Below are 57,671 nucleotides of genomic sequence, written 5' to 3' on the forward strand. Positions count from 1 at the left end.
TTCGGCTTTCCCTGCCCCGCTCCGAGGGAAGCCGGATTCCTCCCCAGGCTGAAGCCTGGGGCATCCTCCGGGAGATTCGGTGAACAGTCGGATCTCGTTGCAGTGAGCGGGATCAGCGTCTGGGGCGGGATGGCGGGCGTGTTCGTCGGGGACTGTGCAGGACGTCAGTGCTGGCTCGCGTCGGCGCTCATGAACCCGGGCGGGTAGCTCGATGGCGAGGTCGTACCACCACACGCCCGAGGGGTCCCGGCACCCACCGACCACCATCGCTGTCAGGTGCTGACCGTCCGGAAGCGTGACGTCGGCCAACGGGGCAGCGTCCGGTGTGCGATCGCCCTCATCATCCATCAGGGAGTCGAGGCGGCGTCGGGCGCCGCGATGTGCTGGAGTGCCTCCGCAAACGTCCGGCTTCACCACCCCACATCACATCTCCGACTCCCCCGGGTCACATTGACGACTCCCTCGGGCTGGGTGCTCCCCACCGGCGCCTGGGAGAAATTCTGATCCACCGCACGACGCTCTACTACCGACTGACGCAGATCGAGAACAGCACCGGATGGGACCTGGAGAACGGCCGCACCGGCTCACCCTGCACCTGGTGCTGAAGATGCAGCGCCTCCTCGACAGCGGCATCCCGGCACTCCTACGAGGAGAGGACAAGCGAGGGCAAAGTTCCTCACGCCTCGCGATTCCCGTTGTGATGCCGAGTGCCTGGGCCTGACGGGCCGTCGCCCTCGTCGCCTCGGCGGCCGCACGGGGAGACCGAGGTCTGCGTGCAGGGTGAAGGAGAGCGTGTCGGAACCATCGGTGACCTGGATTAGGGCGTCGTCAAGTAGTGGCTCCGTGAGAGATGTGGGGGATCCTCGGACGAGGTGCAGGGCTTCAGATTCGGCCGTCGTAGGCGTGGCGCGGCAGCCTGCAGGAGATGACGCTAAACACGGATGCGGTGAGCGCCTGTTCGATGGCCGCGGCCAGTTCCTCGCGGGAATCGACGTCGAATCCGAGGCCGCCAAGCGAACGGCCCACGGCGGCGAAGTCGGTACCGAGGAAGTCGACGCCGAGGTTCGGCTGTCCGTTGGCGCGTTGCTTGATCTCGATCAGGGACAGTGATTCGTCGGCGAAGACGAACACGATGACCAGGGTTTCGGCGTCGCGTGCCGTGGCCAGTTCACCCAGTGTCATCTCCAGGCACGCGTCCCCCGTGAACACCGCCACGGGGCGCGAGGGGTCGGCCAGTTTGGCGCCGATGCCCAGTGGCAGGGAGCTGCCCATGGTGCACAGCCCTGACGATTGCATGAGCGTTCGCGGTTCGAAGCAGGTCCAGGTCTGGCTGAGCAGGATGCGGTGTGCTCCGCTGTCGACCGAGGCGATGGTGTCAGGCGGAAGCATACGGCGGGCGACATCGACAACGGCGGCTGGTCCCCACGGTTCGTCGAGGCGGTAGATGTGCGCGAGCTGATGCTTGACGCGGGCCGTCTCGTCGGGCCGCCACGTCGAGGATTTGTCCAGTCCGTCGAACAGTGCCTTGAGGCCGCTTCGGATATCGCCGACGAAACTGTGCGAGGCCTGGTGCATGTAGTGGGTGTTACGGCAGGCGGAGAATTCGATCACGCGGTGCCGTTCGTCCCACACATTGCGCCACCCTACGCGCATCTCGATGGGGTCGTACCCGGCCAGCAGGATCAGATCCGCGCTCCGGACGACGGGCAGCAGCACCTCATCGGCGCGCGGAGACAGGCCTGCGCCACCGAGGACCAGCTCGTGGCGTTCGTCCACGATCCCCTTGGCCTTGTAGGTGGTGATCAGCGGGATGTCGAACTCGTCGACCAGGCGACGGATCTCGTCCTCGGCGTGGTGGTGCAGTGCCTCAACGCCGGCGATGAGCACCGGTCGGCTTGCCTCTGCCAGCCACTTCCGGGCCTGCGTGAGTTCGTCCGAAGCCGCCGGCGCGCTCGCGGCGGGCGGAGTGCGGCGGGTTCCCGTCGCAGGCGTTGTTTGCTGCGTGGCGACGGAGATCGGCACGTCGATGTGCACGGGGCCGGGTGGATCGTCGATCGCGATCGCGATCGCCTTGTCGATCAGCGCCTCGGCCGCCGCGGGTGTCATGCGCAGCGATGCCTTGGTGATCGGCTTCATCAGCGCCGCGTGGTCGAAAACCTGGTGGCTATAGGTGGCGGCCTCATCCTCGTCGACGCAGCCGGTGATGAACAGCATCGGCACGCGATCCTGCCAGGCGTTGGCCACGACGTTGGTCGCGTTCGCGACCCCGGGACCGAGCGTCGCGATCAGAACTCCGGGGGCGCCGCTGCGGTGGAACACGCCCTCGGCCATGAACCCACCCGAGTTCTCGTGTTTGACCAGCGTGAACTTGACACCTGCCTCGTGAATTCCCCGCATGAGGGCGAGTACCTCGCCACCGGGGATGCCGAATGCGTGCCGGCAGCCTGCTTCGTGCAGCCGTCGGCCGATGACCTGTGCGACTGTGGGAGATGCCATTACTCGGCCTTGTCAGGTGAGGGCTTGGGCTTGCGGAGGTAGCCATTGCGCGTTTGGGGCAGCTTCATCCCCAACACTGAACTGGCGAGCTGAGTGCGCAGAATCTGCGCGGTACCGCCTGCGATGGTGAACATGCGCGCGTCGCGGACGTGCCGCTCGAGCGGGAGGTCCCTGCCGTAACCAGAGGAACCGTGGATCTGCAGCGCGTCATTGGTGACCTTGCAGGCCATCTCGGCCGCAAAGATCTTGGCTTGCGCCGCGGACGCCATGTCCGGGAAGTCCCCTTGGCCGCCGCACGCGGCCGCCCGCAGCAGGTGCCGCGCCGCGGCTATCTGTGTGGCCATGTCGGCCAACATCCACTGCAAGCCCTGGAACTCGGCGATCGGCCGGCCGAACTGATGGCGGTGCTTGGCGTAGGCGACGGCCTCCTCGAAAGCTCCCTGTGCGATGCCCAGCGCCACCGTCCCCGCGCCTACGCGCTGTGCGTTGTAGGCCTGCATCAGTTGAGCGAAGCCGCGCTCCAACCCGCCTGGCGGCACGACCAGCATCGACTTGTGAATCATCAGGTCATGGAATTCCAGGTGGGTTTCCGGAATGCCCCGCACGCCCATCGCGCGGGTGCGTTTGGTCACCACTATTTCGCCAGGTGAGTTCTCGCCTTCGCGCAGGCAGATGAAGGCGCCGATACCCTGCTCCACACCATCGTCGACAACGCGGGCGAAGATCAGGTGCAGGCGGGAGACCCCGCCACCGGTGATCCAGTATTTCTCGCCGTTGAGGTAGTAATGCTCGCCGTGCCGGTCGGCGCGGGTGGTCATCTCGCTGGCGGCGCTTCCTGCTCCCGGTTCCGAGATGCAGATCGCGGGTTTGTCGCCGGCCAGCACGGCAGCGGCGGCGAGGCGGCGCTGTTCCTCCGTGCCGTAGCGCATGATCGCGCCGATCGCACCCATGTTCGCTTCGACCGTGATGCGGCCCATGGTGGCGCATGCCTTGGCGATTTCCTCGATGACCAGCACGGTGTCGAGGTAGCTCAACCCACGCCCGCCCAGGCTGGCGGGAATGGTCATGCCCATGAACCCGGCGTCACGCAGCTTGGCCACGTTGTCCCAGGGGTAGGCCTCCGTGCGGTCGGTTTCCGCCGCCGTCGGCGCGAACTCCCGCCGGGCAAGCTCACGTGCCTGAGCCTGCAAGGCCATCTGCTCGAAAGTTAGCTCGTACATGACTCACCTTTGTGGGCAGTGGTCGACGGCCCGGACCGAAGCCAGTCGTCGAGGACCTGGTCGCGGTGTTCGTTCAAGCGCGGCGGAACCCGCCGGTATGTGGGCGGCGTGGCAGACATCCGCAGCGGGTTGGCCAACAGCGTGATCTCGCGGGCTTCGGCCCAGTCACACGGCATGCGCACCTCGGCACCACGGGCCACCACATGCGGATCGGCGAAGACCTCGGCCAGGTCGTTGACCGGACCGCACGGCACGCCCACGGCTTGAAGCTCGTCCAGCCAGCGGCTGCGAGGTCGTGCTCGTAGTCGCTGCGCGACGCGCGCGCACAGCTCCTCGCGGTGCGCCACACGCTCAGGATTGGTGGCAAAGCGGCTGTCGGTGGCAAGTTCGTCCGCGCCGGCGACCGTGCAGAAACGAGCGAACTGCGAGTCGTTGCCCACTGCGAGGATCATCGGCGCGTCACTGGTGTCGAACACCTGGTACGGCACGATGTTGGGGTGTCCGTTGCCCAGGCGCCTGGGCACTGTCCGAGACAGCAGGTAGTTGGTGCCCGCGTTGGCCAGCCACGCGATCTGCGTGTCCATCAACGAGATGTCGATGTACTGCCCGGCACCGCTGGCCTGCCGGTGGTGCAGGGCGGCCAGAATGCCTGCGACCGCATACATGCCCGTCATCACGTCGGCGATGCCGACGCCGGTCTTCATCGGTTCACCGTCCGGCTCACCCGTCAGGCTCATGATCCCGCCCATGCCCTGGATCAGGAAGTCGTAGCCGGGCCGGTCCGCGTAGGCTCCCGTCTGCCCGAAACCGGTGATCGAGCAGTAGATCAGGCGCGGATGCCGCCCCCGAAGCTGGTCATAGGCCAACCCGTAGCGCGCGAGGCTGCCCGGTTTGTGGTTTTCCACCAGCACATCCGCGCGCGTGACGAGTTCGAGCACCAGCTCGCGTCCCGCTGGACTGGCCAGGTCGATGGCGATCGAGCGCTTGTTGCGGTTGGCGCACAGGTAGTAGGCACTTTCCGCGGTTGGCCGACCGTCGACGCCGGGGACATAGGGAGGGCCCCACCGGCGGGTGTCGTCGCCTTCGCCAGGCTTCTCGACTTTCACCACGTCCGCTCCGAGGTCCCCGAGCAACTGGGTCGCGGTCGGGCCGGCAAGGATCCGGGAAAGGTCCAGAACTCGCACTCCGGCGAGAGCCTCGGGCGGCAAGCCGTTCATGACAGCCGCTCCAGCGCGGCGGCCAGCCGGTCGGCGGCCAGGTGCAGCCTGTCATCCGAGGTCGCATAGGACAGCCGGATGAAGCCGGGCATACCGAAGCCGGAACCGGGGACGACGGCCACGCCTTCGTCGAGCAGGTATGAGGCGAACACGACGTCGTCGCTGATCATCCGGCCGTCCGGCGCGGTGCGCCCGAGAAACGCTCGCACGTCGGGGAACAGATAGAAGGCGCCGTTCGGGCGGGGTGCGCGCAGCCCATGGATCCCGGCGAACCGCTCGAGCAGCAGATCGCGGCGGTGCTGGAAGACCTGACAACGGCGCCGTACCTCGTCCTGCGGCCCGTCGAGCGCGGCTGCTGCCGCAGCCTGCGACACCGAGGACGTGTGCGAATTGATCTGCATTTGGATCTTGGTCATCGCCTCGACCAGGGCACGCGGCCCGCACGCGTAGCCGACGCGCCAACCGGTCATCGCATACGCTTTCGAAACCCCGTTGACGGTCAGGATGCGGTGGCGCAGGTCGGGTGCGATCTCAGCCAGTGTCGCGAAGCGCGTGCCGTCGAAGAGGATGTGCTCATAGATGTCGTCACTCAGGATCAGGAAGTCTCGGTGATGGCTGCGGCGTACCACCTCGGCGAAGGCGAGCAACTGCTCGGCGGTGTAAGCGGTGCCGGAGGGATTGCTCGGCGAGTTCAGCACCAGCCACTTCGTTCGCGCGGTGATCGCAGCCGCCAGCGCCTGCGGCTGTGCTGCGTAGCCGGTATCCGGTGAGGTCTCCAGTGCCCTCAGCACGCCGCCGTTCATGCCGACGATGTCGGCATAGGACGCCCAATAGGGCGCCGGGATCAGGACCTCGTCACCGGGGGTGAGGGTGGCCAGGAACGCCTGGTAGATCACCTGTTTGGCTCCGCAGCCCACGGTGACGTCGGCAGCGGTGCACGGGATGCCGTTGTGGCCCTGGAACTTGCGGACGATCGCCTCCCGCAAAGGCACCGAACCGTTGATCGGGGTATACCGGGTTTGGCCTGCGGCGATCGCCCGGACCGCGGCCTCGCCGACATGTTCGGGTGTGGGGAAGTCCGGCTCACCGAGCGTCATGTCGACTACGCTGCGGCCCGCGCGTACCGCCTGCCGGGTCTGCTCTGCCATCACCTGGATCGGTGACGGCCGCAGCTTGCTGAGCGTGGTGGAGAACATGAAAGACAGGACTCCTTTGTGCTACGCCGAGCCCAGTTGTGGACTGACAACTCGCAGCCTAGGATTCAGGTCCCTCATCAACAATTGAAGTTGGATTCAACATGAAGGGTCCCGGTGCGTTCCCGACGCTCAAGCAATTGAACCTGTTCCTGGCCCTGGTCAACTCCGACACCATTGCGAGCGCCGGGGCCAGTCTCGGCATGACCTCGTCAGCCACCAGTCACGCGCTGCGGGCACTCGAAGCCACTCTCGGGACGGCAGTCGTCGACCGCAACGCACCCGGCGTCGAGCTGACTTACGCCGGGCAGCAGATCCTCCCCCACGTCCGCGACGTCTTCGCGGCGCTGCAGTTGATCCAGACCACCGCAGCCGCCAGCGCGGGCTTGAAAGCCGGCCTGCTGCGGATCGGCTCGTTCGGCGCCAGCTCCTCACTCACCCTGCTCCCGCCGCTGCTCGCCGGGTTCCGGAAGCGCTACCCGGGAGTCGAGGTGTACGTGACCGAGAAGACCGACCTCGAAATCGAGCAGGACCTGACCGAGCGGCGCATCGAGATCGGCGTGGTCACCCTGCCGAAACCGCAGTTCGACACCCTGCCGCTGGCCGTCGACGATATGGTCGCGGTCGTCCCGGAGCGGCACGAGCTCGCCGACACCGACCCCATCGACCTGCGTGACCTGGGGCAGCATCCCGTCATCCTCACCCACGCCGGCTCCCAGGAGCTGATCGCCCGCATGTTCACCCGCGCGGGCATCCAGCCGAAGGTGACGCACGAACTGCAGCAGCTGATCTCGCTCCTCGAGTTCGTGGCTCAGGGGCACGGCGTCTCGATCGTGGCATCGCTTGCTCTTCCCGACCACCATGACGGCGTCGTCTACCGCAGGATCACCCCACGCTCATCACGACGAGTCGGCCTGGCATGTCTCAACGAGGGACGGCTCTCCCCTGCGGCGGCGGCACTGTGGCGTCAGGCTCGAACCATGCACACTCGCGCGGAGTGAGCACCGCCGGTTCACCGTCGAAATCAGCGCCGCGAGCGAGACCAGCCTGGCAAGTAGCGTCGACAGCGCACCCAGCAGGAGCCCACGGCGGCTGGTACTCACAGCTACCGGAACCGCACCGCACCACACCGGCAGTGCGCTTGCCGGAAATCTCATCCGCCCTGGTGGGGTCCGGTGCATCGGGTTTCCCCAAACTTGTGCGCGGGCGCTCGAGCCGATGCTCTCGCGCAGTTGCCGTCAGCGCGTCATGATGATCGATCGTGCTGCTGCGACTGGCTTACCTGGGTGTGTCGAACGCGTTTGCGATGCTTGGCCTGCTGCCGATGACCGACCGGGACAAGGGCGCCGAGATCCTCGCCCTGCGCCACCAGATCACCGTGCTGGAACGCCAACTCGGCAAGGACAAGATCCGGTTCACGCCGAGCGGTCGGGCGTTCCTGACGGCGTTGCTGCACCGGCTGCCACTGCGCGTCCTGCGAAGGTTACGGCTGTTCGTACGCCCCGACACGGTACTGCGTTGGCACCGCGACCTCGTCGCACGCCGCCATGTGCGGCCTCCTGCCGGCCCAAACGCCCGGGACGGCCGCGCACAGTGCGCTCCATCCGTGTCCTGGTGCTGCGCCTGGCGAAGGAGAACCCGAGCTGGGGGTACAGACGTCTACACGGGGAGCTGCTCGTGCTGAGGGTGAAGGTGGGCGCGTCCACCGTCTGGGAGATCCTGAAGGAGGCCGGCATCGACCCGGCGCCCGAGCGGAACTCCAGCACCTGGGCCAACTTCCTTCGCTCCCAGGCTGATGCCCTGCTGGCCTGCGACTTCATGGAAACCGTCACCCCGTCGGGGATGCGGATGTACGTGCTCGCGATGATCGAACACGGCAGTCGCCGGATCCGCATCCTGGGCGCCACCACGCATCCGAGCGCATCCTGGGTAGCGCAAGCAGCGAAGAACCTCGTCATGGACCTCGAAGACCTCGGCTGCCGGGCACAGTTCATGATCCGGGACAGAGACGGGAAGTTCCCGACCTCTTCGGTACCGTCCTCAAGGAGGCGTGGATCGAAGTCGTCCTCAGCGGCATCCAGATGCCAAGGATGAACTCGATCATGGAAAGGTGGATACAGACCTGTCGCCGCGAGCTCCTTGCACGGATGAGGTTTCCGGCTAGGGCAATGACGCCGGCATAGATGAACGGCCACCGGCTGATCCTTCAAGACGACCAAGTCTTTGAAGGAGAGATCAGCACGATGACCGCACCTGACAGTGTGCCCCTGCACGCCCTCACCGAAGACAATCTCGCCGCGGCGAGTCCGGACCTGTTGCGCACGATGGTCAAGACGTTCGCCGATGCGCTGATGTCCGCGGAGGCCGACGACCTCTACGGCGCCGAATACGGGCAGGTCAGTGACGAACGTGTCAACCACCGCAACGGCTACCGCCCTCGCGAGTGGGGCACCCGGGCCAGCACGTCGAACTCGCCATCCCCAAGCTGAGGCAGGGAATCGAAGTCCCAGGTCAGCGCGATAGCCAAGCACCTCGACGAACAGGTCGCCGCGTTCCGTAACCGGCCACTGGACGCCGGCCCATATGCGTTCGTCTGGGTCGACGCCCTGACCCAGAAGGTCCGCGAGGGAGGCCGGATCATCAACATCCACTCGCTGATCGCGGTCGGCGTCAACGCCGGCGGCCACCGCGAGATCCTCGGCATCGACGTCGCCACCGCCGAGGACAGCGCCGGCTGGCTCGCCTTCCTGCGCTCACTGATCGCCCGCCGCCTGGGCGGCGTCCAGCTCGTCATCTCCGACACGCACACCGGGCTGGTGAATGCGATCGGCGCCACCCTGCCTGGCGCCTCGTGGCAGAGATGCCGCACCCACTACGCCCGAAATCTGCTCTGCCAGGTCCCCAAGTCCGCTCAGCCGTGGGTCGCGACCCTGCTGCGGACGGTCTTCGAACAGCCGGATACTGACACGGTCCACGCCCAGATGACACACGTGATGGCCGCCTTGGAGGCCAAGTTCCCCAAAGTGCCGCCGACCACTTGGACGCCGCCCGGTCGGACCTACTGGCGTTCACCGCCTTCCCGCGCGAGATCTGGCGGCAGATCTGGTCGAACAACCCGCAAGAACACCTGAACAAGGAGATCCGCCGCCATCGATGTCGTCGGGATCTTCCCCGATCGCGCGGCCGTGATCCGCGTGGTCGGCGCCGTGCTGACCGAGCAGAACGACGAAAGGACCGAAGCCCGCCGTTACATGGGCCGCGAACTCCTTGCCAAGATCCGCCTCCACCCGATCGACGGAGAAAACGTCGATCCCGCCCTGCCCACCGAACTCACCGCATAGCCAGAAGTCACTTCGGAGAACCGAGCCCGTCAGGCCCCTCGGCCTTTCATCCTTGCCCACATGCCACCGCCCCGCCGCAGGTACGCGATGACCCTGCACTTCCCTTGGGCGGGGCTAGGCTCACGCGTCGGTGTTGCGGACTTTGCATTCGTTGTCCGTCAGGCCGTGGTCCATGCCTTGCTCCCGTTCCATGGCGATCATTGCGGCGGGGCGGAAGTTGAGGATGTACGCGCGGCGCTGCCGGTCGCTCGTCGCGTTGCCGCGCGAGTAGTGCAGGGTGCCGCCTGCGTGTACGGCCGCGGAGCCTGCCGCCAGGGGCACCGAAATGGCGCCCGGCTCGTCCTCGGAGCAGTCGCACTCCAGGGCCCGGCCACCGTTGCCGGACGGGCGGTGCGGGCGTAGCGGCATCGAGTGCGAGCCGGTGACGTACCACATGCAGCCGTTGTCCAGCACTGCCTCGTCGAGCGCCACCCACATCGACACCGCCCGCCGGTCCGGCAGCTTCACCCAGTACGCCGCGTCCTGGTGCCAGGGGGTGACAGTGACGGTGCCGGGGGCCTTGTTGATCAGCATGTCGAAGTCGAGCTCGGCGTCCTGGCCGATCAGGTTGCGGGCCACGGCCAGCGCCCGGTCGTGCAGCGGCAAGTCGAGCAGTTCGGGGCAGAGCACGGAGGGCCACATGATCTGCGTGATGTTCTCCACGGCGCCGTCGCTGCGTGCGGCGCCGTCGCCGAGGTCCGCGCGCCTGTCACCGGCGTCGATCTCACCGGTGAGAAAGCGGTCATAGATCGCGAGATAAGCGGCCGTCTCCGCCGAGGTCAGCAGCTGACCGACGACAGCGTGGCCGTCTCGTGCGAAAGTGTCGGCGACGGTGGTGACAAGTGCGGTGTCCATGAAGAGACCGTAGGACCGGGCGGGAGAGTCATGCGTTCGAAAACCTCCGCCGGAAATCCCTGTACGAGCGACGAGATCGACCTCGTCTCGGCCGCCGGCCGTCACATCCTCGACCTCGCCACACTCGGCCTCGCGCCGCTGCTGGCCCTGGGCCACTACCGCTACCGCGAGGCCCGGCCCGCACTGCCACCGCAGCGCCACCAGCGACTGCTGGGCCTGGCCTTCCCGGCCCGCGGCGAGGTCGCCTTCACCGTGGACGGCGAGCCGCACCCGGTACGCCCGGGACAGGTGCTGCGCATCCCGCCCGGCCACGCCTACCAGACCGGCGAGGTGCAACCCCGCGGCGAGCTGTGGTGGCTGATCCTGCACTACGACAGCGACGCTGAGGACGCGCTGGGCCAGGCCATCGCCGGACTGTGCGCCCAGCCCGGGCCGCTCATCGGCGCCGCCCCGCTACGGGCCGCTTCCAGCCTGGCGCGAGCGGCCGAGCTGGCCGGGCGGGAACCGCGCCGACTCGCCGAAGCGCTGCTGCACCACCACCTGTCCGCGCTGGTCCTGGAACTGGCACTCACCCCACCAGCCACCACCCCACCTGCCGGCCACCCCGACGTGGCACGGGCACTCACCTGGCTCGAGGAGCACCTCGGCGACCCGGTCCAAGCAGCCGACCTGACCGCCATCTCCGGAATGTCGACCAGCCGCTTCTACGAAGCGTTCACCGCCGAGACCGGCACCAGCCCCAAGGACTACCTCCTGCGCAGAAAGACCGAGTACGCCCGCGCCTGGTTGCTGAGAGACCCCGCCACTCCCGTCACCAAGATCGCACACGCCCTCGGCTTCTCCTCCTCCCAACACTTCGCCACCGTCTTCCGCCGCTACCAAGGCGCCGCACCCTCCCAACTACGAAGCCAGTGACCAGAGGTTCCGACGGAATCAGGTCTGTACGTCAAAGGTGGATCTCGAGGTTGGTGACATCTATCTCGCCCAAATGGTGACAGCTGCCGCGAACAGAGCATCGTGGGTTGCGTCCACCCGATCGACGGAGAAAACGTCGATCCCGCCCTTCCCGCCGAACTCACCGCATAGCCTGAAAATGGATCACCGAGTGGCCGTTGATACACCACTCCAGCGGACGTGACCGCCGGTGGCGGCGTACGACGAGTGGAAGGTGCCGCGCGAGAGCGGAGAGCACGGCACGATCGGCCCATGAGAGCCGCGGGCGCTCGATCTGCCGGCGCAGGACAGCGACCTCATGGCGAAGTGCAAGGATCTCGGCGTTGTTCGCGGCGGTCGATCGGCTCAGCAAGAGGAGGCAGCCCAGTAGTCGGCAGAAGATCAGGTAGAGCAGTCGCAGACCCACGATCAGTGATCGTGCCCATACTTGGGCGAACGAAAAGCTCCAGGTCAACCACCGCGCGGCAACCGCAACGGCCCACTCACCGGCATCCAGGTCAGCGACGGGGGGATCGCCGCCCGGCCGATCACCCGGCACCGCTTCCACGGCGACTGGAACTACACCCTCCACCCCCAGCATCCGCTGAACGCGACGGCGACCAACAGCACGTCAGACCATGCCCCGACGAACAGGCCGCATCGCCTCACGCAGACGTCGTTCCCTTCCCGCTGCCACGGTCAGGCGCCGCCAGGTACTTGGCGGGTTGCTCAACGAGTACCGCACTATGTCACCCCGGTTGCCTCATCATCCGCAGGAGCGGGGTTCAGAGAAGGCGTCGTCAACCAGGGCCTGTTACGGATTTGCCTGATCTTTCAGGCGCGCTCTCCTGCGGCGCTCTTGGTCTCGACAGCCTCGAGCCGCACGGGAGGTCCTGCCCTTATACGCCGGTCACGCCGGGATCCCGCGGCGTGTGTGGAGTGGTGTGACGAGCGTGGAGGTGGAAGGGCCATTGGTGAGCGGAGCGGAGCAGGAGGTCTTCCGGGGGCTCTGGTAGGCGTGGGGGGTAACCGGTGCTGTGGGTGATGACCACGACCCGGTCCTGCCCGCCGAGGTAGGTGCTGACATCGAGGCAGGCGGGGTCGGCGAGCAGGGCCGGCACCGCGATCTCTTCGACCCAGGTGAGCAGTGCGCTTTGGCTACCGGGGTGGGCTCGGGCCTCCCACATCAGCGTTTCCGGCGATGCTGGGGTGTCCATGGTGGTCTCCTAACTGGGGAGGGCCCGAAACCGGTGGTGTCGGGCCCCATGAGTGAGATTTTCAGGACTGTCGGAGCGGGGGGACGGGAAGCTCAATCGCGTTGCGGATGTCATCGACGGTCATCTTGAAGCTGTCCGGGTAGGCGTCGCGCTGGGTGCGGCGGGCCGGCTCGGTGGTGCGCCAGCTGTACAGGCACTGCTGGCAGTGGTAGATCTCCCAGACCCCGGCGACGGGGGAGGTGTAGATCTGGTCCAGCCTGTCGTGGCCGCAGCGCGGGCACTCGGTGGGTGTTGCGTTCGTCGCGGTCTTGGTGGCCATGGTGGTGGGATCTCCTTTCAGAAGGGGCAGCGGATGGTCAGTGCTTGGCGAGCTGCTGCAGCTTGGTGAGCCACTCGCCCATCTCGGGCAGGTCGTGGACCTGGTTGCCGTAGTTGCCGCGGTTGTCCGGCCTGGCCGGGGTGGTGGCGTCGATGATGAGCTTGGCGCCCGTGCCGGGGTTGTCCGACTGAGGAGCGAGTTCCACCAGCGACAGGTGCGGCACGACGATGAGGTCGTCACTGGGGTTCATCTTGGTCGACAGCGCCCACATCACCTGGGGGAGGTTGAAAGGGTCGACGTTCTCGTCCACCACGATCACTATCGCCGCGTAGCCGAGGCCGTGCGGGGTGGTCAGCACCCGCATACCGACCGCCTTGGCGAAGCCGCCGTAGCGATTCTTGGTGGAGACGATGATGGCCAGCCCGTGGGTGTACATCGCATTGACGGCCTGGACCTCTGGGAAGTCCTTCTTCAGCTGCTCGTACAGCGGGACGCAGGTGTTGGCGGCCACCAGGTAGTCGATCTCTGTCCACGGCACGCCGAGGTAGAGGTGCTCGAAGATCGGGTCGGTGCGGTAGGAGATCTTGTCGATCCGGATCACCGGCAGGTTGCGGCCGCCGGAGTAGTGCCCGGTGAACTCGCCGAACGGGCCCTCGACCTCGCGCTTGCGACCCTCGATCACGCCCTCGATGACGATCTCGGAGCCCCACGGCACCGGCAGGCCGGTCAGCGGTGCCTTCGCGATCGGCGCCGGGGCGCCGCGCAGAGCGCCGGCCAACTCGTACTCGTTCTGGTCGTACTCCATCGGCGTGGCGGCCACAATCGAGAGCACCGGGTCGTTTCCCAGGGTGATGGCGATCGGCAGGTCCTCGCCACGCTCCTCGGCCTTGCGCAGGTGCAAGGCGATGTCGTGCACCGGTACGGGCAGGATGGCGAGCTTGCGCGGGCCCTTGACCTCGATGCGGTAGATGCCGAAGTTCTGCTTGCCGGAGTTCTCCGGGTCGTCGGGGTCCTTGGAGACGATGCCGGCCTTGTCGATGTAGAAGCCGCCGTCGCCGTCGTTGAGCCGGACCAGCGGGAGGATGTCGAAGAGGTTGATGTCATCGCCCTCGACGGAGTTCTGCGCCCACAGTGGGTTGTCCCTCCACTCCGGCTTGACCGGGAACTTCGCCCACCGGTTGATGAACTCGGCCACCTGCTCCTTGGTACCGGTGGTCGTAGGTAGGCCCAGTGCCAGCGCGTGGTTGGCCCAGGAGCCGTGGACGTTCATGGCGATCCGGGCGTTGTTGAAGCCGGCGACATTGTCGAAATACAGCGCCGGGGCCGCCTCACCCAGGCGGCTGACGGCGTTCGCGGCGGCGGCGACGTCCGGCTCCGGCATCACCTCCTCGGTGATGCGCAGCAGCTGGCCTTCCTTGTCCAATGCGTCAAGGAAGCTGCGAAGGTCGTCGTAGGCCATATCTCTTCTCCTCCAAGAGTGGTGATGGGACGTCAGGCCGTGTGAGCGCCGTCGGGAACGGGAGCCTCATCGGGCACGACGGCGCGTGCGGAGCGCATCCCCTCCCAGCGCCTGGCGGCCGGGAACGGCAGGTCGAACTGGTCGAGAATGCGGGCGGTGACGTGGTCGACGATGTCGTCGACCGACCGCGGGTGGTTGTAGAAGGCGGGCATCGGCGGCACCATCTGCACACCCATCCGGGACAGTGCCAGCATGTTCTCCAGATGGATCTCGCTCAGCGGGGTCTCTCGGGGGACGAGCACGAGCGTGCGGCGCTCCTTGAGGACCACGTCCGCGGCACGACCCACCAGCCCGTCGGCGTAGCCGGCCCGGATGCCGGCCAGCGTCTTCATCGAGCAGGGCACGATCACCATGCCGTCGGTGCGGAACGAGCCCGAGGAGATCGTCGCGCCCTGGTCCTGCGGGTTGTGCACCACATCGGCCAGCGCGCCCACCTCACGGGTCGAAAGGGCGGTCTCCAGCTCGATAGTGGTACGCGCCCAACGCGACAGCACCAGATGGGTCTCCACTTCGGGAAGCTGTTTCAACGCCTGCAGCAGCCGTACCCCGAAAGGTGCCCCGGTCGCCCCGGTCATCCCCACAATGAGCCGCATGACTGCCCTCCTTCATACGTCAGGCGGGTTCTGTTTCGCTCTCCACGCTAGGACGTGTTGGCAGGTCAACCCATGTATTGTCTGGACAGGAGGTGTTCAAAATCAGACAGCAGGGGATTGCTGAGGTCCCGTTCCGCCCGGCGGCCGGCGCGCTGCCCGGCCTGGAGGTACTGCCGCTGAGCCGGCTCGCGGGCCGGGCCGCCGGGCACGGATTGGATCCGCGGTCGCCGGCGCGGGCCGACTTCCACCATCTGCTGACAGTCAAGGAAGGGATCGTCCGGCTCACTGTGGACGGGGAATCGCTGCCAGTGCTGCCCAGCGCCTGGCTGTGGATCCGGCCCGAACAGGTGTACCGCTTCGACGAGGGGCTGGAGAGTGCTCAGGGGACCCTGATTTTCTTCCAGCCCGGCCTCCTCGACCCGGCCACCATCGCCGCGGCGAGCGTTGATCCTCCCTTTCCATGGGGCCCGCTGCTGCCCTCCGAGGAAGAGGCCGAGCCGATCGACCGGACGCTCGAGCTGCTCATGGAGGCGTACAAGGAGACGGGCGCGCTACGGCTGGACGCGCAGATCGAACTCATCCGGCATCTGCTGTCGGCCCTGGTGCTGCGGCTCTCACACCTGTACGTGCGCGAGCAGGGTGCGGGCGACGTCAGTGAGGCGTTCCGCGCGTTCCACGCGGCGGTCGAGCGCGACTACGCTGAGAGCCGCACGGTCGCCGACTACGCCCGGGCGCTCGGCTACAGCTCGCGGACGCTCACCCGTGCCTGCATCGCGACGACGGGGGTCACCGCGAAACGGTATCTGGACGAACGGATCATCCTGGAAGCCAGGCGCCTCCTCTTCCACACCCAGTTGCCGACCTCGGCAGTCGGCAAGCGCCTCGGCTTCCCGACTCCCACCGCCTTCTCGAAGTTCTTCAAGCACCACACCGGCGAGACCCCTAGCGACTACCGCTTGCGGGCCTCGGGGCGGGGCTAGGGCTTGTTGCGAAAGTGGATCTTGTTCATGGATGATCACGCCCTGTGGGGCGTGGGGATCTGACGAACGGCCAGTGGGTCCGGCTGGCACCGTTGTTGCCGCAGGGTATGAAGCCGGGCCGTCCGCCGGTGTGGACGCGGCGACAGCGCATAGACGGCATACCTGGCGGACCCGGACTGGAGCTCCGTGGCGGGACGTGCCCGAGCGGTACGGACCCTGGGACCAGGTGTATGACTTGTTTCGGCGCTGGCAGCGGGAGGGGACCTGGGCGCGGATCGTCACCCAGCTCCAGGCCGAGGTCGACGCGAAGGGGCTGATCACCTGGGATGTGAGCGTCGACTCCACCGTCTGTCGGGCTCACCAGCACGCCGCCGGGGCGGCGAAAAGGGGGATCTGCAGAAGAAGCCGCCCGGCGGCATCGCCGTCGAAGCGTCCGACCACGGGCTCGGACGCTCCCGGGGCGGGCTGACCAGCAAGATCCATCTTGCTGTCGAGCAGGGCCAGAAGCCCCTCTCGGTGGTGATCACGGCCGGTCAGCAAGACGATTCCCCGCAGTTCCAGCCGGTCCTGGAGGCGATTCGGGTGCCCCGGCTGGGACTCGGGCGGCCTCGCAAGCGCCCGGACCGTGTTCGGGCCGACAAGACACCCCATGCAGTTATGGGGTCAAGCAGCTGTCGCGAGCGAGGACGGCTCAGGACGGGTGAAGGCGATTGCTTCGTCGAATTTCTGGCGGTCGGTCAGGCAGTGGGGGAGCTGCCCGAGCATGCGGTTGAACAGATGGCGGAGGGCAGCGTGGTAGCGGTCGCCGGTGTCGCGTCGCCGGTTGTATTGGGCGTGAGCCCCGGGTGAGGCGGTCAGTGCGGCGAACGCCCAGTGCCGCCCACTCGCGGCCAGACGACTGTTCTTGATCCGGCGATGGGTGACCCGGCGGCTCTTGCCGGATTGGCGAGTGATTGGGGCGCTTCCGGCATAGGCTTTCAGATCCCGGGCCTGGGCGAAGCGGGTCCGGTCGTCTCCGATCTCGGCGAGTATCCGGGCGCCGGTGAGCGTGGCCAAGCCAGGGAAGCTCGTGATGATCTCCGCGTCGGGATGCTGCAGAAACAGCTCCTCGGTGTCGTGGGCAAGGTCGTCGCATGCCCGGCAGGCCGCGTCGAGCTGGGCGAGGAGGGCGAGCGTCTGCTGTCCCATCGCCTTCTCAACAAGGGCCGGCTGGCGAAGCCAGGTCCGGCGAAACACCTCAAGGATCCGGTCGGTCTCGGCCTCGATCCGGCGCTGACGGCCCGGCCCTCGTCACGGCGGCCCTGAGCCGAGTGCGGGTTAGTCGGGCGCTGTCGGCCGGAGTTGGTGCGATCGCCAGGATCGTGCGGGCCTCTCGACACAGCAGCCGTTCACGTTTGTCGGCGAACGCTTCGAGGACCGCGGGGTAGTACTCGCGCAGGTGTGATCGGAGCCGGTTGTGGGCACGGGTGCGGTCCCAGACCGCGTCCTGCTGGGCCCGCGCGAGGACGGCGATCGCTCTGACCAGGTCGGAGTCGCTCGGCAGCGGCCGGTGGAGCTCGGCATCGGTCCGCAGGATGTTCGCCAGCACGACTGCGTCCTGGTGGTCGGACTTCTTGCGGGAGACGACGTGCCGGTCGCGGTAGCGGGCGACTGCCATCGGATTGATCGCGTAGACCTTCCGGCCCGAGGCCCGTAAGCAGGCCACTAGGAGTCCGCGGGACGTTTCGATCGCAACCGGGATCGGATCGTCCGGGCTTTCGCCATGCTCGGCCAGCAGCCGCAGCAGGCTCTGGAAGCCCGCCGCGTCGTCGCTGATCCTGAGCTTGCCGAGCAGTCGGGCGTCGGAGTCGACCACTGCCACGTCGTGGTGGTCCTCGGCCCAGTCGATTCCGCAGGGGTAATCATTGCCGCCTACAAACGTCATTAAGCCACGGGGCAAGACGCTGTAGCCGATCGTTTCCGCCACTTTCTGAGCCCCAGCCACCCGGCCCATAGGCTCACCCTTGCCCTTGCCCTTGCCCCTGCCCCTGCCCCTGCGATCGGGAGCCCGCCGCTCGCGACCTCGAATCGCCGCCGCTACCCGGGGTCGTCACATCGGGATCTCGAAGTGCACCGTGGCGACGCCCGGGCCGTGTTCGCCGGTGATGCGGGCGTCGAACACCTCCTTGGCCAGGCTTCGCCAGAAAGCTTCCGCGCCGTCGACGTTGACGTTCGTGTGGACGTAGACGCGGTCGTAACCAGGGGTGTCCGCGATGACGTCACAGGCCGCGTCGACCAGGGTGCGGGCGAGTCCGCGGCGTCGGTGTTCGGGGCGCACATAGACACGGACCAGTTGTGCGGTGGTGTCCGGCGAGTAGCGTTCGGCGAGCCAGAGGGGGTGCGGCGGATGGGCGGGGCCGCCGGACCGTACGCCGGTCGTGGCGACCACCTCGCCCTGGTGCACGGCCACGAGCAGCAGATGCCGGGGATGGTCGAGATACGTGCCCGTGATATTCACGATGTCGCGATGCCACTGGGGCACGTATCCGTAGCCGAACTCCTGGTAGAAGGTGTCGAGCATGACGCGGCGCGCGCCGTCGACGCCGCACCCGAACAGCAGAGCACCACCTGGGCCGACTTCCTCCGCGGCCAGGCCAAGGCCCTTCTCGCCTGCGATCTTCGACGCGCTGATGATCGATGCCGACCTGAAGGCTGTCACCACCGGCATTCGGATACCCCGGATGAACTCCCTCATGGAGCGCTGGATACAGACCTGCCGCACCGAACTCCTGGACGGGACCTGATCTGGAACCAGAGCCACCTTCTCCACGTCCTGCGTGAGCACGAATCCCTCTACAACGAACATCGCCCGCACAGAGGCTGGAAGAAGCCACTCCCTGTCGCGCGCTACCCACACCCATCACGCAACGAGCCCGGCTCGCCCACCTGGAAGTCCACAGACGAGACCGACTCGGCGGAACCCTCCACGAGTACCAGCGAGCGACCTGAACTGCGCGGATGATGTATCGGCACCCACAGTGCCGGCCACTCCTGCGGCGAGACCGGCGGCACACGGTCCGGTAGCCGGCTGATCGGGACGAGCCGGCGGGCGTTCGCCTTCCGCTGGGCGGGGCGGTGACGGGTGTTGCCGCGGAACATCTTCCGCTTGGGAACAGCCGTTGGGGTCTGCTTGCGGCACACCTTCGCGGGCTCCGCGATGGCTGTACCTGCGGCCGACCGGGCCGAGGCTGGTCCTCCCCGAAGTCCTGACCGCCCCGGACCGCGGTGCGGTCCGGGGCGGTCAGGACTTCGAAAGGTGTCGGTTCAGTCCTCGGCGAACCTGAGGTACGGAGCGACACTGCGCAGCTTCTCGTAGGTCTCTTCGATCTCCCGCTCGGGGCTGGACTGCGAGGTAACCCCGGCGCCCGCACGCAACCACACATCGTCCCCCGCACCGATGAGGGTGCGCAGGACGAGGGCGGCGTCCAGGGCACCGCCGGTGCTCCCCCGGAACACCGCGCCACCGTACAAGCCCCGGGCCCCTTCCTCATGGCGGGCCAGAGCCTGAAGCGCGGCGCGTTTGGAGACGCCGGTGGCGGTGATCGCGGGGAAGAGCGAGGCGAACGCGTCCCACGGTCCGGTCTCGGGCCGCAGCCGACCCGTCACCCGCGAGGCCAGGTGCTGCACCGAGCCGCGCGGCCGGACCGCCATGAACTCCTCGACCGCGACGGAGCCGGGGCGGCACACTGTCTCCATCTCCTCCCAGGCCAGGCGTACGGACACAGCGTGTTCGTGTATCTCCTTGGGGTCCGTGAGCAGTTCCACGCGCCTGCGCTCGTTCTCCACCGGGTCGGCTCCCCGTGCGCGGGTGCCCGCTAGCGGCTGAGTGCTCAGGCGTCCGTCCTCGCCGACCTCAAGGACGGTCTCGGGGCTGAACCCGGCGGCCCGGTAACCGCCGAGGTCCAGCAAGTAGGAACGTGCCGGTGTGTTGGCCCGGCGGCCCGCGAGATAGGTCGCGGGGAAGTCCGGGCGGGGCTCTGCGGACAGCGGGACCTTCCGAGAGACCACGGCCTTCTCCAGGAGCCCCGCGTGGATGTCCGCGACCGTCCGGGACACGGCCCGGCCGTAGGCGGCGGTGCCGGCGGCGATGACGCCCTCGGTGCTCTCCGGCGTCGGTTCGTCGTGAGCGGTCCGTCCTCGCGGGGACTCCGCGAGGAGGTCGGCGACCTTGCGTGCCCATTCCTCGTCCACCGCGCGGACCACCGTCCGGTCGCCGGTGAGGGTCACTTCGATGGACGGGATCATCGCGTGGAGCAGGGGCTGGTCTCCGGCCGTCGTGGGTTCCGCGTGGAGGAGGTGGGCGAGTTCGAAGGCGGCCCAGCCGTAGAAGTGGCGTGCTTCGTCGCCGTCGTCGTGCAGGGCGGACAGGGCGGTGGCGAACGCCGTCAGTGGTTTCCGGTCGGTGCGCGAAGTCCAAGTCCGTCCGGCGGAACGCGCAGTGATGGCGGTGGCGTCGGCGGTGACGCTCACGGCGGAGCCGGCCGCGAAGTGCCAGACGTCGGCTTCCGCCTCGTACACCATGTACTGGTCGGCGAGTTGCGCCTGTGCGAGGCGGGTGGCGGCCGCCGCCGGGTCGGGGCAGGGCTCTCGGATGCTGGTGCAGGCGAGCGGGGCTATGGAACTCGCCCATGTCTCCCAGGTGCTCCGGACTCCGGTGCTCATCGTGCCATGCCTTTCCTCTGCCGCTGTGTCCGGTCGATCGCTGGTGCCGGGTGTGGGGTCACGACGGCCCCGCCTCCAGTCGCCAGCCGTGGGCCTGGGCCCGCCGCTCCCAGAAGGCGGCGTACGTGCCGCCTGCCGTGACCAGTTCCTCGTGGGTGCCCCGTTCGCTGATCTCGCCGTCCTCCAAGACGAGGATCTGGTCGGCGCGCGCGACGGTGCTCAGCCGGTGCGCGATGACCAGGAGCGTCTTTCGCTCGGTCAGCGTGTGCACGGCCTCGGCGAACAGTGCCTCGTTCTCCTGGTCGAGCGCGGCGGTGGCCTCGTCGAGGACGAGGATCGGGGCGTCCTTGAGCAGAGCGCGGGCGATGGACACACGCTGGCGCTGTCCGCCGGACAGTCGCGCGCCGCCCACCCCCACCTTCGTGGCCCATCCGTCGGGCAACTCCTCGATCACGCGGTCGAGCCCGGACAGGGCCGCCGCCGTGTCCAGTTCGCCGGGGCCCGCGTCAGGGGCGGCGATCCGGACGTTCTCCTCGATGGTGCCGTCGAAGAGATAGACGTCCTGGAACACGAGGGAGACGTGGGCTGCCAGGTCGTCGGCTGCGATCTCGCGGACGTCGACGCCGCCGACGCGGACGGTGCCCTCGGTGGCGTCCCGGAAGCGGGCCAGCAGGCCGGCGATCGTGGTCTTGCCGGCGCCGGAGGGCCCGACCAGGGCCGTCATGCTGCGCTCGGGCAGGCGGAAGGTCACGTCGTTCAGGACCGGGGTTGCGGCTGCCACCTCCGCCGACCCGTTGTCGTAGCGGAAGCCGACTCCGGTGAACTCCACGCTCGCGTCGCGGGGTGTTTGCGGCTCGGCGGGCTGAGGGAACGGCGGTTCGTCGAGGACTGCGCTGAGGCGCTCCAGGGTGTTGCGGGCGATGCGCATGCCCGCGCCGGTCTCGGCGGCGGACGACACGCTGTCGATCAGGCGGACCAGCAGCACCAGGAGGGCCAGCAGAGTGGGCACGCTGAGCGATCCGTCGAGTTGCCAGGAGACGCCCAGCGCGAGCAGCAGTGCGAAGACGAGCCGGGTGGCGAAGCTGAAGGAGACCAGTCCGGGCAGACCTCGCGCGATGAGCCGCCGGTCGGCGCGTGCCTCGGCCACCAGGGCGTCGTCCAGCGCCCTGTAGCCCTCCGCGGTCCGGCCGAACGCGCGCAGCACCGGCTGGTTTCGCGTGTACTCCAGGACCCGGTCGGCGGACTCGCCGATCGCGGCGTCGCGGCCGAGGTCGAGCCGGCGCATCAGCGACGTGCTCGCCTGCTGGACGGCGAACAGCACGGGCGCGCAGACCAGCAGGACCAGGGCAGTGCGGACGTCGAAGAAGAAGGTGGCGACCACCAGCGTCGCCGGGGTGAGAAGTGAGCTGATGAAAGGGCGCAGCAGGTGAGCCGGTGTGCTCATCACCTGGATGACGTTTTGTCCGGCCAGTCGGCTGAACTCGGCCGTGCGGTCGGCGGTGAACCAGCCGAGAGGCAGGCGTAGGGCCTGGTCGGCCATGCGGCGGTGGAGCACCCGGGAGAGCTGGGAACCGACCGTGAACCCGCCGCTGATGGCCCCTCCCTGGAGTACCGCGTAGGCGAGCACGCAGCCGACGAACGCCGTCAGCCAGGGCCAGACGTCGTCGGAGTCCGTGCCGAGCAGGGCCTTGAGGACGGGCACGAGGAGGGCGAAGGCGACGCCCTGGAGGACGGCCGCGCCGGACTGGAGGACCAGCATCCGGTTCAGCGGACGGGAGCCCTCGGGCCCCAGAACGCGGTAGAGCTGACGAATCATCGTGCACTTCCCTCTCGGATGTCGTCCGCCGCACGGTCCTCGTCCGCGGGGGCGGGCAGGGGGCTGAGGCCGTTGTCGGCCTCAGCCGGCCCCGCGGTCCGTTGGGCCTCCCACAGCGCGGCGTAGCGGCCACCGGCGGCCAGCAGGTCGTCGTGGCGGCCCTGTTCGGTGACGCGTCCGTCCTCCAGCACCACGATCCGGTCGGCGGAGCGGACGGTCGACAGCCGGTGGGCGATGACGAGCAGGGTGCGGCCGGCCGCGAGCGCGGACAGGGCGTCCTGGATCAGCGCCTCCGAGTGCGGGTCGGCGTACGCGGTCGCCTCGTCGAGCACGAGGACCGGGGCGTCGGCGAGCAACGCCCGTGCGATGGACAGGCGTTGCGCCTCACCGCCGGACAGGGTGACGACCGTGCCCAGCTCGGTCGCATAGCCGTCGGGCAGCGCCATGACGCGATCGTGGATGCGGGCGGCGCGGGCACACCGCTGCACCTCCTCGTCGGTGGCGTCGGGGCGACCCAGGCGGATGTTGTCGGCGACGCTCGCCCGCAGCAGCCGTACGTCCTGCAGGACGAAGCCGACCCGGCGGTACAGCTCGGTGGCGGGGACGTCGCGGATGTCCGCACCGCCGAGGGTCACCGTGCCGGCCGTGACGTCGTGGAAACGGGGCAGCAGCGAGGCCAGGGTGGACTTGCCCGAACCCGAGGGGCCGACCAGCGCGGTGACCGTGCCGGGCACGAGGTCGAGGTCGACGTCGCGGAGCACGTCGGTGTGCCCGTCGTAGGAGAAGGACACCCCGCGCATGGATACGTGGTGGCCGTCGGGCAGGGCGGGTGTCGCGGGCTCGGGGAGCGTGGGGGTGTGCAGCAGCCCCGTGACGCGTACGGCGGCAGCCTGGCCGGCCCGGATCTGCTGGATGCGGGGGCCGACGACGCCCATCGGGGCGGCGACGGCCGGGCCCAGCAGCAGGAACGGGACGAGTTCCGCGCCGGTCATCCAGTCCTGGGTGACGAACACCGCGCCCACCATGGACAGCAGGAGCAGGACCATGGCCGGGGCGACCACCAGCACGGCGGCAGTGGAGCTGACCAGAGTGGAGCGGACCCAGCGGGAGAAGAAGTCGGCGAAGCCCTCGGTCGCGTCGACGAAACGCTCGTGGGCCTTGCGTCCCCGTCCGAAGCTCTTGAACACGGCGATGCCGGTCGCGAACTCCACGGCGGCGACTGAGATCCGTCCCAGCGCGGCGCCGAACTCGGCCATCTGTGACGCCGCACCCGCCATGGCACGGCTGAACAGGAACACGCCGAGCGACAGGGGCACGGCGCTGACCAGAGCGAGGCGCCAGTCGACCGTGAACAGGTAGACCAGCGCCAGCACCGGGGTGGTGAGGACGGCGACGACGTCGAGCAGGGTGTGGGCGAACAGCGTGTGCAGCGCGCTCACGTCGTCCTGCACGGCCTGCTTGACCTCGCCTGTGCCCCGGTCGGTGAGCCGGCCGAGCGGCAGCCGTCCGACGTGCCGGGTGAGGCGGCGGCGGAGGGTGAGTTGGAGATCGTTGTCGGCGAGGTGGGCGAGGGCTCCGGCCGCCGTGCCGCACGCCAGGGCGAGCAGGCCGGCCGCGCAGGCCAGCGTGACCAGCGGCCACAGGGCGTCACCGTCGGCAGGAGACCCGCCGGTGAGGCGATCGGCGATCTGGGAGACAGCGATGAACGGCACCACTCCGGCGAGGGCCGCGACGGTCTGGAGGCCGACGGCGACGGCCAGTCGGCCCCGGACGGGCTCGGCCAGCGCGCGCAGCGGGTGCGGGGGCGCCCCGGTGCCCACGCCGGGGGTTGCCGGAGCTTCGGACACCGAGTCCGGACCCGGCTCGGACAGTTGTGACTTCACTTGACGAGTACTCCGATTTCGGGGATGGGCCTGCCGCCCGCCTCGGTGATGCGGCGGCTGGTCATGCCGGCCTCACGGGCCAGCCGGGCGACGTCGAAGGTGTGCCAGTCGTAGCTGTCGGCGACCTCGCGCACGACGCGTCCCTCGCGCAGGACCTTCCAGGTGGTCGTGAACCGCATGGCGTCGCCCTCGGTGGGTTCGCCCCCGATCCACCACTCGTACGTCTGGCGCCCGATGGTCTCCCGGAGCGACATCACCGGTGGGATGAGGCGGGGTGAGGAGACTCCCATCAGTTCCACGACGATGGGCGCCCCCTCCGGCAGGCGGGCCGCGAGTCGTTTCCACAGCGCGACGCGTTCGGGGACGGTGAGATGACCGGCCACGCCGAAGATGACGACGGCGGAGAGCCGCTCGGGAAGGACGAGGTCCTGGGCGGCGCCGTCGACCACTGTCACCCGGCGCCGCAGGTCCGGGTCGCGGGCAACCCGGGAGGTGAGCATGGCTCGCATGGTGGCCGACGGCTCGGCCGCGAGGATCTCCGCCTCGGGCAGCGCGGAGGCGATGACCTCGGTCACGCGTCCGGTGCCCGCGCCGATCTCCAGGACGGGGCCGTGCGACACGTCCAGGCCGACGAGGACGCGGGTCAGCGGGGGGCCGCTGCTGGCGGTGTGCCGGGTGGCGACCAGTTCGTAGAACTCGGCCGAGGTCGAGTAGTAGTCGATCACGACGATCTCCGAGCGGGTGGGGACGTGGCGGGCCGCCCACGGGGGCCCGTGCGGTGGGGGCTCACGGGGTACTCGGCCAGGTGCGTGCGCCGCCCATGGTCAGTGAGGGGTCCAGCCTGCGCAGGACGGTGGCGACCACCCCGCGGCGTCGCGGGATGAGGTAGAAGTGGTCGCCGGGGAAGACGCGTACCTCGGTTCGGGCGGTGGTGAGGTCTGCCCAGCCGCCTGCCCGGTCGCGGCTGCGTTCCTCGCCGAGTTCCGGGTCGGTACTGCCAGTCAGCACGTGGACGGGACAGGACAGTGGCGGCCGGTCCGGCGGCCGGTATGTCTCGATGATCCGGTAGTCGTGGCGTACGGCTGTGAGGACCAGGGAGCGCAGGCCGGGATCGTCCAGGACCTCCCGGCTCGTGCCGCCGAGCCGGACCAGTTCGGCGCTCAGTGTGTCGTCGTTCTGGCGGTGCAGTTGCCCGGTCACCGCCGTGCCGGGGGCGGCTCGGCCCGACGCGAAGAGACGGCGCGGGGCTGAGGCGCCGCGGCGGTTCAGTTCGTGGGCGAGTTCCCAGGCAACGGCGGAGCCCATGCTGTGCCCGAAGAGGGCATACGGCCGGTCGAGCAGCGGTGCGACGGCGTCCGCCACCGCGCTGACCAGCTCGCTCATGTCGGTGGCCTCGGGGTCCTCGAAGCGGTCCTCACGGCCCGGGTACTGGATGGCGAGGAGTTCGACCTCGGGGGGCATCAGTGCCGCCCAGGGCCGGTAGAAGCCGGCGCTGCCGCCCGCGTGTGGAAGGCAGATGAGAGTGAACCGGGACGCGGCCGCTTCGCTCCAGCGCCTGATCCACGGGCTGTCGGCACGGGCGGCACGGGCGGAGGGTGGGAAGGACGCGTTCGGCGAGAAGGACGTGGTCACCAGGTCACCATCAGTTCTTCGAGACCGAAGGTGGCCGAGTCGTGCTTGAAGGCGACCTCGTCCCGGCCCCGCGCCAGGCGGAGCGTGGGGACGCGGCGGATGAGCGTCTCCAGGGCGACCTCCAGCTCCAGCCGGGCCAGGTGCCGGCCGACGCGCTGGTGGACGCCGTAGCCGAAGGCGACGTGGTGGTTGTCGGTGCGGTGGAAGTCGACCCGCTCTGGGTCGTCGAACTGCTCGGGGTCGTGGTTGGCCCCAGCGAGCAGGGCGATGACACCGTCGTCTGCTGGGATCGTCCGGCCGGACAGCTCTATGTCCTCGGCGGCCACGCGCAGCGGTATGGAGTCGGCGACGGACAGGACGCGCAGGAGTTCGTCGACGGCAGTGGGCATCAGGGAGGTGTCGTCGCGCAGTTGTTCCATCAGCTCGGGCTGGTCCAGGAGGAGCAGGGTGCTCAAGGCGATCATGCTGGTGGTGGTCTCTCGGCCAGCGTTGATCGTGATGCCCAGGGTGGACAGCAGCTGGTCCATCGTCACGTTGCCCGTGTTGAGGTGGTCGGTGACGAGCTTGGAGATCAGGTCGTCACAGGGTTCCTCCCGCCGTTCGGCGATCGGCTCGGCGAGCAGGCCGAAACGGCCGCCGAGGGCTTCGGAGACCTGCTCGGCGGTGCTGCGACGCGAACCGGAGATCCGGGTGACGTCCCGGAAGAACTCCAGGTTCTTGCGCGGGATGCCGAGCAGTTCGCAGATCACCGAGGTGGAGACGGCGTTGGCGTACGCGGAGACGAAGTCCACCGGGCCGCCGGCGGCGAGCATCCCGTCCAGGATCTCGTCCACGCGGGACTGTACGGCGGGGCGCATCGCGCGGACCCGGCGCACCGTGAACACCGGCAGGAGCATCCGCCGGTACGTCGTGTGCTCGGGAGCGTCGGTGCGGATGAAGGGCCGGAACCTGGCCCTGGCCTCCTGCTCACCCTCGCCAAGGGCAGGGAAGTTGGGCCGGCGGACGTCGGCGCTGACGCGCGGGTCGGAGAGCAGTTCGCGTACGTCGTCGTAGCGGGTCACCACCCAGGCTTCCCGCTTGGTCGGCAGGGTGACGCGAGCGACCGGGTCGGCGGCGCGCAGCGCGTCGTACTCCGCGGGCGCGGCGAAGGGACAGCCTCGCTGGATGGGGAAGTCACGGGGCGGGGCAGCGGAGTCCGACGCTTCGGTGGCGGTGGCGGGTCCGTCGGGAGTGTCAGACGCCGTGGGTGACACGGGGGTTGTCATGGTTGGTCCTCAGCTGTCGGTGGAGGAGGAGACAAGGGGGTGGCGATGCGCGCGGAGTCCGAGGCGTCCGGGGCGGTCCGCGCGGTCGGCAGGCCCGGCTCATGCGTCGTCGCCGGAGCGTCCGGCGCCCAGGTCAGTACGGCCAGCGGGGGTGCTCCGGGGCGGGTGGGCAGCACGCGTGCGGTCAGTTGGGACTCGGCCACCACGTCCTTCAGCCCGAAGGGCTCCCAGCGGTAGGAGTCGTGCACCTCTCGCTCCGCCCGCGTGGCACCGTCCCGGTAGACGCGCCAGGTGGAGGACATGCGCATGACGCCGGTGTCCCTCTCGTCCGGTGCGCCGCCGAACGACCACTCGTAGCGGTGCCGTCCGGCGGTCGCCGTGGCGAGCCTGGTCTCGGGAAGGGTCAACGGCTCCTCGAACTGCATGAGTTCGACGACCACCAGCCCTCCGGGGGCCAGCCGTCGGGTCAGCCGCCGCCACAGCCGGGCTCGTCCGTCCGCGTCGAGGTGGCCGAGGACCCCGCAGAGTAGGACGACGCTGACCTGGTCAGGGAGTTCCAGGTCGGGAGCGGCGTCCGCGGTGATGGTGACCCGGGAGCGCAGGTCCGGATCGCTGAAGACCCGGCTGGTCAGTACGGCGCGCATGCCGACCTCCGGTTCACATGCGACGATCTCCGCGTCCGGCCGGACATGGGCGACGGCCTCGGTCACCAGTCCGGTACCGGCACCGATGTCGACCACCGGCCCCGTGCTGAGATCGGCGTCGGCCAGGAGTTCGACGATGGCCGGAACGCTTGAGGTCGCGGTGTGCTCGGCGGCCACGAGATCGAAGAACTCGGCCGACGGGGAGTAGGAAGCGGTGTCCGCAGGACCGGGTGTCGCCGGATCGGGATCGGTGCCCGTCCGGCCCCGGACAGGGACGGGACGGCCGCCGGCCGGGATCCGGCCGGCGCGGGGGCGGTTCACATCGGCGCGGGAGTGGTTCGCATCGATGCCGGTATGGTCCGGGTCGGTACGGTCCGGGGCAGTACGGTTGCAGTCCGGACCAGGGAAGACGTCGCTGACCGCCAGGGGCTGGGGGGTGGCCGGCCGGACGATCTCCGGTGGTCCGAGCCGTGCCGCGAGATCGGTCCAGATGCGGCACACGGCCAGCTCGTACTGGCCCGTGCGCAGCGCATCGCCGCCCTGTTCGACAGCCTCGCGGAGCCCGTCGAGAGCGCTGCCGATGGCTTTGGGCCACAGGTCGGAGAAGACCGTGCGGAAGGTTCCCGTGTTACCGACGACCGCCGTGGTGCCGAGCCCCAGGCCGCCTGTGCCTGGTCCGTCCAGGACGAAGCGCCGGTCGGTGTCGCGTCCGATGTGCAGGCGGGGGCTCCACAGCACGGGGCCGTGGGTGTCGGCCAAGGTGAGGACTCCGCCTTCCGTGCCGAGGGAGATCCGGTGCCAGTGGAGGGCGTGGTTGTCCCGGTCGGACGGGTCGAGCTGGTGGTGCACCCGCAGGGTGAGGGGTACGCCGGCGAACACGCCGTGCAGGGAGCGGAACGGCTGCGGCCCGATTTCGGCGGGCAGCGGTGCCGTGTCCGCGAATCGCCAGGGCCGCAGGGTGCCCATGGCCTGTCCGAGGATGTCCACCAGGGGGTGCATCAGGTGGACCGGGGTGGCGGCGTCCACGAAGAGCGGTCGCTGTTGTGCGACGAGCCGACGGGCTGCCTCGATGAAGGCGCGGACCGGAGCGACGTGCGGGTAGTGGGTGTTGAGGCGGTACTGTACGCCCCGGCGGCGGGCGTGTTTGAGGTTGTCCGTCAACTCGGTGAGATGGACAGGATGTTCCTGGAGGACATGCATGCCCCGGTCCATGAGCGCCTTGGCCAGCTCGGTGCCCTGGCCGCCCGATATGGAGGAACTCACCGCCACACACGCGGCGTCGATGTCGGCCGGGAGGTCGTCGACGTCCGTATAGGAGGGGACGCCCAGACTTTCCGCGTACGCCCGGGAAGCGTCCGAGCCCCGGCTCAGGATGCCGGCCAGCGCGTAACCGGGACGTCGGCGTGCCGCCTCGGCGTAGAAGCGGCCGAAGTTGGTGCCGCAGACCAGCACCCGGAAGGGCGTCGGAGTGCTCACAGCACACCCTCTTCCACCTGCTCGGCGCCAGCCGCCGCTCCAGTGAGCCGGAGGTCCGCGACCCCCTGGGACCGCAGGTGCCGCACCACGGTGTCGGAGGCGAGCACGTCGCAGGCGAAGTGCACGCCCGCCGGAACCTCGCGCCGCAGCACCGCGTCCACCGCGAGCGCGCCCACGGCAGCGGTGAGCCGGTAACTGCTGGCCGCGCGCAGGGTCAATCCCGCCGTCGTCGGCATCCCGGAGGCGGTGCCCGTCAGCGCGAAGTCCATGACGTAGTAGGGCTTGCGTCCGGCCAGATCGAGGCCGGCGGCGAGGATCAGCCTCTCCGCCAGCCGGTCCGGGTCGTCTCCGGCGGCGAGGCGGCCAGGCAGCAGGTTGAGCAGCGCGCGTACGGCGGGACCGGGGTGGACGTTGTACCAGTCGAGCCGGTCGAGGCCCAGGACGGTGGCGAGGCGTTCGCTCTCGCCGCTGAGGTAGGGCTGAACGGCGACCCGGCCGGGGAAAGCGTCGTGTTCGGTGTCCTCGGCCGTGCGCAGGGCGCGCGGCACGCGCCGGCCGCCGCGGACGGCAGCCAGTGCCTCGCCGTAGGCCGCGCCGTCCGCACCTCCCGAGGTGAGGGAGAGCATGAGGTCGTGCGCCACCGTCGGCGAACAGGTCTCCAGGCCTCCGCAGTAAGCGGTCAGCGCTGCGGCGCTGTCCAGGCCCTGCCCGGCCAGCCAGCGGGGCAGGAGGCTGGACAGCCCGGGCAGAGCTCCCGCCGACAGGACGACGGTGCGGCCGTCGCGGGCCGGGTCGCCGTCCTTGAGGAGGTCCTCGGCGGCCGGGTCGTCCCCGGCCACGTCGACGCAGTGCGCGTCGGCGGCAAGTGCCGCCGAAGCCACCGCGGCACGGAGCCGGTAGGTGGGGCCGACACAGTTGAGGACGATGTCGCAGCCCTCGGTGAAGGCACGCAGACCGTCCGGTGCGGTGGCGTCCGCCCACACGGTCTCGTCATGGCCGACGGAATCCTCCTCGGCGACCGCGCACAGCGCTGACGCGGTCCGCCCGCCCAGGCGGAGCCCGGTGTGACCGAGGGCGCGCAGTTCCCGTACAGCGGCCCGACCGACCGCCCCGGAAGCACCCAGGACTCCGATAAGGGGCTTGTGCCAGGCCGTCGAGGTCCCTGTCGTCGTGTTCTGTGTCATCGGATGATCGCCCCCTGGGTCAGCTCACCGAGGGTCTTGAGGATGCCGGGCGCGTGCTCGACGGACAGGCAGCTGTAGTGGTCGCCGCCGATGTCTACGATGTCCAGGTCGCCCAGGGTGAGTTCCTCCCAGTAGGTGGTGACGGCGTCCTTGCTTCCCGGGAAGGGGTAGGCGCCGTCGTGCCGCAGGAAGGTGATGTCGCCCGCGTAGGGTTCCGCGTCGTAGCGGGTGATGGCGAAGACGCTCTGCCGGAAGGCGAGGAAGAGCCGCGTCATGTGGTCGGGCTCGTAGGTGCCGGCCGACGCGGGCACCGCCTCGCACATCCGCGCGATGCGGGTGGTGCGGGGGATGTCGGCCAACGCCCGGAAGCGGCTCGCGACATCCTCGAACTCCTCGGGCAGCGCCGCGAGCCCGCCGTCCGGCAGGACGCCGGGACTGGCGGCCAGGACGGCGTCGGCCGCCGCGGCCACCCGGTACTGGTCGTCCGGGAAGCCGAGGTCGGCCGGGTCGATGCCCATCATGACGGCGAAGGAGTACTCGGCGAGCAGCTCGTCGTCCAGCCGGAAGCGGGGGCTGTGGCTGCTGATGACGGTGAGGCTCTCCACCTCCGCACCGGATTCGGCCAGGTTGCGGGCCACCTCGGTGGCGATCAGGCCGCCCAGGCAGTAGCCGACGACGTGGAAGCGGCTCCGCCCGTTCGCCGTCAGGGCCTGGCCGTAGTCGGCCGCCATCTGCTCGATGAGTCCCTGCGGCGGGGCGGCGAGGAACTGGTCCAGGTCCGGGACCTCCACGCCCACGACCTCGGCGAGGCCCGGCGAGCGGCGCCTGATCTCGGTGATCAGCGCCCGGTACGGCATGATCGTCGCGGTTCCCGCGTGTACCAGCACGGTCGTCGGCTCCCCGTCGGAACGGGCGCCGTGCAGGCGGATCACCGGGTCCGTGCGGACGGCACCGGCGACCGGCGCGTCCTCGGGGCCGGCCAGTCCGCGCAGGAACCCGGCGAGGCCGGCGACCGTGGGGCGACGCAGCATGTGGCGCAGCACGACCTCCCACTCCAGGTCCGCGGCCTGCGGTACGCGTTCACGCAGCCGGCCCACCATCCGGGCCACCAGGAGTGAGTCGCCGCCGAGGTCGAAGAAGTCGTCGTTGCGGGTGACGCGTTCGACCGCGAGGAGCTCCGACCACAGGTCGGCGAGGCTGCTCTCCAGGTCGTCCTTCGGCCGCTCGTCCACGACGACCGATGCGCTCTCCCGGGGCAGCCAGGACCGCAGGCGCGCGCGATCGGTCTTCCCGTTGGCCGTACGGGGCAGGGTGTCGACGACCTGCCACACCGAGGGGAGCATGTACTCCGGGAGCCGGGTAGCCGCCGTACGGGCCAGCGCGCCGACGGGTATGTGGTGCCGGTCGTCCTTCAGCGTGGCGAAGAAGACCTCCTGGCCGGTGAGCGCCAGGGCGTCCTGGGCCTCGGGAAGCGAGGTGACCTCGGACGCGTCGTGCCCGTCGAGGAGTTCACGCCACTGGGTGTGGGTGAGGAAGGACTGGCCGGTGTGCTCGCGCACGTCGGTCCACGTCCGGCCGGCGACCTCCAGGAACTCCATGGAGACGAGCAGCGGAAGGTTCTCGTCGCGGGTGTTCTCCACGAACACGAGCTGTCCGCCGGGGACGAGCAGTTCCCGCAGCCGGCCCACGGCGGCGTCGGCGTCGGTGGCGGCGTGCAGGGTGTTGGCGCAGATCACGACGTCGAAGGTGTTGGGCAGCAGGTGCTGGGCGCGCGGGTCCTCGTCGACGTCGAAGCGCTGGTAGCGGACCCAGGCGTGATCGGCGAAACGTTCACGGGCCTCGTTGAGGAAGAACGCCGAGGCGTCGGTGAACAGGTAGTCGACGCCGTACTCGGCCAGGACGGGCACCAGTTCGCCGGTGGTGCCGCCGACGCCGCCGCCGACCTCCAGCACCCGCAGCCGCTCCTCGCCGGTGTGGTGCGCGGCGATCTCGCGCAGCGCGGCGACTACCGCGCGGTTGAGGTGCCGGATGGCGAGGTTGTCGCGGTAGGCGGCGTCCGCGGCCTCCGTCGCCGCGCCGGGGAAGAGCAGTTCCCGGATGCCCACCTCCCCGGAGATCAGCTCGGGCAGCCTCTCGGCACAGGCGCGCATGACGGTGAGCAGCTCGGTGCTCCACCCGACCTCGTGCTCCAGCTCGGCGGCCCGGCGCCAGCCGCGCTCCGCCTCCCTCTCGGAGAAGGGGACGAGCCCGGCGTAGGTGTCGGCGTCCCGGTGGGTGAGCCGCTCCCGGGCGGCCAGGGCACGCAGCCAGCGCCGCACGATGTGCCGGTGGCGGGGCGTGGCGCGCAGCGCCGTGCCCACCTCCTCCGCCGTGCGCACCGCGCCCTCGTCGAACACCCCGGAGGCCGCGAGGACGCGGGTCATCTCGGCGAGTGCCACCTCGTCGAGGGCGGTCAGGAACTCCCCCAGCCGTGCGGCGTCGACGGCGGCGGAGGCTTTCCGCACGGTCTCGGCAGCGGCCGCACGTGCCTCTGCCCGGCTCGCCGCAGCGGGCTCGCCACCGCTCGTACCGGGCGCGTCGGCGCCCCCGGCCGTCCCGCCGTCCTTGCGGGCCGTCTCCACGAACGCGGCCAGGCGTCGCCCGCCTGCCGTCGAGTCGTCGACGACGACCGCGCCCGCCGCGACCGCCGGGTGGGCCTGCACGGCGGCCTCCACCTCGGCGAGTTCCACCCGGTAACCGCGGATCTTGACCTGGGCGTCCTCGCGGCCCAGGAACTCGATGGTCCCGTCGGGGAGGTACCTCCCGAGGTCACCGGTGCGGTAGAGCCGCTCTCCGGTGACGGGATCCGTGAGGAACCGCTGTGCCGTACGTTCCTCGTCGCCGAAGTAGCCCAGGGCGACCCCGGCGCCGCCGATGTACAGCTCGCCCGGGACCCATTCGGGCCGTGGCCGCAGGTTCCGGTCGAGTACGGCGAACGTCTGGTTGGTCAGGGGCTTGCCGTACGGGATGCTCGGGCGGGCGGTGTCCACCTCACCGATCGGGTGGGCGATGGACCAGATGGAGCCCTCGGTGGCTCCGCCGAGCGAGATGATCTCCAGCCCCGGGAGGAGTTCACGGGCCTGGTCCGGCAGGGCGACCGGTATCCAGTCGCCGGATATCAACGCGAGTCGCAGCGAGGCGTCGTCGGTGGGGGGCTCGGAGCGGTGCCAGTCGCACAGCATGTGGAGCTGGCCGGGAACCGAGTTCCACACGGTCACTCCGAAGTCGCGGACGAGTTCGGCCCAGTGGGAGGGGTCGCCGCGCCGGTCGGCCTGCGGCAGGACGAGGGTGGCGCCCACGGCGAGCGGCCCGAACAGGTCGTAGACGGACAGGTCGAAGCCGAGTCCCGCGATGCCGAGGACGCGGTCGCGCTCGGTGACGGCGAAGCGGCGGTTGATGTCCTCGACGGTGTTGAGGGCGGCCCGGTGGCTGATCATCACGCCCTTGGGCATGCCGGTGGAGCCCGAGGTGTAGATGACGTAGGCGAGTTGGTCCGGGTCGCGTCGGGCTCCGGTGGTGCCGGGCGTGGTCGTGGTGTTCTCGGGGAGGAGGTCGACGGCGAGGGCCGAGACGTCCACCGGGAGGTCGTCGAGCTCGGCGAGCCAGGACTGGGTGAGGACTGTGCGGACGCCCGCGTCCGCGATGATCGTGTCCCGGCGGGCCGGCGGCTGGGCCGTGTCGACGGGCAGGTACGCGCCGCCCGCTATGAGCGTGCCGAGGGCGGCGACGACCTGCTCCCAGCCTTTGTCCGCCCAGATGGCAACGGGATCCCCGGGGCGCAGTCCGGATGCCGTCAGCGCCTCGGCGAGAGCGCTCGCACGGGCGACGAGCTGCTGGTAGGAGAGGGCCAGTTCGGGTGTGCGGACCGCGATCGCGTCCGGTGTGGCATGCGCCTGGGCGAGCACGGGTTCGTGGAGCAGGGCGTCCGGCAGGGGCCCCTCGGTCGTGTTGACCGCGCTCCGGCGCGCCGCCTGTGCCTTGGGCAGGGGGATGCGGGCCGGTGCGTCCCAGGCGGCCTCACCGGCCTCGCCCTCGGCCGACAGCGATCGTACGAGTGTCGTGTACGCCTCGAACATGGCGTCGGCCACGCCGTGGCTGAGCGCGCCTTCGCGGATGTCCCAGGACAGGCTCAGTGTGTCGCCGCGGCGCATGGCCTGGCAGTCGAGCCACACCTGCGGCGTCCGGGTCACGGCGTACGTCACCTCGGGGGGTACGCCCTCGGAGGTGGCGCCGTTGCCCAGGGCGCTGGTAAAGACGACCGGCATCAGCACCGGGGCGCCGGCCCTGCGGGAGAGCTCGGCGAGCACCTCCGAGCCGGTGAACAGCGGGTGTGCCAGGTCTTCGAGGAGCTGCTGTGCCACCGACCTGGTCCGCTCGGCGAAGGTGGCCGGGGCGTCCAGGTCGACGGCGAGCAGTTCGAGCGAGGTGAAGTCCCCGATCAGGCGGCCGATGTCCTCGTGCAGGTCGGGCCGGTCCACCGTGGGCACGTTGAGCGTGAACCGGCTGGTCCGTGACCAGGCGCCCACCGTCTCGGCGTACGCCGCGAGCAGGGCTGTGGACACGGTCAGCCCGCGTCGCGCGGCCCGCTCGGTGAGCCGGTCACGGTCGGCCGCGGCCAGCAGGACCTCCAGTCGGCGGAACGTCACCGCGTCGCCGGGAACCGGAGTCCGGCTCCCTTCGCCCGGATCGCTCACGGCGGCCTCCCAGGCTTCTGCGAGGGGCAGTTCGGGGGCGGGCGGGAGAGTGTCGAGTCGTTCGGTCCAGTAGGCGCGGTCGCGGGCGTGGCCGTCGGTGTCGGCGAGGGCGCGGCGGACCAGGACGTAGTCGCGGAAGGTGATCCGCGGTGGCTCGGAGAGGGCGGCACCGCCGTAGCCGCGCTGGAACTCGGCGAGCAGGATGCGCAGGCTGGCGTGGTCGACGACGAGCATGTCGAAGGAAAGGTGCAGCACGGCCCGCTCGGCGGTCCGGGTCACGTGCACGTCGAAGAGCGGCCACTGGTCGGTGGGCGCCTCGGAGGCGGACAGACGCGCTCGGGTGTGCTCGACCTGCGTCTCGGCTGTGGCCGCCGGAAGGGCGGTCAGGTCGTCGGCTCCGACGGAGAGGGCGGGCACGTCGGGCAGGACCTGCTGGTAGCCGTCGTGGTGGATGACGGCGCGGAGCATGTCGTGCCGCTGGACCAGCTCCCGCCACACGGCGGTGACGCGGTCCACGTCGAGGTCGGGGTATTCCAGTTCGACGTAGGCGTAGCAGCCGACGCTCCCGTAGGCGTAGGCGTCGGTGCGGCCGATGAGGTAGGCGGCCTGGACGTCGGTCAGCGGGAAGGGTTCGTGTCGGTTCTCGGGGTCGACCTGCGGCGCCGGCTTCTCGGCCTCCAGGTGGCGGAGGATGGCTTCCTTGTGGGTGCGCAGTTCGGCTCGGTGGGTGTCGGTGAGCCGGCCGTGGGGTGCCCGGAAACGCAGTTGTCCGTCCTCGGCCCACAGCACCACGCCCTCGTCGGCGTAGCGGGCCAGCAGTTCAGCGATGTTCACAGCTCTCCGGTCTCGTAGGCGGTCTCGTGGGCCGCGAGCGTTCGGGTGACGTCCGCGGCGAGCGCGGCGATGGTCGGTGCGGCGAAGAAGCGACGCACGGGCACGGTGGCTCCGAGGCGGCGCTCGATCGCGGTGAGCAGGCGCAGCGCGGTGAGGCTGTCGCCACCAACGGTGAAGAAGTTGGCGTTGCGGTCCGGCGCCCGGTGCGGCAGGTACTCGTGCCAGAGTGCGGCCAGGGTCGTCTCGGTCTCGCCCCGTGGCGGTTCGGCGCCGGCGGACACCGTCTCAGGTCCCGCCAGGCCGGCCAGGGCTCCCCGGTCGATCTTGCCGTTCGCGGTGAGGGGCAGGACGGGCAGCAACAGGATGCGGGACGGGACGGCGTAGACGGGCACCCGCTCCGCGAGCAGGCTGAAGAGGCTCTCGGTGAGGTCAGGGTGCTCGACGGGCGTGACGGACTCGGGGAGCACCGGCTCGTTGGCGGAGGCGCCGTCCACGGTGAGGTCCTGTGGTACGGCGAAGGCGACCAGGCGCTTGGCGGTGCGCTCCCCCACGGCCACCACGGCGGCCCGCGTGATGGCCGGGTGTGCCTCCAACGCTGCCTCGATCTCGCCCGCCTCGATGCGGTGGCCGGCGATCTTCAACTGGCTGTCGAGCCGGCCGAGGAACTCCAGCAGCCCGTCGCCCCGGAACCGGCCCAGGTCACCCGTCCGGTACCAGCGTCGCCCGCCTTGTTCGATGAACTTCTCGGCGGTGCGGACCGGGTCGGCCAGGTAGCCGCGGGCCAGTCCCGCGCCCCCGATCCACAGTTCGCCGGGCACCCAGTCGGGACAGTCCCGCCCGTCCCGATCGACCACGCGGTAGTGCTGCCCGGTCAGAGGGCGTCCGTAGGGGATGGACACCCACCGTGGATCCAGCTCGGTGACGGTGAGGGTGTTGGACCAGATGGCGGCTTCCGTGGCTCCGCCCATGGCGACGAAGGTGCAGGGCCCCGCGGTCCGGGCCCGCAGCCGGGCGGGCAGGTCGAGGCCGATCCAGTCGCCCGAGACCAGTGCGGTCCGCAGCTTCCCTATCCGACCACCTTCCCGTCCCCCCTGTTCATCGGCGTCGAGCAGCAGGTCGAGCAGGGCCGGGACGGTGTTCCAGACGGTCACGCCGTACTGATCCAGCAGACTCGGCCAGCGGGCCGGTTCCCGGCGCTGGTCCTCGGTGGGCAGCAAGAGGGAGCCGCCCCCGGCGAGCAGGCCGAAGACGTCGTACACGGACAGGTCGAAGTCCAGTGCCGACAGGGCGAAGACGCGGTCGTCCCCGGATACGCCGTGCCGTGCGTTGATGTCCGCGATCGTGTTCCAGGCGGCGGCGTGGGTGATCTCGACTCCCTTGGGCTCGCCCGTGGAACCCGACGTGAAGATCACGTAGGCGAGCGCCTGGTGGGACGTTTCACACGGCGCGGGCAGCGGCTCGCGGCCCTGCGTGCCCGCGAAGGACAGGGTGCGAGGGCCGGTTCCTTGCGGGGCGGGCCAACTCCCCAGAATCACCTTGAATCCGGCGGTGGCGTGCACCCGCTCCAGCCGCGCTGCGGGCTGTTCGAGGCTCAGGGGAACATAGGCGGCGCCGACCGCGAGGACGCCGAGGACCGCCGCGATCTGCTCCGGGCCCTTGGGCAGGGTGACCGCGACCAGCTCGCCCGGACGCACGCCCGCGTCGCCGAGCGCGGCGGCCACGCGCAGCACCTGGTCGGCGAGGGTTCCGTACGTCACCTCCTCTCCTGCCGTCGTGACGAGGGCGGTTCGGTCGGGGGTGGCCGACGCGTGGGTGAAGAACGCCTCGTGCAGCAAGCGCGGCGTCACCGGTTCCAGGGCGGCCTCTCGTGCCGCGCCGGCCCGCCGTTCGTACTGGATGGCGGGCAGCAGGTCGGGGAGCGGCGCGTGCGCGTCCCAGTCGCCGGCGACGACGTGCCGCAGGAGTCGTTCATAGGCGGCGAACATCGCGTCCAGCACGCCGTCGGAGAACAGTTCCTCGACGGCGTCCCAGGTGACGATCAGGTTCCCGGACTCCTCGGTGACCTGGTTGTCCAGGCAGACCTGCGGGGACTGGGAGATGCCCCACACCTTCGCGGGGAAGCCGGTGCCCGGTCCGGCCAGCGTCGCGTCACCGACGCCGATGGCGCTGGTGAACACCACGGGCGCGGCGGCGTCCACCGTGCCCGTGCGACGTCCGAACTCCCGCAGCAGCCAGTCGATCAGCACGTCGGCGTGGTCGAGGTCCTCCGCCTGACGGCGTTGCAGCGCGACGGCCGCCGCGAGCCAGGACGTCCCCTCGCGCCGGTGCCCCGCGAGAGAGAGGGAGGTGAAGTCGCCCAGCACCCGGTGGATGTGGGGGTGCGCGTCGCGCCGGTTGAAGAGGGTGAGGGTGACGGTCAGGGCGTCGGTTCCGCTCCAGGCCGCCAGGACCTCCGCGTACAGGGCCAGCAGGACGGTGGAAGGGGTGAGGCCGTGCCGGGCCGCGTCCCGCTTGACGGCCTGCCAGTCCTCGGCGGGAAGGCTCAGCCGACGCCGGGTGAAGGCGGGCGCGTCGAGTGTCGCCGGGTCCCGGTCGAAGGGCAGGGCGGGAGGGGGCGGCAGTTCGGACAGCCGGGCCCGCCAGTGGGCGCGGGCCCGTGCGGCCGAACCCGGGTCCGCCGGGAGGCGGGTCAGATAGTCGCGGAACGACACGTCCACGGGCGGCAGTTCATGGCCGGGGTCGGCGTAGAGCGCGTTCAGTTCGGCGTAGAGCGTGGTGATGGAGAGCGCGTCGAGCACGAGGTAGTCCAGACCGACGCCGACACGGGTCCGTACCTCGCCGTCGTTCTCTCCAGCCTCCCCGTCTTCGCGGTAGCGCACCGCCTCGATCGCGAAGAGCGGCCACCGGGCGGGGTCGCGGACCTGATGGGACAGGCTGGCCCGCAAGTCGGCGAGCGTCTCAGCCGCATCGCTCGCACGGGCGTCCCGCACCGGTATGCGCACCGGCGGTACGTCGGGCAGGACGCGCTGGTGACCGTCTTCGACGACCGCGCGCAGCATGCCGTGCCGCCGAACGAGGGCGTTCCAGGCGCGCTCCAGCCGGTCCAGGTCGACGTCCGTGCCGTCGAACTCCGTGTAGTGCCAGGTGCCGACGCCGCCGAGGGTGAAGCGCGGGTCCCGGCCGGTGTGGTAGGCGGTCTGGACGTCCGTCAGCGGGAAGGGCTCGTGGGCGTGGTCCGGGTCGGGCACGAGGAGGGGCGGGGCTGTCGGCTCGCCGTTGTCGGCCGTCGCGGGGTGCAGTGTCTCGCAGAAGTGCTGGAGGACGGGGCGGGCGAAGAGGTCGGCCACGCGGGCGCCGGGGAAACCGGCGGTGCGCAGCCGGCCGATCATGCGCGTCGCGACGAGGGAGTCGCCGCCCAGCAGGAAGAAGCTGCTCTCGCGTCCCACATCGGCAACGCCGAGCAGTTCGGCCCACTGGTCCGCCACAGCGGTCTCCACCGGTCCGACCGGTGCCGACGTGCGAGATCCGTCCTGGCCCGCCGTCTCGGTCAACGCCTGGCGGACGGCCGCCCGGTCGAGCTTGCCGTTGGCGGTCAGCGGAAGGTCGGTGAGGACCAGGACGCGTTCGGGGACCATGTAGGAGGGCAGTCGTTCCGCCGCCCGGAGGCGGACCCGTTCCGGGTCGGGTGCCTCACCGCGGGCGGACACGGCCGCGGTGAGGTGACGCACGGGCCCGTCGAGGACGGTGGCGATCGCGTGCAGGACGGCGGGGTCGTCCTCCAGCGCGGACTCGACCTCGCCCAGTTCGATCCGGTGGCCGCCGATCTTCACCTGGTGGTCGGCGCGGCCGAGGAACTCCAGCACCCCGTCGGGCCGGTAGCGGGCCAGGTCACCACTGCGGTACCAGCGTTCACCGTCGTACTCGACGAAGCGTTCCGCCGTGCGCTCGGAGTCCGCACGATAGCCGTTCGCCACACCGGGCCCGCCGATCCACAGCTCTCCGGGGACGAGATCGGGACAGTCGCGTCCCCGTCCGTCCACGACGCGGGCCCGCATGTTGCGCAGCGGAACCCCGTACGGGACGGACTTCCATGCCGGATCGGTCTGCGCCACCTCGAACACCGTCGAATGGACCGCGGCCTCCGTCATGCCGCCCAGCGCCACGAAACGGCAGCCGGGCACGAGGGCGCGCAGCCTGCGCGGCTGGTCGAGCCCCACCCAGTCGCCACCGAGCAGCACCATGCGCAGCGAGTCTCCGAGGCCCTCGTCCTCTCCTGCGGCCATCAGCAGGTCCAGCAGGGCTGGCACGCACTGCACCAGCGTCACCCCGTGCGTACGCACCAGCCGTGCCCAGTGGTGGGCGTCCCGTCGGTGCTCGTGCCCCACGGTGACCACCTGGCCGCCGAGGGACAGCGGCGTGAAGATGTCCCAGGTCGCGAGGTCGAAGTCCAGCGCGGAGATCGCGAGAGTGCGATCCGAGGAGCCGAGCCCGAGCTGCTCCTCCATCGCCTCGATGGTGTTGACGACCGCCCGGTGTGACACCTCGACACCCTTTGGCAGCCCGGTCGAGCCCGACGTAAACAGCACGTAGGCCGACAGGCCGGGATCCGGCTGGACGACCGGTGCGGGCCGCGCCGCCGACGCGTCCTCCAGGAGCAGCACCGGAGCCGAGGAGACGTCTCCGCAGAGATGGGCGTGGTCCCGGTCGGTGAGCACGGCGGACGCGCCGGCCACGGAGTGGATGCGTTCCCGGCGCACGGCGGGCTGCTCCACGCCGACGGGGGCGTAGGCCGCGCCCGCGGCCAGGACGCCGAGGACCGCGGTGATCTGGTCGGCGCCCTTGGGCAGGGTGACCGCGACGGTGTCGCCTTCCCGGACGCCGTGGTCACGCAGCAGAGCGGCGATCCGGAGTGCCGTGTGGGCGAGTTCGCCGTAGGTGAGCGTGTCTCCGGTGGTGCGGACGACCGCGGTGCGGTCCGGCTCGGTCTCGGCGAGCCGGAAGAACCGGGTGTGCAGGGCACGGTCCGGGACGGGCACGGGAGGCAGGGCCGCCACCGCGCGCCGGGGCAGGACGTCGGGTGCGAGCAGGCCGTCCACCGGCCGGGCCCAGGCGTCAGGGTCCGTCACGAGACGGGTGATGAGGCCGCGGTAGGCGTCGAACGCGGCGTCGGGCACACCGGCCTCGAACACGCCGTCCCGTACGTCCCAGTTGAGGAGGAGACCACCGTCGAGTTCGGTGACCTGGGCGTCCAGGTAGACCTGCGGTCCCTGGGAGATGATCCAGGAGGGGCGGCCGAAGGACTTCTGTACGTCCTGCTCGAAGATCTCGCCCAGCCCGATGGCGCTGGTGTAGACGACCGGGGCCAGCACCGGGGAGCCCTCGGCGCGGGCGAGGTCGCGCAGCACCTCGACGCCGCCGTAGGCGCCGTGGGAGATGCCTTCCTGCAGGCGCTCCTGGAGGCCGCGGGCCTGCCGGGAGAACGGCAGGGAGGCACTCATGTCCGCGTCGAGCAGGACCGAGCTGCTGAAGTCCCCGACCAGATCGGCGACTTCGGGGGTGAACATCTCCCGGTCGAACAGCGGGAGGTTGAGGAGGAAACGCCGGCTGTCGCTCCAGGCGGCGATGACCTCGGCGAAGGCGGTGGCGAGGGCGGCGGCGGGGGTGATGCCGTGCCGGCGGGCGGCGCTGATCAGCGCCGCCTTGTCGGCGGGGCCGAGCCAGTGGTGCAGGCGCCGGGAGTGGGTCAGCGTGCTGTCGTCCGCGCGGACCGGGGTGAGTGGGTCGACGGTCGTCGGCAGCCGAGGGGCGCGGGGCAGATCAGCCAGGCGCTCACGCCACCAGGCGGCGTGCTGCTCACGTTCCGCCCTTCGCCGGACGTCGTGCTCCGCGAGGTACCGGCGGTAGTCCAGGCCGAGTTCGCGCGGCGGGTCGTCGGGACAGTCGTAGAAGCGGCGCAGGTCCGACAGGAGGACCCGCAGGCTCAGCGCGTCGCCGGCCATCATGTCCAGGTCGATCTGCACGCGGGTCCTGCCATCGGGGAGCAGGCACAAGGCCGCACGGAATACGTCACCGGCGGCGATGTCCAGGCGCGCGTGGGTGTTGCGCTCGCGCAGCGCCTCCAGCGCGGACTCGGCCTCGCCAGCGGTGCGCTCACGCAGGTCGTGCACGGTGAGCGGGGCGCCCGGAGCACCGAAGCGCTGGCGGCCCTCCTCGTCGAAGACGGCCCTCAGCATGCCGTGCCGCCGCACGAGTGCCCGCAGAGCGGTCTCGAGCCGGACCGGATCGACCGCGTGGCCGTCGAGTTCGACGTAGAAGTGCGCGGCGACGCCGCCCAGGGGCTGTCCGTCCTGGCGTCCGATCCAGTAGGCGTGCTGCATCGTGGCCAGCGGGAAGGCATCTGGCTCCGCCTCGGTCGTCGCCGCGTCGAGCGGCGCGAGCGGGGCGGGTCGCGCGGTGGCGGGTGCGTCTCCGCGCCGTCCTTGCCCGAGCAGGGTCGTCCAGGCCCCCAGGGTCGGACTGCGCGTGAGGTCCTGGAAGGTGACCGTACTGCCCTCGCGGCGCCAGACGCCGACCAGAGACATCAATACCAACGAGTCGAGACCGAGTTCGAAGAGGTCCCGGTCGTCGTCCAGCTCTTGTGGCGCGATCTCCAGCGCGCGTGCCACCGCTTCACGTACCGCTGCCGACGCGTGAAGGTCACGCCTGCCGGTGTCACCTTCCGCTGTCCGTGCCTGGACGACTGCTTCATCGCTCACTGATGGGGCCTTCCGATCGGATGAGGTGGAAGTCGGGTCGGGGGCGGGCGCTGGAATCCCCCCTCACACAGTCCCGAATCCAGCCTAGATTGAAATGATTATCATTTCTATAGCATCGTAGTCACACGATGGGGCCTGGCGCCAGAAGCCGAGGCCCTCCAAAGAGAGGCACAACCTCATGACCGAAACTCAAAAGACCTGGTCCGAGACGGAATCGGCGCGGTACCGGGCCGCCGGACACTGGCAGGGGGTGACCTTCGGCACCCTCCTGCGCCAAGGAGCAGCCGGTCATGGAGGGCGCGTCGCCCTGATCGACGGGGAACGGCGGTGGACCTACGCGGATCTGGACGCCGAGGCCGACCGTGTCGCCGGCGGACTGCGCGGGCTGGGGATCGGGCGGGGTGACCGCGTGGTGGTCCAGCTCCCCAACTCCGCCGAATTCGTGCTGGTCTGGTTCGGGTTGCAGCGGCTAGGGGCGGTTCCTGTGCACGCCATGCCCGGCCACCGGCGCCGGGAGATCGGCCATCTGGTGCGCGTGGCGGGTGCCGTGGCCTGTGTGGTGCCCGACCGGCACGCCAGGTTCGACCACCGGGAACTGATGCGCGAGGTGCGGGCGGAGCAGGGACCGGGCGGCTCGCTGCGGCACGTCGTCGTGGTCGGCGACCCCGGCCCGGACGACGACTTCGTCCCGTTCGAGGCGCTGCGGGTGGACCCGCCGTCCGCGTCCGGCCTCACCGCGACGGACTCCCTGCCCGCGCCCGACCCCGGCCCCGACCCTGACGACGGCGGAGCGGACCCCGCCGATGTCGCCCTCCTGCTGCTGTCCGGCGGCACCACGGGGCTTCCCAAACTCATCCCGCGGACGCACGACGACTACGCCTACAACGCTCGCGCCTGCGCCCAGGTCTGCGCGCTCGACGCACGGACCGTGTACCTGGCGGTCCTGCCGATCGGGTTCAACTTCACCTTCGCCTGCCCCGGTGTGCTGGGTACCCTGATGGCCGGGGGAACCGTCGTGGTCGCGCCGGACCCCAGCCCGCAGACGGGGTTCACCCTCGTCGAGCGGGAGGGTGTGACCCTGACCTCCCTGACCCCGCCGCTCGTTCCCCACTGGATGGACGAGGCCGTGTCCAGTTCCTGGGACCTCGGGAGCCTCGCGGTGGTGCAGGTAGGCGGGGCGCGGCTGCCGGAGGACCACGCGCGCAAGCTCGGACCGGCACTCGGGGTGACCGTGCAACAGGTCTTCGGCATGGCAGAGGGACTGATCAACCTCACGCGCCTCGACGACCCCGAGGACCTCGTCTGCGCCACCCAGGGCCGCCCCGTCTCGCCGGACGACGAGATACTCGTGGTGGACACCGACGGCAGGCCCGTGCCAGACGGTACGGCGGGTGAACTGCTCACCCGGGGCCCGTACACGCTGCGTGGCTACTACCGCGCTGAGGAGCACAACCGCACGGCGTTCACCCCGGACGGCTACTACCGGTCCGGCGACGTGGTGCGGCGTCTGCCGACCGGACACCTCGTGGTGGTGGGGCGGATCAAGGACCAGATCAACCGTGGCGGCGAGAAGATCGCCGCGGTCGAGGTGGAGGAAGAGTTGCTGACGCATCCGGCGATCACGGCGGCGGCACTGGTCGGGGTGCCGGACGAGCGCTGGGGTGAGCGGTCCGTCGCCTTCGTCGTCTGCGCGGGCGCCGCTCCCAGCGCGCGCGAGGTCGCCGCCCATCTGAGGGAGCGCGGGCTGGCCGGTCACAAGGCGCCGGACGAGGTCGTCCAGGTTCCCGGCCTTCCGCTCACCGCTGTCGGGAAGGTCGACAAGGCGGCGCTGGCCCAGGGGTTTCTCCGGCCTTGACGTGCTCCCTGGCCTAAAGTCCAGGGATTCCGGCCTGGGTCGTCTGACCCTTCCGGGGGCTTCCTGCTTCAACGCGCTGTGCGAGCACGTGTGCCCGTCTTACCGGCGCTCCACAGGCGTTTAGCGTCTCCACCCGTCCGGTGGCGACGATACGGCGTCCTTCGAAGAGGACGTTGCGTGCTGCGTTGTGGTCGCGGTCGTGCACGCTGCCGCACTCGCCGCACGTCCATTGCCTGACGTGCAGGGGTTTGGGGCCGTCCCGGAATCCGCAGGCCGAGCAGACTTGAGAGGACGGGAAGGCCCGGTTCACCTTGGCGAAGGTGCGGCCGTGCTTGACCGCCTTGTACTGGAGCATGCCGACGAACGCGGACCATCCCGCATCGTGCACGGACTTGGCGAGGCGGGTGCGGCCGAGGCCGGACACCGCGAGGTCTTCCACATACACCGCTTGGTTGTCGCGAATGATCTGCGTGGATGACTTGTGGTGCCAGTCCCGGCGCCGGTCCGCCACCTTGGCGTGCTGGCGCGCGACCCTGATGCGGGCCTTGGCTCGGTTCTTCGATCCCCTGGCCTTACGGGACAGCTCCCGCTGAAGACGCTTGAGTTTCTTCTCCGCCCGGCGCGGGAAGCGGGGGCTGTCGATCTTGCTGCCGTCGGACAGGACGGCGAAGGCGGACAGGCCGAGGTCGAGACCGGACTCTGCCTCCACCTCCGGGAGGATGTCCAGCCCGGTGTCCACGACGAAGCTGAGGAAGTACCGGCCGCAGCTGTCCTTGGTGACGGTCAGGGACGTGGGCACGGCCGGCAGCCGGCGGGACCATGTGACCTTGAGGTTGCCGACCTTGGCCACGTACACCGTGCCGTTCTCCTGGAGGGAGAAGGCGTTGGTGTTGAGGCGGATCGACTGCCGGGTGTCTTTCTTCGACTTGTACCGGGGCGGCCCGGCCTTCCGGCCCTGCCGCGTGCCCTTGAGGCTGTCGAAGAAGCTTTTGTAGGCGGTGTCGAGGTCCCGCAGGGACTGTTGCAGGACGACCGCCGAGACGTCGGCGAGCCAGGCGCGTTCGGCGGTGCGCTTGGCCTGGGTGATGCGAAGCCGGGACAGCTCGGCCGACTTCACATACGGCAGTCCTGCCGCGTGGGCTTCCTTGCGGTCGCGCAGGCAGTCGTTCCACACCACGCGGGCGCAGCCGAACGCATTCGCCAGCGCACGGCGCTGGGAGGCGTCCGGGTAGGCCCGGTAGTTGTAGCGGAGCTGCATAACCAAGACCCTACTACGATTGGTCTCATGGATGGGCAGAACGATTACAGGCGGGGCAGACATGTTGTTTCGGCGATGCATGTGATTTGGTCTTTGTGACGAGGTACCGGGCGGGGTGTTCGACGACGAGATGCGGACGCGCTGCGAAGAGATCATGCGGAAGGTGTGCGAGGACTTCGAGGCGGAGCTGAAGGAGTTCAACGGCGAACGCGATCACGTCCACCTCCTGATCAACTACCCGCCCAAGGTCGCCGTCTCGAAGCTGGTCAACAGCCTCAAGGGGGTCTCCGCCCGCCGGATACGGCAGGAGTTCACAGGTCAGATCAACCGCGCCATCATGCACGGACACCTGTGGTCGCCCTCGTACTTCTCCGCATCATGCGGCGGAGCACCATTGGCCATCGTCCGCCAGTACATCGAGCAGCAAAAACGTCCGCTCTAAAGTGCACGTCAGAGCAGCCTTGAGATGCATTCATCCCCGACATGAACGCCGGGGCTTTCTGCAAGAGTCCCGGTAAGGCGTGGCGCTGAGGAGGGCCCGGTGAGCGGGGCGCTCCTCCTGTCGGCCGTAAGAAGGCCTTCACCCGCCGCTACTCCGGCACGGCGAGGACGGGACCGTCCGCGCAGGCGAGCAGCCCCCGGGTGACCGGGTGCTCGCCGATGTCTTCCACGTCATGGCCACCACCCGGCACGACACCGTCGTCACCCACTGGGCCATCGACCACCCTGTGCACGAGCTGTTTCCCGGCCTGCCGCAGCAGAAGTGGAAGCGCCGTTCCTGCGGCGACGGGGCCCACAGACGGCGCATCTACGACTGGGCCCGCGTCGAGATCCGGCCCTGGCACCGCGCAGACCGTCAGCACTGGGTTCTCGCCCGCCGCAGCGTGAGCAGGCCCGAGGAGATCTCCTAGTACATCGCCTACTGCCCGGCCGGGACCGCCTGGACGAGCTGATCCGCATCGCGGGCAGCCGATGGGCGGTGGAGGAATGTTTCCAGACCGCCAAGCAGACGCCTGATCACCCGCCTCACCGACCGCCGACCCACCCCGGTCGACCACATCCTGCACTGGTCACACTGGCGACGAAGACGCCAGCACCAAGCCCGCATCAGCCACTACAAACGACGCGGACACACCCCCTGAAAGCTGCCCAGCACTCAGGACAAGCACCTTTGCAGTACTAGTAGTTGCACGGTGCGGATTACGCGGCCGACCTCGCGGAAGGTGACGTACGTGGCGTCTTGTGCGACCCGGACCGGAGCCTCTTGAGCAGCGTCACCGAGGAGATGGCGCCCTCGCGAACGGAGACGGCTACCCGCATCAGTGCCGGAACTGGGACTCGATCAGGCGCCGCCCGCGGCGCCCGCCTCGGCCGGCCCCCGGCCATGACTCCCAAGCAGATCCAGCACGCCCGCGACCTGCTCAGCCGCCCGAAGAACACCGTCACCTCAATCGCGAAGCTCCTCGGTGTCTCGCACAACACCATCTACAAGTACGTGCCCGAGCTGAAAGGCGGTGGGCGGACCGGGCTCGCTGAGGCGGAGCCCGTACCCACTCTGCCCGGCCCCGCTGAGCCCGCCGAGTGACTGCCGCCACGCAAAACGGCAGCTGAACTGAGACAGGGACTCAGCTTGTTCTTTATGGTCTGACCTGGTCACGTTCGGCGATGGTCTCGGGCCGCCTGACCGTTTTGCCCACGTCGTAGCGGGTGGCGGGGCGCCGGTTCTTCGAGCCGAGCGGCCTGCCGGGGCCGGGCCGGTTGGGTTTCGGCGCACGCGCCGGACAGGGCAAGTTCGGGCGGAGGTTCCTGAACCCCCGGCGGACCCTGGCGGGGGTGAGCCGGCCGGGCTCAGCCGGTTTCTCCCAGGGCCGCCGTAGGTCGGCGGCGGCCTGGCGGACGAGCCTCAGCTGGGTGTGGGCGGCGATGACGAGCCACGTCCAGCGGTCGCCAGCTTCGGGAGTGCGGATCTTCGGCCGGGTCCAGCCGAGGGTTTGCTTGATCATGCGGAAGGTGTGCTCCAGGTCGAACCTCCTCAGGAACGCCTGCCAGCGCACGTCGACGTCCTCGCCGGACAGCCCGGTGGCGGACGACCACAACCAAAGTGGCAGCGGGTCGTGGCCGCCGGGCAGGCGGTCGACCTCCAGGCGGATCAACGTGCCCTCGATGATGGGGAGTTCACCGGTGTGGTCGATCCACGCGGAACGGGTGGTCAGCCGGGGATGGATGCGGTCCCAGGCCATCGCGTGGACAGTGCCGTATCGGTCGGTGACCTGCGTCGTTGCCGCGTTCGGCTCGCCCCAGGTCTCCGGCTTGGCGAAGCGAAACTCCTTGCCGTGCTTGGGTGGGCGCCCACCTTGCGGCGGGGAGATCCAAGGCACCGGGACCGGCTTGCGCATCACCCGGTCCGAGCGCATCCTCCCGAGGACCTCCACCGGCAAGTCGGCCAGGAGGTGGGCCATGCGCGGGGCGTCGTACCCGGCGTCGAAGATGATCAGGATGTCACGGTCGCCGAAGTGCCACCGGCCCATCTCGATCAGGTCCTCGACCACCCGGCGGACCTGGGCGGCGGTGACTTCGGCGACATCGTCGGCGGGGCCCAGCCGCACGGCGTCCAGCAGCTGGCACCAGGAGGTCCTGATTCCAGGACAGCGACGAAGGAGTACGGCCAGCCGGGCACGAACTGGTCCGAGGACCGGCCGCTGCGGCCGTAGACGTGGCAGAACAGGCGATCCGGGCTGGTCGGGGCGTCCGGGCGGAGCCAGTGGCTGATGTCCACCGCCAGTACCAGGCGCTCATCGGCGGCCTGCGGCTGAGGGAGGCCGGCCAGCACCTGCCGCAGCCGCGGCACATCGACGTTGCCGCAGTTCAAAACGTCGTACATGGCCCCGTGACCACGCCGGTGCTCAGCCACCAGCGTCAGGTCCACTGGCGAGGTCACTGGGCCGTCCGCGCACAGCAATGCGTCGGCGAGCTCGAACAATTCGTCACGCCGGGCGGTCAGGCATGCGTAGAAGTCATCCCGGAAGTGTGACGCCACGACGAACGGCTCCCGCTGGGCATCGTGATGCAGCAAACTCAATTCTCCACGGCCTTCGTGCTGATCAGGTGCGTCTTTGGTCGGAGCACAGGATCAGACGAAGGCCGTGTTCACGTCCGGAGGATCCCCGTTCGAGTGATCATGTTCTGGGATGCCGTTCGACGACGGCCAGGTACCCTGCTGGCTTGCTCAGCCGGAGCGCAGCACTTCTAGCCGAGCAGCCTTGTGGACTGCTCACGAAGACTCGCGCTGCGAGTGCCACGCCGCTGGGAGAGCGGCACCGAGGACTCCGCCGGCGCCACCGCCGAGCGCCAGGCCAATCCCCATGTTGTCGAAGACAGCCAACCCGAGCACGATCCCGAATGCGACTCCGATCACCATGCCGACAGCAAACCCTTTGCTGATGGACGGCGCTCCGACATCCTCGTTGTTCGTCACACGGTCATTGTGCCGAACGAGCCTCCGGAGATGAGGTCCAATACGGCCAACCTTCAGCAGGCTGGACCTTAAAGAACAAGTTCAGATGTTGGCCAGGGTGCGGTCCAGGAGGGGGAGCAAGCGATCCCAGTGGCCCTTCAGCCCGGAGGCGCTGAAAGTGTCGGTGTCGGACATGGTGAAGCCGTGGATGGTGCCAGGGTAGATCTCGGAGGTGTAGCCGACACCTGCGGCGTCCAGGGCTGGTTGAGCTCGCCGAGTGCCTCAGGTGTCATGTCTCCTTCGGCGTGGAAGGCCTTCGAGCCGATACACCACGATGACGTCCTACGCTCGGTGGTGATGCTGTGACGGCCGCCCGTACCGAACACCTTGTCACCCCGGGCACGTTCTCGCTCGACGGCGGCACCTGGCCCGTCAACAACGTGCGGAGCGTCGATGACGACCACGAGGTGATCGTCATCGACGCTCCGCACAACGCCGACGCCATCGCCAAGGCCATCAGCGACCACAGACTGAAAGCCATCGTGTGCACACACGCCCACAACGACCACATCGGCGCCACCCCGGCACTGGCAGACCTGACCGGCGCACCGATCCTGCTACATCCGGACGACCGGCCGCTGTAGAAGAACACCCACCCCGCCCCGGGGCCCCGACAGCCACCTCAGCAACCGACGCCACACCACCATGGCCAGCACCGAACTGGTCGCACCGCACACACCCGAACACACCTCCACGGCGACCTCCCCGCACACCCCAGACTGAAGCCATCTCCACCGAAGACACACCCTCCGCCGACGGCCCGGCGCCACACCCCGCGCCTCTGACAGTCGCGAACCAGGTGGGCCCAGCACCGGATCGCCTCCAATGAAGGCTTTTTCACCTGTCGCCGTCCGGACGATGAGGTGACACGGTGACCAACCACGATGAGGCGGCGGCTGCCGACCGTTGACACTGGCTTGGGTGAGCCGGCACCTGGAGGCCGGCGAACGGATCGTCAGCACCGAGGCGTTGCAGGGCGGCATCACTGCCGAAATGCGGAGGCTGACCGTCGGCACGCGGGATGGAGGGACCCGTGACCTGGTGCTGCGGACCTTCGTCGACCCGTCCTTCGTGGAGGCGCGCCGAGGACTGGCTGAACAGGGAGGCCGGCGCCTTGACCCAGCTCACGGGGACCGGTGTGTCGGCTCCTGGACTGGTCGCGGTTGATCCGACCGCCGCGCATTGCGAGTATCCGTCGCTCCTGATGACACATCTGGTGGGCCGGACGGTCCTCGATGATGAGGGATTGGAGACGCGCGTTCCTCTGCTGGCCGTCAACTCGTGGCGATCCACGCGTTGCGACCCGCCGAGCGGCCCCGGGAGTATGTGGCGTTGACGACCAGCCGACACCGTCGTCGTTCCGAAGGGCGCCGACGCGGCGGCATGGGCACCGGCGATCGACGTGATCCGCAAGCCCGCGCCGCCCTATGAAGGGCGATTCCTGCACCGTGACTTCCAACCCGGCAACGTGCTGTTCGACGTGCCACCCTCAAGTCCGGCAGGTGCCCGGATCACCGGCGTCGTCGACTGGGCGGCAACCTCCTGGGGCCCGGCGGACCTCGATGTCGAGCACTGCTCCACCACTCTCGCGCTGCTGCACGGCCCGACGTGCCATCAACGGCTGCCACGGCCGGCGCTCATGAACGCACTGGGCGCGCCTGCATGGGTCGAGTCTGTGGATTGCTGGTTGGCCCAGCGTGCGGGATGTAGGTAGGTCCAGATGGTCTGATGAGCATCGCCTGACGGGAGTTCCATGCACCCCGCCCGCCGCGCCGAGGACCGCGATGACGTGAAGGGGAAGCTTCACCCAGTGCCTGCCCCACTCCCTCCGCCGGAACTGCCGGCACGGCGAGGTCCACCCCGTCCGGCAATGCCGATACATCGGGCAGGGTCGGCCTTTCGTCGAGCTGCCCGGCCCGGGCGGCCGACCAGATGTACCTCGCCCCGGTAGCCGTTGGTGGCGAGGTTCTTCAGGTGGTTCCAGCGACCGAGCCGGGTTTGGCGGAAGCGCCGACGATCGCCAGCGCCCGAGGCCGGACGAACCGACGCGATACGACCTCGGCAGACGTACGCGGGCCATCCACCTCCCCCGTCTCCGCTCCGCCCGTTTCACTGTGGCTCGAGGTGATACTCACTGCGACCTCCGAGACGTCCTTGCGCCGCAGGACCTGTTACCCAGGACTGGAGCGGGTTGCTGCCGCGTACAAGCCGAGCGGATCAGGCGCCGGGACGCTGGTAGCCCTCAAGTCCCGGCTTGATCGACTTCTCGTCCAGGAACTGCTGGATCCTGGGCCTCGGTCCAGCCCATGTTCCGGATGTGCCGGATCATCTCCTTGGTTCGGCGCATGATCGTCGGGTTCTTCGTCTTCAGTACCTCGGCGATCTCGATCACCCGTTCCCGCAGCCGGTCAGCGGGAACCGCCTCGTTGACCAGCCGCATCTCACTCGCACGGCGGCCGTCGAACGTCTCACCCGTGATGCTGTAGTAGATCGCGTCGCGCTGGCTCATCGTGTGCACGACCGCGGTGGGGACGTTGCCGCCCGGGATGATTCCCCAGTTCACCTCCGACAGGCCGAAAACGGCGTCCTCGGCGGCGATCCCGATGTCGCAGCTCACGAGCGGGACGAACCCGCCACCGAAGCAGTAACCGTTCACCATCGCGATGGTCGGCAGCGGGAACTGCCGAAGACGCGGGCCCTGCCACTCATAGGCGGACCGCTGTCGGATCTCCGCGGCCCGCGGCGACAGCTGATCGCTCTCCCGGAAGAACTCCTTAAGATCCATCCCCGCCGAGAACGCGGTACCCGCCCCGGTCAAGACCAGCACACTGGCTTCTTCGTCCAGGGCGACCGCGTCCAGCACCTCCAACATCTCGTTGTTGAGGGTCGGGCTCATGCAGTTGCGCTTCTCTGGGCGGTTGAGAACGACCCAGGCGATCCCGTTGTCCACCGTGGCGAGGGCGGTCTCCCAGCTCCCCAGCGAACGTCCGCGAGCGAACTCACCCGCGCGTGCCGCATCAACGTCAGTGCTCATATGTATCTCCGATCAGGAATCGCAGGTTCCTCAGCGCGCCCCGCCGGCCGGGGCGGAGCGCCCCCTCCCCAAAACCTTATGCATTTATTTTTCGCAGCGTCAATGCTTTGACGAATGTTTGGCTGCTAGGGTCACTCCAGTGATGTCCTCCGCGAGCCCGGCCGACCAACCACCCGAGGTGCTACGGGCACGTCGGCCGCAGTGGCTCGTCCTGATGCTCTTCAGCGTTGCGGTCTATGACCGCCCCGCCGCCATCTCGGCAGGGTCAGTGATCGACATCCTCGCCAAGCTCGCCGTGGGCAGCGCGGCGGTCCGCTCTACCCTCGGCAGGATGTCCGAGCGCGGGCTGCTCCAGCGGCACCCCAAAGGCCGCGAGATGTACTACGCCCTGACCGAACGTGGGCACCGAGTACTCCAGGAAGGCCAGGCACTGGCCCTCGAACCGGTGGACCAGCCATGGGATGGACTCTGGACGATCCTCGCCGTCTCGCTGCCCGATCGTCACCAGGCGCTGCGCTATCGCGTGCGGTCGCGCCTTGCCTGGGAGGGGTTCGGGCAACTACAGAACGGCTTGTGGGTCTCGCCGCACCAGCCTGACGTGACGACCGCGCTGCAGGGCCTGGACGTCCTGGACCACGTGCACGTCTTCACCGGGGCACGCGTAGAGGGCACGCCCGTGGCCGAACTCATCCGCAAGCTCTACGACCTCGACGAGATGGCCGCTCGCTACACCGGTTTCCTGGAGCGGTGGACTCGCGACCCGGTCGATGAGTTCGATGACGAAATCTCGGCTCTGCTCGTACTCCTGAGCGAGTGGGCGCAGATCGTACGCGCGGATCCGCGACTGCCGCTCGCCCACCTGCCGGACCCGTGGCCCGCCACCGAGGCCGACCGGCTCTTCCGGCGGCACTACGACCACCTCATGCCGCGAGTGGCACAAGCCGCCAAGGCCAACCTCCGGATTCTCGAGCTCTCCACCGAGAATGCCTGACACCTGCCCTCATCAGCCGGACGGCCCAGACAACACCCGGTCCGGGCCAGGACGCGCGCCGTGGTGTTCGGGTGCGATGTCGGAAAAGGCGTCGCCGGCGTGCACGATCCGCCCCGCGACGCTAATCGTCGGCGCCCCGCTGAGCGGTTGTCACGATGCTCTCCTTCCCCTGTCTCAGGCGAGGGGCATGGTGCTGACAGTCGCCCGGATCTCCGTCTGGACATGCCGCTCAACCGTCGGTTTCCCCGACCCGCCATCGCTCTCCCCCCAGACAACGGTGACCTCGGCGCCGTCGCGAGCGTCCGCCTCGTCGAGCATCGCCAGCGAGAGCCAGCCACCGACGTTGACGGTGTAGCCGGTGGAGGTGGACAGGCCCACCAGCCGGTCGCCGACCAGTACCTTGTCGAACGGCAAGGTGGAGTACACGGACTTCGGGATATCGAGGTACTTGGCGCCGGTTCCGGGTTCGTCGAACAAGCTGCTGGCGAGCACGCGCTTCACGTCCTCGTCGTGCCAGCGCAGCCACACCTTGCAGCGGTGCGGTGCGTCGACGAGCCGCTCCAACGCGGCCCTGCCGATGAAGTCGTGGTCGTACTTGACGAGGTTGCCGTATCCCAGGTCCCACGGCGTCTGGTAGTAGTCCTCGATGTTCGGTGCATCGAAGCTGCCGCCGAGGGAAATCGACGCCTCCCAGCTGTCGGCGGTCAACCACTGGCGATACGGCTTCAGCGCCGCACCCGAATAGATCGCCGGTGTCGGCGACGGGATCCAACCGGACTCGAAACCCGTTGTCGGGTAAGCGATAGCGCCGCCGCGTACGAGTCCGAACTCCACACCGGCTTCCAGCAGGGCGGCCATCACCGCCGGTCCCTCTGCCGCGGGCCCGATGAGCTCAAGTCCCGTCATCTCCTCGCCGGGGATGCCCGACATCGTGTGGTTGAGCGCACGCAGCTGGCAGCCGGCCAACGTGAACTCGCCCATGTGGAAGAACCTGATCCGCTCAATCGGCCCACCATGGGCCTTTTCCACGATCTTGAGTGCGTTGGGCCCCTGCAGCTGATAGCGGAACGTCCGCCGCCTACCGTTGTTGGCGACAGTTCGCTCATCCCTGGTCACCGTGACGTCGTACCCCCCGACCGCTGCCTGGTAGGCCACCCAGTTCGGTACAGCCGGCCGGCCCACCAGGCTCACCTCGTCCTCCTCGAAGCCGAACAGGACGGCGTCACCGATCACGTAACCGTCCTCATTGCAGGCCACGAACTGCTTCGCCCTGTTGCGGCCGAAAGTGCGGAAGCTGTTGACCCCCGTATCCGACAACAGCCGCCGGACGTCAGGCCCCCGGAAGTAGACGTCAGTCATGTGGAACGACTGATCGAACACCACCGCCGTGGTCTTCCACGCCCGCTGCTCATCCCGCCAGTTCCCGAACTCTCCCCTGCCTGGGATCTCGAAGGCCCCGGTAGGGCCGTTTTTGAGCATCTCGACCGGACCACCGACGCGATCGAGCTTGTCTTCGAGGGTCTCCGTGCTCACGTTGCCGTCTCCTTTGCCAGTCGTCGCCCAACACGTCTCATCACGTCGGCACCGGCCGCGGGTCAGGCTCCGGTGTCAGTGCGTTGCACGCTATTCGCGGAGTTGTTCGCCCAGGGCCACGCCCAGTGCCTTGTCGGTGGATTCGGGCATCCAGCCGGCCTCATCGAGGAGGTCGTGTTCGCCTTCGGCGATGCGGTTCTCGAGCGTGCCGAGTCCGTCGCATTCGACGGTCACGACATCGCCGGGTTCCACGGGGCGCGAGTTGGCGGGCGTGCCGGTGAAGATCAGGTCCCCCGGCTCCAGCGTCATCGTCCGGGAGAGGTCCGCGATCAGGTAGGCCACCGGGAAGACCATGGCTCGGAGGCTGGATTCCTGCACGATAATCCCGTTGACGCGGGTGCGCAGCACCTGGTCGCCCGGGGTCCAGTCGGTGACGAGACCCGGTCCGACGGGAGCCAGCGTGTCGGCGCCCTTGACGCGGAGCATGGCTCCGCGGTCGGCGTGGCGGAAGTCGTGCAGGGCGAAGTCGTTGGCCAGGGTGTAGCCCAGCACGTAGTCGAGCGCCTCGGTCATGGGCACGTTGCGGGCCCTGCGGCAGATGACGATGACGACCTCGCCCTCGTAGTTGAGGTAGCGGCAGCCGCGCGGCCGGATCACCACGCCGCGGTGGGAGTTGAGCGCCGAGGGCGGTTTGAGGAAATAGTGGGGAGCGGGCGGTCCGTCTGTTTTCAGCTCGTCCAGTCGGGACTGGTAGTTGAGATGCACGCAGAGGATCTTGCTCGGGGTGCTCGGGGGCAGGTGGATCGCCTCGTCGGGCTTGACGCGGCGGCCGTCCTGCGCGAGAAGCATCTCGCCGTCCAGGACCATCTCGACAGGAGCCCCGTCGAGGAGGATGCGCCGGGTCTCGTTCATGACACCTCTTCCCACGGCGGGGCGGACATCGGATAGCCCAGCCCGGCGTAGTCGTAACCTTCGATCTCCAACACCTTGAGGAACGGATCCTGCGGTGAGGCGTAGTAGGCGCGGATCTCCTGGATGAGCCCGCGTTCGCTGAAGAGGTACCACTCGTCCCCGCGCAGCAGCACGCCTGCCTCGCGTTTGAAGTGAGTCCACTCGATGACCGCCCGGCGCGTCGCCGCATCGAGGATGATCTGGTCGATGGTCCAGAACGACCCGCCCTGGTGGACGGCGGCATGCCAGCGCTCGCCGATCGTGCGTGCGCCGCGGAAGGGGCCCTGGTACATGCCCGGAGGGAAGTAGTGGACCCCGTCGGGCTCGAAGTGAGCGGCGATCCGGTCCACGTCGCCGTCGTTGCAGGCGGCGAAGTACTCCCGGATCCGGTCCTCCATCCGCGCGGCGGAGAATTCTTCGGTCATGTCATACCTCCAGTTTGGTCTCGCGCTTGGCCGACACGGGCGGGGTGGGCAGCCATGCCTCGCCGGGCTCGACGATGAAGGTGTGCTCAAGGCTGTACCAGGGCTCGCTCACGTCGGGGTCCGGCGCCGGTTCGTTCTCGTGGCGTACGTACCTGCCGACGAGGGTCTGTACGACGCCGAACTGGGCGTCGGTCTCCAGCATGGGGTCGTCGTGGCTGTAGAGCTGGGAGGCGATCGTCTTGTAGCCCGGCTTGTAGATCAGCGCGTGCAGATGGGCCGGCCGGAATGGGTGGCGGTGCAGCGCGGTCAGGAGCTCGCCCACGGGCCCGCCCATCGGCACCGGGTAGCCGGACGGCTTGACACTGCGGTAGGCGAACACCCCGTCGGTGTCGCTGAAGAACTTGCCGCGCAGGTTCCACTCGGCCTGCTCGGGGTCCTGGTTCTCGTAGAGGCCGGCCGGCGAGGCATGCCAGACATCGACTTCCGCTCCGGCGATGACGTTTCCGTCGGTGTCGACGATGCGGCCGGTGAAGAACAGCGGTGGCCCTTCGGTGGCGGAACGCACGATTGAGTCACCGTTGTTCATCGCCGGACTGCCCTTGCGCCAGAACGGGCCGAGCAGGTTCGCCGAGGTGGGCTTGGCCTCGGTGCCGTTGTTCATCAAAGACACCAGCGTCGACAGGCCCAGCGTGCCCGCCATCAGCCGGACCTCGTTGTGGCTGGGCGTGGTGAGCTTGCCGAGCCTGCTCACGATGTTGATGGCGGCGTCGAACTCCGCCTCTGTCAGCCGCACCTCACGGGCGAAGTCGTGCAGATGGCGCACCAGCGCCTGGACGAGCTCCTTCAGACGCGGATCGTCCGCGCGTTCCGTCTCGGCCAGCACCGCCTCGGTGAGCTGACCCTCGTCCTGAATGATCATCGCGAAATCTCCTGCCTGTGCAGAGCGTGAACAGGCCGGCCTGGGTGAACCCAGTCGAGGAGCCTGGGTCACCAGTACCGCCCCAAGGGGTATCGTTTGTCAACCTGCTGGATGTATGATCAGCAGGTTGAACAATGTGATGCGAGAGTGAAGGGAGTGGGAGGATGGCAAACGCGAAGCCGGACGCTCGCCCGGTCGTGCCGGCACTCGACCGGGCAATCAGGCTGCTGCGCCTGCTCGGGGAAACCCCGCAGCGCGCCTACACCATGGCCGAGATCGCGCGGGCTCTCGAAGTCCCGAGGTCGAGCGCGTTCAACCTCTGTTCCGCGCTGGCGGAGGGGCAGCT

Annotated in this window: 38 protein-coding genes and 9 pseudogenes (1 of these 47 running past the window's edge); 16 read left to right on the forward strand and 31 right to left on the reverse strand. The window is 69.2% G+C overall.

Features of this window, described 5'->3' with window-relative positions:
* The first annotated feature begins 380 nt into the window (after nt 1-380).
* Nucleotides 381-605, forward strand: a complete 225-nt coding sequence (locus JK363_RS44315) for a helix-turn-helix domain-containing protein (protein ID WP_307821898.1) — start codon at nt 381-383, stop codon at nt 603-605.
* 277 nt (nt 606-882) lie between these two features.
* Here the strand turns inward: JK363_RS44315 and JK363_RS28400 are convergent, their stop codons facing one another.
* The 4 genes from JK363_RS28400 to JK363_RS28415 are packed head-to-tail and all read right to left on the reverse strand — an operon-like array spanning nt 883 to nt 6,129.
* Entirely contained in the window at nt 883-2,496 is a 1,614-nt protein-coding gene (locus JK363_RS28400; RefSeq protein WP_201878691.1) for a thiamine pyrophosphate-binding protein, read from the reverse strand.
* Entirely contained in the window at nt 2,496-3,716 is a 1,221-nt protein-coding gene (gene acdA, locus JK363_RS28405) for a 3-sulfinopropanoyl-CoA desulfinase (protein ID WP_201878703.1), read from the reverse strand. The genes JK363_RS28400 and acdA overlap by 1 nt, the downstream gene beginning before the upstream one ends.
* Nucleotides 3,704-4,933 carry a CaiB/BaiF CoA transferase family protein gene (locus JK363_RS28410; protein ID WP_201878705.1) on the reverse strand — a complete coding sequence of 410 codons (1,230 nt, stop codon included), beginning with the start codon at nt 4,931-4,933 and terminating at the stop codon, nt 3,704-3,706. Before JK363_RS28410 ends, acdA begins: the two co-directional genes overlap by 13 nt.
* Nucleotides 4,930-6,129 carry a pyridoxal phosphate-dependent aminotransferase gene (locus tag JK363_RS28415; protein ID WP_201878707.1) on the reverse strand — a complete coding sequence of 400 codons (1,200 nt, stop codon included), beginning with the start codon at nt 6,127-6,129 and terminating at the stop codon, nt 4,930-4,932. The genes JK363_RS28410 and JK363_RS28415 overlap by 4 nt, the downstream gene beginning before the upstream one ends.
* Before the next feature lie 101 nt (nt 6,130-6,230).
* Between JK363_RS28415 and JK363_RS28420 the strand changes: the two genes are divergently transcribed.
* From JK363_RS28420 to JK363_RS28435, 3 genes and pseudogenes are all read left to right on the forward strand, one after another.
* A complete protein-coding gene (locus JK363_RS28420; RefSeq protein WP_201878709.1) occupies nt 6,231-7,127 on the forward strand; it encodes a LysR family transcriptional regulator in 897 nt (298 codons plus the stop codon).
* Nucleotides 7,128-7,387: 260 nt separating this feature from the next.
* Nucleotides 7,388-8,273, forward strand: a pseudogene (locus JK363_RS28430) (transposase family protein); the annotation flags it as partial.
* Between the two features lie 96 nt (nt 8,274-8,369).
* Nucleotides 8,370-9,467, forward strand: a pseudogene (locus tag JK363_RS28435) (IS256 family transposase).
* 120 nt (nt 9,468-9,587) lie between these two features.
* Here JK363_RS28435 and JK363_RS28440 read toward each other — a convergent pair.
* On the reverse strand, nt 9,588-10,361 hold the full coding sequence (locus JK363_RS28440) for a phytanoyl-CoA dioxygenase family protein (protein WP_201878711.1): 774 nt from the start codon (nt 10,359-10,361) through the stop codon (nt 9,588-9,590).
* A gap of 30 nt (nt 10,362-10,391) precedes the next feature.
* Here JK363_RS28440 and JK363_RS28445 point away from each other — a divergent pair, with 30 nt between their 5' ends.
* Nucleotides 10,392-11,276: a helix-turn-helix transcriptional regulator gene (locus tag JK363_RS28445; RefSeq protein ID WP_201878713.1), complete on the forward strand. Its 885-nt coding sequence runs from the start codon at nt 10,392-10,394 to the stop codon at nt 11,274-11,276.
* A gap of 160 nt (nt 11,277-11,436) precedes the next feature.
* Here the strand turns inward: JK363_RS28445 and JK363_RS42820 are convergent, their stop codons facing one another.
* From JK363_RS42820 to JK363_RS28470, 5 genes are all read right to left on the reverse strand, one after another.
* The gene (locus JK363_RS42820) at nt 11,437-11,862 is read right to left on the reverse strand and encodes a hypothetical protein (RefSeq protein WP_236076194.1); all 426 of its coding nucleotides are present in this window, start codon (nt 11,860-11,862) and stop codon (nt 11,437-11,439) included.
* Nucleotides 11,863-12,193: 331 nt separating this feature from the next.
* A complete protein-coding gene (locus tag JK363_RS28455; RefSeq protein ID WP_201879294.1) occupies nt 12,194-12,511 on the reverse strand; it encodes a hypothetical protein in 318 nt (105 codons plus the stop codon).
* A gap of 61 nt (nt 12,512-12,572) precedes the next feature.
* Entirely contained in the window at nt 12,573-12,830 is a 258-nt protein-coding gene (locus JK363_RS28460; RefSeq protein WP_201878715.1) for a non-oxidative hydroxyarylic acid decarboxylases subunit D, read from the reverse strand.
* Nucleotides 12,831-12,867: 37 nt separating this feature from the next.
* Nucleotides 12,868-14,289, reverse strand: coding sequence for a non-oxidative hydroxyarylic acid decarboxylases subunit C (locus JK363_RS28465; RefSeq protein WP_201878717.1), 1,422 nt, complete (start codon nt 14,287-14,289; stop codon nt 12,868-12,870).
* Between the two features lie 32 nt (nt 14,290-14,321).
* Nucleotides 14,322-14,942 (reverse strand): non-oxidative hydroxyarylic acid decarboxylases subunit B, encoded by a 621-nt coding sequence (locus tag JK363_RS28470; protein ID WP_201878719.1) that lies wholly within the window; start codon nt 14,940-14,942, stop codon nt 14,322-14,324.
* A 92-nt stretch (nt 14,943-15,034) separates the two neighbouring features.
* On the opposite strand from JK363_RS28470, the gene JK363_RS44320 reads away from it, so the two are divergent.
* The 3 genes and pseudogenes from JK363_RS44320 (at nt 15,035) to JK363_RS42835 (ending at nt 16,391) form a co-directional block, all read left to right on the forward strand.
* Complete coding sequence (locus JK363_RS44320) at nt 15,035-15,922, forward strand: helix-turn-helix domain-containing protein (protein ID WP_201878721.1); 888 nt, start codon at nt 15,035-15,037, stop codon at nt 15,920-15,922.
* A gap of 31 nt (nt 15,923-15,953) precedes the next feature.
* A pseudogene (locus JK363_RS42830) lies at nt 15,954-16,145 on the forward strand (hypothetical protein); the annotation flags it as partial.
* A gap of 3 nt (nt 16,146-16,148) precedes the next feature.
* A complete protein-coding gene (locus tag JK363_RS42835) occupies nt 16,149-16,391 on the forward strand; it encodes a hypothetical protein (protein WP_236076195.1) in 243 nt (80 codons plus the stop codon).
* Nucleotides 16,392-16,585: 194 nt separating this feature from the next.
* Here the strand turns inward: JK363_RS42835 and JK363_RS28485 are convergent.
* The 12 genes and pseudogenes from JK363_RS28485 to JK363_RS28540 all read right to left on the reverse strand — a co-directional run bounded on the left by JK363_RS28485 (nt 16,586) and on the right by JK363_RS28540 (nt 42,845).
* Nucleotides 16,586-17,846: pseudogene (locus JK363_RS28485) on the reverse strand (IS110 family RNA-guided transposase).
* A 165-nt stretch (nt 17,847-18,011) separates the two neighbouring features.
* The gene (locus JK363_RS28490) at nt 18,012-18,482 is read right to left on the reverse strand and encodes a GNAT family N-acetyltransferase (RefSeq protein ID WP_236076175.1); all 471 of its coding nucleotides are present in this window, start codon (nt 18,480-18,482) and stop codon (nt 18,012-18,014) included.
* A gap of 743 nt (nt 18,483-19,225) precedes the next feature.
* Complete coding sequence (locus JK363_RS28495) at nt 19,226-20,623, reverse strand: salicylate synthase (RefSeq protein ID WP_201878723.1); 1,398 nt, start codon at nt 20,621-20,623, stop codon at nt 19,226-19,228.
* Between the two features lie 58 nt (nt 20,624-20,681).
* Nucleotides 20,682-22,439, reverse strand: coding sequence for an ABC transporter ATP-binding protein (locus JK363_RS28500; protein ID WP_201878725.1), 1,758 nt, complete (start codon nt 22,437-22,439; stop codon nt 20,682-20,684).
* On the reverse strand, nt 22,436-24,322 hold the full coding sequence (locus JK363_RS28505; RefSeq protein WP_201878727.1) for an ABC transporter ATP-binding protein: 1,887 nt from the start codon (nt 24,320-24,322) through the stop codon (nt 22,436-22,438). The genes JK363_RS28500 and JK363_RS28505 overlap by 4 nt, the downstream gene beginning before the upstream one ends.
* Entirely contained in the window at nt 24,319-25,047 is a 729-nt protein-coding gene (locus JK363_RS28510) for a class I SAM-dependent methyltransferase (protein WP_201878729.1), read from the reverse strand. The genes JK363_RS28505 and JK363_RS28510 overlap by 4 nt, the downstream gene beginning before the upstream one ends.
* Nucleotides 25,048-25,108: 61 nt before the next feature.
* Nucleotides 25,109-25,954 (reverse strand): thioesterase II family protein, encoded by an 846-nt coding sequence (locus JK363_RS28515; protein WP_201878731.1) that lies wholly within the window; start codon nt 25,952-25,954, stop codon nt 25,109-25,111.
* Nucleotides 25,951-27,219: a cytochrome P450 gene (locus JK363_RS28520; RefSeq protein ID WP_201879171.1), complete on the reverse strand. Its 1,269-nt coding sequence runs from the start codon at nt 27,217-27,219 to the stop codon at nt 25,951-25,953. Before JK363_RS28520 ends, JK363_RS28515 begins: the two co-directional genes overlap by 4 nt.
* Nucleotides 27,216-29,339 carry a Gfo/Idh/MocA family oxidoreductase gene (locus JK363_RS28525; RefSeq protein ID WP_201879173.1) on the reverse strand — a complete coding sequence of 708 codons (2,124 nt, stop codon included), beginning with the start codon at nt 29,337-29,339 and terminating at the stop codon, nt 27,216-27,218. Before JK363_RS28525 ends, JK363_RS28520 begins: the two co-directional genes overlap by 4 nt.
* Complete coding sequence (locus JK363_RS28530) at nt 29,336-30,523, reverse strand: saccharopine dehydrogenase NADP-binding domain-containing protein (protein WP_201879175.1); 1,188 nt, start codon at nt 30,521-30,523, stop codon at nt 29,336-29,338. Before JK363_RS28530 ends, JK363_RS28525 begins: the two co-directional genes overlap by 4 nt.
* Complete coding sequence (locus tag JK363_RS28535) at nt 30,520-36,090, reverse strand: non-ribosomal peptide synthetase (protein WP_201879177.1); 5,571 nt, start codon at nt 36,088-36,090, stop codon at nt 30,520-30,522. Before JK363_RS28535 ends, JK363_RS28530 begins: the two co-directional genes overlap by 4 nt.
* Nucleotides 36,087-42,845 carry a non-ribosomal peptide synthetase gene (locus JK363_RS28540; RefSeq protein ID WP_201879179.1) on the reverse strand — a complete coding sequence of 2,253 codons (6,759 nt, stop codon included), beginning with the start codon at nt 42,843-42,845 and terminating at the stop codon, nt 36,087-36,089. The genes JK363_RS28535 and JK363_RS28540 overlap by 4 nt, the downstream gene beginning before the upstream one ends.
* Nucleotides 42,846-43,023: 178 nt before the next feature.
* Between JK363_RS28540 and JK363_RS28545 the strand changes: the two genes are divergently transcribed.
* Nucleotides 43,024-44,700, forward strand: a complete 1,677-nt coding sequence (locus JK363_RS28545; protein WP_201879181.1) for a (2,3-dihydroxybenzoyl)adenylate synthase — start codon at nt 43,024-43,026, stop codon at nt 44,698-44,700.
* A gap of 13 nt (nt 44,701-44,713) precedes the next feature.
* On the opposite strand, the gene JK363_RS28550 is transcribed toward JK363_RS28545, so the two are convergent.
* On the reverse strand, nt 44,714-45,958 hold the full coding sequence (locus tag JK363_RS28550) for an RNA-guided endonuclease InsQ/TnpB family protein (RefSeq protein ID WP_201879183.1): 1,245 nt from the start codon (nt 45,956-45,958) through the stop codon (nt 44,714-44,716).
* A gap of 27 nt (nt 45,959-45,985) precedes the next feature.
* Here JK363_RS28550 and tnpA point away from each other — a divergent pair.
* The 3 genes and pseudogenes from tnpA (at nt 45,986) to JK363_RS28565 (ending at nt 47,543) form a co-directional block, all read left to right on the forward strand.
* A pseudogene (gene tnpA / locus JK363_RS28555) lies at nt 45,986-46,400 on the forward strand (IS200/IS605 family transposase).
* Between the two features lie 214 nt (nt 46,401-46,614).
* A pseudogene (locus JK363_RS28560) lies at nt 46,615-47,009 on the forward strand (IS701 family transposase); the annotation flags it as partial.
* Between the two features lie 234 nt (nt 47,010-47,243).
* Nucleotides 47,244-47,543 carry a helix-turn-helix domain-containing protein gene (locus tag JK363_RS28565; RefSeq protein WP_268981100.1) on the forward strand — a complete coding sequence of 100 codons (300 nt, stop codon included), beginning with the start codon at nt 47,244-47,246 and terminating at the stop codon, nt 47,541-47,543.
* A gap of 52 nt (nt 47,544-47,595) precedes the next feature.
* Here JK363_RS28565 and JK363_RS28570 read toward each other — a convergent pair.
* The 3 genes and pseudogenes from JK363_RS28570 to JK363_RS28580 form a co-directional block, all read right to left on the reverse strand.
* Nucleotides 47,596-49,037, reverse strand: a pseudogene (locus tag JK363_RS28570) (NF041680 family putative transposase).
* Between the two features lie 192 nt (nt 49,038-49,229).
* The gene (locus JK363_RS28575) at nt 49,230-49,433 is read right to left on the reverse strand and encodes a hypothetical protein (protein WP_201879185.1); all 204 of its coding nucleotides are present in this window, start codon (nt 49,431-49,433) and stop codon (nt 49,230-49,232) included.
* Nucleotides 49,434-49,514: 81 nt separating this feature from the next.
* Nucleotides 49,515-49,720: pseudogene (locus JK363_RS28580) on the reverse strand (dienelactone hydrolase family protein); the annotation flags it as partial.
* A 54-nt stretch (nt 49,721-49,774) separates the two neighbouring features.
* Between JK363_RS28580 and JK363_RS28585 the strand changes: the two are divergent.
* A complete protein-coding gene (locus JK363_RS28585; protein ID WP_201879187.1) occupies nt 49,775-50,056 on the forward strand; it encodes an MBL fold metallo-hydrolase in 282 nt (93 codons plus the stop codon).
* Between the two features lie 337 nt (nt 50,057-50,393).
* Nucleotides 50,394-51,078: pseudogene (locus JK363_RS28590) on the forward strand (phosphotransferase family protein); the annotation flags it as partial.
* A 636-nt stretch (nt 51,079-51,714) separates the two neighbouring features.
* Here JK363_RS28590 and JK363_RS28595 read toward each other — a convergent pair.
* Nucleotides 51,715-52,506 carry a p-hydroxycinnamoyl CoA hydratase/lyase gene (locus JK363_RS28595; RefSeq protein ID WP_201879188.1) on the reverse strand — a complete coding sequence of 264 codons (792 nt, stop codon included), beginning with the start codon at nt 52,504-52,506 and terminating at the stop codon, nt 51,715-51,717.
* 142 nt (nt 52,507-52,648) lie between these two features.
* Here JK363_RS28595 and JK363_RS28600 point away from each other — a divergent pair, with 142 nt between their 5' ends.
* Complete coding sequence (locus JK363_RS28600; RefSeq protein WP_201879190.1) at nt 52,649-53,497, forward strand: PaaX family transcriptional regulator; 849 nt, start codon at nt 52,649-52,651, stop codon at nt 53,495-53,497.
* Nucleotides 53,498-53,671: 174 nt separating this feature from the next.
* On the opposite strand, the gene JK363_RS28605 is transcribed toward JK363_RS28600, so the two are convergent.
* From JK363_RS28605 to JK363_RS28620, 4 genes are all read right to left on the reverse strand, one after another.
* Complete coding sequence (locus JK363_RS28605) at nt 53,672-55,030, reverse strand: aminomethyl transferase family protein (protein ID WP_307821899.1); 1,359 nt, start codon at nt 55,028-55,030, stop codon at nt 53,672-53,674.
* 90 nt (nt 55,031-55,120) lie between these two features.
* Nucleotides 55,121-55,942, reverse strand: a complete 822-nt coding sequence (locus JK363_RS28610; RefSeq protein WP_201879192.1) for a fumarylacetoacetate hydrolase family protein — start codon at nt 55,940-55,942, stop codon at nt 55,121-55,123.
* On the reverse strand, nt 55,939-56,406 hold the full coding sequence (locus JK363_RS28615; RefSeq protein WP_201879194.1) for a nuclear transport factor 2 family protein: 468 nt from the start codon (nt 56,404-56,406) through the stop codon (nt 55,939-55,941). Before JK363_RS28615 ends, JK363_RS28610 begins: the two co-directional genes overlap by 4 nt.
* A gap of 1 nt (nt 56,407) precedes the next feature.
* Entirely contained in the window at nt 56,408-57,325 is a 918-nt protein-coding gene (locus tag JK363_RS28620; RefSeq protein WP_201879196.1) for a dioxygenase family protein, read from the reverse strand.
* Between the two features lie 164 nt (nt 57,326-57,489).
* On the opposite strand from JK363_RS28620, the gene JK363_RS28625 reads away from it, so the two are divergent.
* A protein-coding gene (locus tag JK363_RS28625) for an IclR family transcriptional regulator (protein ID WP_201879198.1) crosses the window boundary here: on the forward strand, nt 57,490-57,671 show its 5' portion. 601 nt of this gene lie beyond the right edge of the window; only the first 182 of its 783 coding nucleotides appear in the window; it begins with the start codon at nt 57,490-57,492; the stop codon falls past the right edge of the window.

The sequence above is a fragment of the Streptomyces coffeae genome (assembly GCF_016741875.1).
Lineage (GTDB): Bacteria > Actinomycetota > Actinomycetes > Streptomycetales > Streptomycetaceae > Streptomyces > Streptomyces coffeae.

Coding starts and splice junctions, on each gene's coding strand:
- JK363_RS28400 (WP_201878691.1), bottom strand. CDS start 2,496: ATGGCATCTCCCACAGTCGCACAGGTCATCGGCCGACGGCTGCACGAA.
- acdA (WP_201878703.1), bottom strand. CDS start 3,716: ATGTACGAGCTAACTTTCGAGCAGATGGCCTTGCAGGCTCAGGCACGT.
- JK363_RS28410 (WP_201878705.1), bottom strand. CDS start 4,933: ATGAACGGCTTGCCGCCCGAGGCTCTCGCCGGAGTGCGAGTTCTGGAC.
- JK363_RS28415 (WP_201878707.1), bottom strand. CDS start 6,129: ATGTTCTCCACCACGCTCAGCAAGCTGCGGCCGTCACCGATCCAGGTG.
- JK363_RS28420 (WP_201878709.1), top strand. CDS start 6,231: ATGAAGGGTCCCGGTGCGTTCCCGACGCTCAAGCAATTGAACCTGTTC.
- JK363_RS28440 (WP_201878711.1), bottom strand. CDS start 10,361: ATGGACACCGCACTTGTCACCACCGTCGCCGACACTTTCGCACGAGAC.
- JK363_RS28445 (WP_201878713.1), top strand. CDS start 10,392: ATGCGTTCGAAAACCTCCGCCGGAAATCCCTGTACGAGCGACGAGATC.
- JK363_RS28455 (WP_201879294.1), bottom strand. CDS start 12,511: ATGGACACCCCAGCATCGCCGGAAACGCTGATGTGGGAGGCCCGAGCC.
- JK363_RS28460 (WP_201878715.1), bottom strand. CDS start 12,830: ATGGCCACCAAGACCGCGACGAACGCAACACCCACCGAGTGCCCGCGC.
- JK363_RS28465 (WP_201878717.1), bottom strand. CDS start 14,289: ATGGCCTACGACGACCTTCGCAGCTTCCTTGACGCATTGGACAAGGAA.
- JK363_RS28470 (WP_201878719.1), bottom strand. CDS start 14,942: ATGCGGCTCATTGTGGGGATGACCGGGGCGACCGGGGCACCTTTCGGG.
- JK363_RS28490 (WP_236076175.1), bottom strand. CDS start 18,482: ATGCTCGACACCTTCTACCAGGAGTTCGGCTACGGATACGTGCCCCAG.
- JK363_RS28495 (WP_201878723.1), bottom strand. CDS start 20,623: ATGAGCACCGGAGTCCGGAGCACCTGGGAGACATGGGCGAGTTCCATA.
- JK363_RS28500 (WP_201878725.1), bottom strand. CDS start 22,439: ATGATTCGTCAGCTCTACCGCGTTCTGGGGCCCGAGGGCTCCCGTCCG.
- JK363_RS28520 (WP_201879171.1), bottom strand. CDS start 27,219: ATGACAACCCCCGTGTCACCCACGGCGTCTGACACTCCCGACGGACCC.
- JK363_RS28530 (WP_201879175.1), bottom strand. CDS start 30,523: ATGACACAGAACACGACGACAGGGACCTCGACGGCCTGGCACAAGCCC.
- JK363_RS28545 (WP_201879181.1), top strand. CDS start 43,024: ATGACCGAAACTCAAAAGACCTGGTCCGAGACGGAATCGGCGCGGTAC.
- JK363_RS28550 (WP_201879183.1), bottom strand. CDS start 45,958: ATGCAGCTCCGCTACAACTACCGGGCCTACCCGGACGCCTCCCAGCGC.
- JK363_RS28565 (WP_268981100.1), top strand. CDS start 47,244: ATGGCGCCCTCGCGAACGGAGACGGCTACCCGCATCAGTGCCGGAACT.
- JK363_RS28595 (WP_201879188.1), bottom strand. CDS start 52,506: ATGAGCACTGACGTTGATGCGGCACGCGCGGGTGAGTTCGCTCGCGGA.
- JK363_RS28600 (WP_201879190.1), top strand. CDS start 52,649: ATGTCCTCCGCGAGCCCGGCCGACCAACCACCCGAGGTGCTACGGGCA.
- JK363_RS28610 (WP_201879192.1), bottom strand. CDS start 55,942: ATGAACGAGACCCGGCGCATCCTCCTCGACGGGGCTCCTGTCGAGATG.
- JK363_RS28615 (WP_201879194.1), bottom strand. CDS start 56,406: ATGACCGAAGAATTCTCCGCCGCGCGGATGGAGGACCGGATCCGGGAG.
- JK363_RS28620 (WP_201879196.1), bottom strand. CDS start 57,325: ATGATCATTCAGGACGAGGGTCAGCTCACCGAGGCGGTGCTGGCCGAG.